This window comes from Nocardia sp. NPDC052001 (assembly GCF_040680615.1).
In the GTDB taxonomy this organism is placed as follows: Bacteria; Actinomycetota; Actinomycetes; order Mycobacteriales; family Mycobacteriaceae; genus Nocardia.
This window is the reverse complement of the sequence record NZ_JBFAXC010000006.1, coordinates 402498-458773: the sequence shown is the minus strand read 5'-3', so window position 1 is coordinate 458773 and position 56276 is coordinate 402498. Positions and strand designations below refer to the sequence as shown.

Sequence of the window (56276 nt, the reverse complement as noted above, 5' to 3'; positions counted from 1 at the left end):
CGGGATATCCCGAACGTCTCCGACGAGGTCCTCGCGGATCTCGACGAGCGCGGCATCGTCCGCATCGGCGCCGAGGTTCGCGACGGCGACATCCTGGTCGGCAAGGTCACCCCCAAGGGCGAGACCGAGCTGACCCCGGAAGAGCGCCTGCTGCGCGCCATCTTCGGTGAGAAGGCTCGCGAAGTTCGCGATACCTCGCTCAAGGTGCCGCACGGTGAGTCCGGCAAGGTCATCGGCGTCCGCGTGTTCTCGCGTGATGACGACGACGATCTGCCCCCCGGCGTGAATGAACTGGTCCGCGTTTACGTTGCACAGAAGCGCAAGATCCAGGACGGCGACAAGCTCGCCGGTCGCCACGGCAACAAGGGTGTCATCGGCAAGATCCTCCCGCAGGAAGATATGCCGTTCCTCCCGGACGGCACCCCGGTCGACATCATCCTGAACACGCACGGTGTGCCGCGTCGTATGAACATCGGTCAGGTGCTGGAAACCCATCTGGGTTACATCGCCAAGACCGGCTGGCAGGTCGAGGGCACTCCCGAGTGGGCCAAGCGCCTGCCCGAGGAGATGATCGGCCAGCCCGCCGACACCAATATCGCCACCCCCGTCTTCGACGGTGCGCGCGAGGAAGAGTTGACCGGCCTGCTCGGTTCGACCCTGCCGAACCGCGACGGCGAGAAGATGATCGACGACAACGGTAAGGCTGTACTGCTCGACGGCCGCTCCGGCGAGCCGTTCCCGTACCCGGTCTCGGTCGGCTACATGTACATCCTGAAGCTGCACCACCTGGTGGATGACAAGATCCACGCGCGTTCGACGGGTCCGTACTCGATGATCACGCAGCAGCCCCTCGGTGGTAAGGCCCAGTTCGGTGGTCAGCGCTTCGGTGAAATGGAGTGCTGGGCGATGCAGGCGTACGGCGCCGCCTACACCCTGCAGGAACTGCTCACCATCAAGTCCGACGATGTCGTTGGCCGCGTGAAGGTTTACGAGGCGATCGTCAAGGGCGAGAACATCCCGGAGCCGGGTATTCCGGAGTCGTTCAAGGTTCTGCTCAAGGAACTCCAGTCGCTGTGCCTGAACGTCGAGGTGCTGTCCTCGGACGGTGCCGCGATCGAAATGCGCGATGGCGATGACGAGGACCTGGAGCGCGCCGCGGCGAACCTGGGCATCAACCTGTCCCGCAACGAGGCTGCGACGGTCGACGACCTGGCGCAGTAAGAGCGATCGGTCTGGGAGCGCTCTGAGCGCATTGCGAAAAGCGCTCCCAGGCAACGGATTTAGCGACTTTTGCTCATACTCAACCCGAACAGGGGAAAGGAAGTTACGTGCTAGACGTCAACTTCTTCGATGAACTCCGGATCGGCCTGGCGACCGCTGAAGACATCCGCCAGTGGTCGTTCGGCGAGGTGAAGAAGCCGGAGACCATCAACTACCGCACGCTGAAGCCGGAGAAGGATGGCCTCTTCTGCGAGAAGATCTTCGGTCCCACCCGGGACTGGGAGTGCTACTGCGGTAAGTACAAGCGTGTCCGCTTCAAGGGCATCATCTGCGAGCGCTGTGGCGTCGAGGTAACTCGTGCCAAGGTGCGCCGTGAGCGGATGGGTCACATCGAGCTGGCCGCTCCGGTTACCCATATCTGGTACTTCAAGGGCGTTCCGTCGCGCTTGGGCTACCTGCTCGACCTGGCGCCGAAGGATCTGGAAAAGATCATCTACTTCGCCGCCTACGTCATCGTCGGCGTCGACGAGGAACTGCGGCACAACGAACTCTCCACCCTCGAAGCCGAGATGGAGGTCGAGAAGAAGAACGTCGCCGACCAGCGCGACGCCGATCTCGAGGCCCGCGCCCAGAAGCTCGAGGCGGATATCGCCGAGCTCGAGGCCGAGGGCGCCAAGTCCGATGTGCGCCGCAAGGTCAAGGACGGCGGCGAGCGCGAAATGCGTCAGCTGCGCGACCGCGCCCAGCGTGAGCTGGACCGTCTCGACGAGATCTGGACCACCTTCACCAAGCTTTCGGTGAAGCAGCTGATCATCGACGAGGTCATCTACCGCGAGCTGCAGGACCGCTACGGCGAGTACTTCACCGGCGCCATGGGTGCGGAAGCCATCCAGAAGCTGATGGAGAACTTCGACATCCCGGCCGAGGCCGAGAACCTGCGCGAGATCATCCGTACCGGTAAGGGCCAGAAGAAGCTTCGCGCGCTGAAGCGTCTCAAGGTCGTCGCCGCGTTCCAGACCAACGGCAATTCGCCGATGGGCATGGTGCTGGATGCCGTTCCGGTGATCCCGCCGGAGCTGCGCCCGATGGTGCAGCTCGACGGTGGCCGCTTCGCGACCTCCGACCTGAACGATCTGTACCGTCGCGTGATCAACCGCAACAACCGGTTGAAGCGTCTGATCGATCTGGGTGCGCCGGAGATCATCGTCAACAACGAGAAGCGCATGCTTCAGGAGTCCGTTGACGCGCTGTTCGACAACGGCCGTCGTGGCCGTCCGGTCACTGGTCCGGGTAACCGCCCGCTGAAGTCCCTGAGCGATCTGCTCAAGGGCAAGCAGGGTCGTTTCCGTCAGAACCTGCTCGGTAAGCGTGTCGACTACTCGGGCCGTTCGGTCATCGTGGTCGGTCCGCAGCTCAAGCTGCACCAGTGTGGTCTGCCGAAGCTGATGGCGCTCGAGCTGTTCAAGCCGTTCGTCATGAAGCGTCTGGTGGATCTCAACCACGCGCAGAACATCAAGTCCGCCAAGCGGATGGTCGAGCGTCAGCGCGCTCAGGTGTGGGATGTCCTGGAAGAGGTCATCTCCGAGCACCCGGTGCTGCTGAACCGCGCGCCCACCCTGCACCGCCTGGGTATCCAGGCCTTCGAGCCGCTGCTGGTCGAAGGTAAGGCCATCCAGCTGCATCCGCTCGTGTGTGAGGCGTTCAACGCCGACTTCGATGGTGACCAGATGGCCGTGCACCTGCCGCTGTCCGCGGAGGCGCAGGCCGAGGCTCGCATCCTGATGCTGTCCTCGAACAACATCCTGTCGCCCGCCTCGGGTCGTCCGCTCGCCATGCCGCGACTGGACATGGTGACCGGTCTGTACTACCTGACTCGCCTCGAAGAGGGCGCGAAGGGCGAGTACCGTCCGGCCGCGAAGGATTCCGCCGAATTCGGCGTGTACTCCTCGCCGGCCGAGGCGCAGATGGCCGTCGACCGCGGTGAGCTCACCGTGCGTTCGCTGATCAAGGTCCGCCTGACCACGCAGCGTCCGCCGAAGGAGATCGAGGCCGAGCTGTTCCCGAACGGCTGGCAGCGTGGTGACGCGTGGACCGCGAAGACGACCCTGGGTCGCGTGGTCTTCAACGAGCTGCTCCCCGCGGATTACGCGTACATCGACGAGCCGATGCCGAAGAAGCGTCAGGCGGCGATCATCAACGATCTCGCCGAGCGTTACCCGATGATTGTCGTGGCGCAGACCGTCGACAAGCTGAAGGACGCGGGCTTCTACTGGGCGACTCGTTCCGGTGTCACCGTCTCCATGTCGGACGTGCTCGTTCCGCCGGAGAAGGCGGAGATCATGGCGCGTTACGACGCGCAGGCCGATCAGATCGAGAAGAAGTACCAGCGTGGTGCTTTGGACCACCAGGAGCGCAACAACGCCCTGGTCAAGATCTGGCAGGAAGCCACCGAAGAGGTCGGTAAGGCGCTGCGCGCGCACTACCCGTCCGATAACCCGATCATCACGATCGTCGACTCGGGCGCCACGGGTAACTTCACCCAGACCCGTACCCTCGCGGGTATGAAGGGCCTGGTGACGAACCCGAAGGGTGAGTTCATCCCGCAGCCGATCAAGTCCTCCTTCCGTGAGGGCCTGACGGTTCTGGAGTACTTCATCAACACCCACGGTGCGCGAAAGGGTCTGGCCGACACCGCGCTTCGTACCGCCGACTCGGGTTACCTGACCCGTCGTCTGGTGGACGTGTCGCAGGACGTCATCGTGCGCGAGACCGACTGTGGCACCGAACGCGGCATCGTGGTGCCGATCGCGGAGCGGCAGGCCGACGGCTCGCTCATCCGTGACGCGCACGTCGAGACCAGCACCTTCGCTCGTACGCTGGCCACCGACGCGCTGGACGCCAAGGGCAACGTCATCATCGAGAAGGGTCACGATCTCGGCGACCCGGCCCTCGAGACGCTGCTGGACGCCGGTATCACCGAGGTGAAGGTCCGCTCCGTGCTGACCTGCACCACCGGTACCGGTGTGTGTGCCACCTGCTACGGCCGTTCGATGGCCACCGGCAAGCTCGTCGATATCGGCGAGGCCGTCGGTATCGTCGCGGCGCAGTCCATCGGTGAGCCGGGTACCCAGCTGACCATGCGTACCTTCCACCAGGGTGGTGTCGCGGGTGACGACATCACGGGTGGTCTGCCCCGAGTGCAGGAGCTCTTCGAAGCTCGTGTGCCCAAGGGCAAGGCGCCCATCGCGGAGGTCTCGGGTCGCGTGCGGCTCGAGGACGACGATCGCTTCTACAAGATCACGATCATTCCGGACGACGGTTCGGAAGAGGTCTTGTACGACAAGCTCTCGAAGCGTCAGCGTCTGCGCGTGTTCAAGCATGAGGACGGTTCCGAGCGTCTGCTCGCCGACGGCGATCATGTGGAAGTCGGCCAGCAGCTGCTGGAGGGCTCCGCGGATCCGCACGAGGTGCTGCGCGTGATGGGTCCCCGTCAGGTGCAGATCCACCTGGTCCACGAGGTCCAGGAGGTCTACCGCTCGCAGGGTGTGTCGATCCACGACAAGCACATCGAGGTCATCGTCCGGCAGATGCTGCGTCGCGTGACCATCATCGATTCGGGTGCGACCGAGTTCCTGCCCGGTTCGCTCGTCGAGCGCGCCGAGTTCGAGAACTCGAACCGTCGCGTGGTCGCCGAGGGCGCCGAGCCGGCCGCAGGCCGTCCGGTCCTGATGGGTATCACGAAGGCGTCGCTGGCCACCGATTCGTGGCTGTCGGCGGCCTCCTTCCAGGAGACGACTCGTGTCTTGACGGACGCGGCGATCAACTGCCGCTCCGACAAGCTGATCGGCCTGAAGGAGAACGTGATCATCGGTAAGTTGATCCCGGCCGGTACCGGTATCAACCGCTACCGCAACATCCAGGTGCAGCCCACCGAGGAAGCCCGCCAGGCCGCGTACGCGGTGCCGTCCTACGACGACACCTACTACAGCCCGGACGGCTTCGGCACCACCACCGGTGCCGCGGTTCCGCTGGACGACTACGGCTTCAGCGATTACCGCTAAGCCTTAGCTGGACAACAGCATTCGGCCCCCGCTCCGATTTCGGAGCGGGGGCCTTTTGTGTTCGCGGGTGTCTCACCTCGGGTTTTTCGTTCACGCCGGAGAGCGATGCGAGTACGCTGCTGATTGCCTGGACCCGGTGATTCCTCAGCGAGAGGGGTTGGTGTGCGAGCTTTTCGGCGTATCCCCGCGGTGCTGCTCGGTGCCGCGCTGCTTTCCGCGACCATGGTGGGGACCGCCGCCGCGGGACCGGGGGACGGGCTCGGCGGGTGTTCGAAGGGCAACGTGCTGACTTCGAATCGGGTGCCGGGGACCGGGAGCGCGGGGCAGAGTGTGCGGCGCACGGCGGAGCTGTGGGAGTGCTCGAGCCCGCTGTTGCCCGGAATCGTGTCCGGGCGGTTCACCGGCGAATTGCCTTGGAACTCTTTCGGTGTCACGACCGCGGCGACATTCACGTGGTCGGATGGGAGCGTCAGCACGGCGACCGGATTGCCGAATACGCTGTGGGCCATCACCTCCGGGCCCGCGACCGGTCATACCGTGCAATTCCAGCTGTCGATGCCGATGAACGGCGACTGGTATTACACCGACAACAGTATGGCGGTCGTGGGCGCGAGGTTCCTGGAGTAGCCGGGGGTCAGTTGCCCTGTTGCGGTGCCGGGAGGGCCTCGAAGGCCGGGCCGAAGGTCTGGGACGCGCCGGGGACGATGGCGTTGGCGTAGTCGAGGGCGGCATCCACCGCCTGTTGCCCGCCGCCCTGCTGCAGGCCGATGGCCGCGCCGATGAGACCGCCGACCACCGCGCCGATGGGTGCGGTGATGATGTCGAAGACGAACAGTCCGGCGGGGAAGCCCAGCAGGAAGCCGATGGCAGCGCCGATGGCCGCGCCCTGCAGGACCGTCGGCATATTGGCCTGGACCACCTCGAAGAAGCGCTGCTGGGCGTCGATATTCCGCAGCGGAGTGGGGGATTCGGCGACGGGGGTGAGGGTCAGGCTCTTGTGATCCGCGCCGATGACCGGGGTGAATTCCAGGTTCTTACCGGCGATGTCGTATTTCAGAGGGACGGTGGCGAGCACGCGGCCGCCGTCGTCGGTGGCGATGACGGCCTGGCCGTCCCAGGTGGCCAGGAAGCGTCCGGCCTGCAGGGTGCTGACGGTGGCGCGCTTATCGTCGGTGAGCGCCACCTGGTAGCCGATGCCGTGATCGGTGCCGTTGATCTGGAGTGGTTGCGCCGGTGTGGGTTCGGCGGTCGCGGTGGCCGGTAGTCCGGCGGCGGACAGTGCGACCGCAGCGGTGAGGCTCAGTAGCACTGGCGCAATGGTCTTGGTTATAGCCATGGTGGTGCCCCTAGCGATTGCGGGCTGCGCGGAGCCCGATGTTTGCCGACGAACGTACCCGGGGGGATGGATAAGCGAAACCCTTTCGTCGCATATGCGCCGTTCCCCACACTCGTGGTGTGCGGAGTTCCGTCGCGAATTCGGCTATCTACCGCGCTATTCCGATTTCCCGGTCGAATTCGACACCGCGTGCGCTATCCGGTCGGCGGCCGCGCGCAGTCGCTCCTCGAGTTCGGGAGAGTCGCGCACCTCGAACGGTACGTTCAGCGAAATAAGCCGCGTCGCAAGCCATTCCGGGTCGTCATCGCGTTCACCCCGGAGCCGGCAACTGTCCGCCCGTGAGGTGTCGAGTTCACCGGGGGTGTCGCCGAGCCGCCCGGCGATCCGATACCCGGGCGCGTGGATGGTGATATCCATCCGATAAGGCGTTGTACCCCAATCGGTTCGGTCTCCTATGACATAGGCGGCGGCGTCCGCGGCGGGCAATTCGCGCGGTGTGAACCGTGCGCCGGTCGGCTGCGGCTTTTCGATTCGGTCGATTCGAAAACTGCGCCAGGCGTCGCGATCCACATCGAATCCGACCAGGTACCAGCGCCGGTGCACGGTGGCGAGGCCATTGGGTTCGACATTGCGGCGGGTTTCGTTTCCCGCGGCATCGCGATAGGCGAAGCGGACGCGTTCCCGGTTGGTGGCGGTGGCGGCCAGTATCGCCAGTACTTCCGGATCGGCGACGGGGCCGTCGCCGCCGAAGGTGGCGGTGGCGGCCCCGATCACCCGTACGCGCCGCCGAAGTTTGTGCGGCAGCACCTGTTCCAGTTTGGCGAGTGCGCGCACCGAGGCTTCCTCGATACCGGCCACGGCCTGTCCGGCCGCCGCGCGCAGGCCGACCGCGATGGCCACGGCCTCCTCATCGTCGAGCAGCAGCGGGGGCAGTGCCGCGCCCGCCGCGAGCCGGTAGCCGCCGGTGACGCCGAGGGTGGCTTCGACGGGGTAGCCGAGATCGCGCAGCCGGTCGATATCGCGCCGCACCGTGCGATCGGTGACGCCGAGCCGGGTGGCGAGTTCGCTGCCCGGCCATTCGCGCGGTGTCTGCAAGAGGGACAGCAGTCGCAGCAGCCGGGCGGGTGTGTCGTTCATGGTTTTCATAATGCCGCAGAACTAGGACGCGAGTGGTCCTAGATGCTTCCTAACGTGGTTCTCGAACGACATATTCGCTACTTCAGGAGCTCACGATGAATGCCATTCGCCCCTTCCGCATCGATATCCCGCAGGCGGATCTGGATGATCTGCGCGAGCGGCTGCGGAACACCCGCTGGTCGGCGCAGACCCCGGGCAAGGGGTGGGAGCGCGGTGTTCCGGTCGACTACCTGCGTGAGCTGGCCGGCTACTGGGGCACCGAATTCGATTGGCGCGCACAGGAAGCCGAACTGAATCGGTTCCCGCAATTCCGGACCGAGCTGGACGGCCTCGACGTGCATTTCCTGCACGTGCGCTCATCAGAGCCGAACGAGGTGCCGCTGCTGCTGGCGCACGGCTGGCCGAATTCGTTCGTGGAGTTCAGCCGCACCATCGGCCCGCTCACCGATCCGCGGGCGCACGGGCTGGATCCGGCGCTCGCCTTCGATGTGGTGATCCCCTCGATCCCCGGTTTCGCCTTCTCCGAGGCCCCTCGCGAGCTGGGTATGACGATCCCCCGGGTGGCGCGCATGTTCACCACGCTGATGGCCCGCCTCGGCTATGACCGCTACGGGGTGCAGGGTGGCGATCTGGGCGCGTACATCGTGCCCGAGATGGCGCTGGCCGCACCGGAACACGTGATCGGCGCGCATATCGACGGTGGCCTCGGCATGCCGACGGCCGATGACGTGCCCGGTATGACGGCGGATGAGCGCGCCGAATGGGATGCCATGCAGGGGTGGATGACCGCTCTGAACCATCACTCCCTGTTGCACGCCGCCCCGCAGACCTTCGCGCACGCCTGGACCGATTCACCGGTGGGGCTGGCGGCCTGGCTGATGCACAAGTTCAAGGATTTCACCCCGCTGGCCGATCAGGTGGAGGACGTCATGCCCCGCGATCTGCTGCTCACCAATATCAGCCTGTACTGGTTCACCAATACGATGGCCAGTTCGTCGTGGCCCATGTTCGATGGTCCGGCCCCGATCGGTTCCAGCTGGCCGCGGGGTCAGCGGGTGGTTCCGACCGGCGTGTACGGCGGCGGTTCGGCCCTGATGCGCCGACTCGCGGAGCGGGACAACGACATCGCGCACTGGCCGTCCGGCAATACCGGCAATCACTTCATCGCGATGGAGGTGCCGGATATGCACGTGGCCGATATTCGCGCCTTCTTCAGCGTGGTTCGCTGAGGGTCGGTTCGTCGGCGATCTCGGCGGGTTCGCCGAGTCGCACGACCACGACACCGGCCAGAATCAGTACGCCGCCGAGCAATTGGATCAGGTGCGGGGTCTGGCCGAGCAGCGCCCACGCGAAGATGATCGCCGCCAGCACTTCGGACAGGGCGGCGAAGGAGGCCAGCCGGGAGCCGAGCGCGCGGGTGGCCGCGATACCGGTGACGTAGGCGAGTGCGGCGGTGATGACGGCGAGCGCGAGCAGCGGCAGCCACCATTGCGTGGTGAAACCATGGAAGGCAACGGGTTTCGTGCTCGCGTCCAGCGGGACGATGCCGATCAGCCCGGCCAGCAGGATGCCGGTGCCGCCGACCAGCAGGCCGCCGGTGGCGAGCACGGTGCCGGGTACGGCGTCGCCCGCACTGCCGGAGAGGATGAAATAGCCTGCCGCGCCGACCATCGCGCCCAGCGCCCACAGGATGCCGACCCAGCTGGTCGGCACCTCGGAGTTCAGGTCGAGCACCAGGATGAGTCCGGCGATGCCGATGAGTGCGCCGAGAATCGTTACGCGGCCGGGCTTTTGGCTGTGCCGCAGCCACAGCCAGGCGATGACGGCGATGGGCGCGGTGTATTCGATGAGCAGGGCGACGCCCACGTCCATATGCGCGACGGCGTTGAAGTAGGAGAGCTGGGCTCCGGCGACCGCGAGCAGGCCGTAGCCGATGAGCAGGGATTTATTGCGGCGCAGCAGCTCCCAGTTCCCGTGCAGCTGGTAGACGGCGACCGGTGCGAGCACGGCCGCGCCGATCAGCACGCGCACGATGACGACCGCGGCGGGACTCCAGCCCGAATCGATGAGCCCGCGCGCGAGTGCGCCGGATAGGCCGAAGGACGATGCGGACAGCGCCGCGAGGAGCAGGCCGTTGCCGAGTCGGCTGCGCACGGGGGTGTCATGTGTCAACGTCGCCATGACCAATGACGCTAAGCGGCGTGTGTGTAATATGTCAACATGCTTTTTGCTGATGACACGGTGGCATCGCTGGCCGCCGCCGTAGATCTGGTGAATTCGGCGGAACCTCCGGATACGATGACCGAAATCGCCCAGTTGAAGGACTTCTTCGTCCGGCACGGCTACACCGGCACCCGCACCGGCGGCGCGGCCGAATTGGCGGCGGTGCGCGCCCAGCGCGCCCCCATGCGCCGCCTGCTCACCAGTGACCGCGATACCGCCGTTCTGCTGGTGAACGACATCCTGGCCGAACATCGCGCCGTCCCGCAGCTGGTCCGCCACGACGACCTCGACTATCACATCCACGCGGTACCCGCCGCCGACCCGCTGCCGGTCCGCATCGCCGTGGAAACCGCCATGGCCATGATCGACCTCATTCGCGCGAATGAACTCAGTCGCCTGGCGATCTGCGCCGACGACACCTGTGAGGGCATAGTCCTGGACCTGTCCCGCAACCGTTCCCGCCGCTACTGCAGCACCGCCTGCGGCAATCGCAATGCGGTGGCGGCGTATCGCGCCCGCCAGCGCTGAAAGTCGCTACGCCAGCCAGGAATTCACCCACGCGTTCCCGATGCGCGCCGCGCGGTCGGGCGGCATGCGCTCAGGTTCGGTGATGACCGAGATGGAGAGTCCGTCGAGCAGGGCCAGCAGTGCCGCCGCGGCATCGGCGGATTCGCTCTCGCGTTCCGGATTCGCCCGGGCCAGTACGCGATTCAGCAGTTCTTCGGTGCCCTGCCACTGTTCCCGGTGCAGCGCCGCGATCTGCGGATCATGGGCTGCGCGCGCCGCCAGCGCGAACCAGACCCGGGAGAGCCGATGGTCGTGGGCCGGGGTGAGCAGCAGTTCGGTCAGCTTGCGCAATTGGTCCGCCGGGGCCATATCGGCGATCCCGGATGCGGTGAATCGGCGCGCGGCATGTTCCCGGACGTACAGCCAGACCGATTGCAGCAGATCGCTTTTGGTGGCGAAGTAGTACTGCACGGTGCCGATGGACACCCCGGCGCGGGTGGCGACATCGCGAATGCTGACGCCCTCCATACCGTTCTCGGCGATGGCGTCGGCGAGGCGTTCCAGCAGATCGCCGCGCCGATCGGCCTCGCGGCTAGTAGCGGCCATGACGTCCTCGCGAGCCTCGGTAGTACCGCCACGCCTGCGCCCCGGCCTGCTGGGCGAGCGCGAGTGGTTCGCGGCGTTGATCCCCGCGTGCGGCCCGGTCGGCGACCGCCGCGAAGAACAGCAGCAGCAGTCCGATGCCGCCCACGCCGAAGTACAGTGCGTCGCCGATCATGCCGACCAACAATCGCGCCGAATCATGTTCCTCGCCTTCCAATCCCGGCATGATGACGCCGATCTGCAACCAGTGCAGGCCCTCCGCGATCAGCCAGGCCAGCGCGCCGAGCAGCAGCGCCGCCCCGGCGACCGGATAGCGCCGCAGCATGCTCACTCCGGCCACGAGCGTACCGGCGGCCAGGGTGAGCACCGCGATCTCGCTCACCTCGAACAGCAGTGGCGCGCTCACGCCCGGACCTCCCGCCGCAGTCGCACGGCAACGAGTAGCAGTAGCCAGGCTCCGGCGAGGAACAGGTTGCGCAGTCCCGCACCGAATTCCATCCGCTCGGTCATGCCGTGGGTTCCGCCGCCGCCGAACCACATGGCGCGTTCGGTGAGCATGCCGATGCCGGAGCCGAGCAGTGCGAGCACCGCGGCGATGAGCGCGTAACCCAGTGCGGCCCCCATGCGCCGCCGGTAGTACAGCACCAGTCCGGCCCCGACCACCGGCGCGCAGAGGCCGAGAAATTCGATGACGCGAAGCATGATCACACCCCTCTCATACGACTGTATGGGTCGAACCATACGCTCGTATTACAGCTCGGGCAATGGGTCACCCGGCGGGAAACGACGACGGGCGCGGGAACGGGATGCTTGTTAGCGTGCTCCGAACGCTCTACAAGTCCAATGGGGTTCTCCGGAGACAATGACTATGAATACGCAAGCGGCCCTGCGTCCTTACGATGTGGTGCTGGTCGGCGGTGGGATCATGAGCGCGACACTCGGCATCCTGCTCAAACATGTGGAACCGACCTGGTCGATTGCGGTGTACGAGCGATTGCCCGAACTCGCGGCGGAGGCGTCCGCACCTTGGAACAATGCCGGTACCGGGCATGCCGGACTGTGCGAACTCGACTACACACCCGAGAATCCGGACGGCGGTATCGATATCGCCGAGGCGATCCGCGTCAATGAGCATTTCCAGCAGAGCCGGCAATTATGGGCGTCGCTGGTCGAGGCCGAAATAGTGGGTAAGCCGGACACTTTCATCAATCCGGTGCCGCATATGGCCCTGGTGCACGGCACCGACGATGTGGACTATCTGCGGCGCAGATTCGAAACCCTTTCCGCCCAGCCGCTTTTCAGTGGAATGCGGTTCAGCGCCGAATCCAAGACCATCGAGGGCTGGGCGCCGCTGCTCACCGAGCGCCGCGGCCTGTACGAACCGTTCGCGGTGACCCGCGATGTCACCGGCACCGATGTCGATTACGGTTCGCTCACCCGGCAGATGTTCGCGCACCTGGAGGCGTCCGGGGTGGAGATTCATCGGCGGTGCGAAGTCCGCGGGATGCGCAAGAACAATGACGGCTCCTGGCAATTGCGCATTCACCAGTTCACCGATAACGATCGCCTCACCCGCTGGGTGGATACCCGATTCGTCTTCGCGGGCGCGGGCGGCTGGGCGTTGAAACTGCTGCAGAATGCCGGACTTCCGCAGGTGCAGGGCTACGGACTGCTTCCGGTGAGCGGGCGATTCCTGCGCTGCGACAATCCCGAACTCGTCGCCCAGCATCATGCCAAGGTGTACGGCCGGGCCAAGCGCGGGGCGCTGCCGATATCACTGCCGCACTTGGACACTCGCGTGATCGACGGTAAACGCGCGCTGCTGTTCGGGCCCTATGCCGGGGCGAATCCGAAACTCCTGAAGCATGGTTCGATGCTGGATACCGCGGCCTCGCTGCGCTCGCACAATGTGGGTTCGCTGGCCTCGGTGCACAAGGGCGATTCCGGGCTGATCCGGTTGCTGCTGACCCAGATGACCGCCACCCGCGGCCGAAAGATGGCCGTACTGCGCGAGTTCGCGCCCGCCGCCAATAACGGAGACTGGACCATGATCAAGGCCGGGCAGTACGCCCAGCTGGTCAAGCGCGATGCGAACGGCAGGGGTGTACTGCGATTCGGCACCGAGGTGGTGTCCTCCGCGGACGGCAGTATCGCGGGGGTGCTGGGCGCGTCGTCCGAGGCGTCCTCGGCGGTGTCGATCCTGCTGGATGTGCTCGAGCGGTGTTTCCCGCGCTACCGCGGATTGTGGACGGCGTCGCTGCGCGATCTGATCCCCTCGCTGGGGCAGAGTCTGGCCGCGGATACCCGGCTGGCGCGGCACACCATGTCGCGGACGGCGGAGGTGCTGGGGCTGGTGGCCCCGGACAATCTGCCGTGACCATGGACAACATCGCCCCGCACCCGGTATAGAAATTGGAACACGTTTCAATTTCTGTAGGAGATGCGATGGACAGCGCCACCATGGGCGATCTGGTGATGGCCGGATTCAAAAAGCTCGGCTTCATCCAGTTCACCGGGATCGAGGCGGTGGAATTCGCCAGCGGCCGCAATGCGGTCGCCATGGCTCCGCGCCCCGAACACCTCAACCACAATGGCGATATCCACGCCGCCCTGCTGTTCGGCCTCGCCGAAACGGCCGCCATGGGCGCGTCCATCTCCGGCATCGTCGACCTGATGGGCGAGACCTTCATCGTCGCCCGCGACGGCCGCATCACCTATCTGGCCCGCGCCAAGGGCGAACTCGGCCCGTTCACCGCGACCTCCGTGCTCGACCCGGACCTCGTCGCGAAAACTCGCGCGGATATCCAGTCCCACACCGAAATCGAACTCGAGGTCCCGGTCACCATCACCGACAGCACCGGAAAGGCCGTAGCCTCGGCTGCTTTCACCGCCGTCATCCGCCCCCGCCGCAAGTAGCAGCCCCGCCCTTCATCGTTAGCGGATCAGCGCTCGCTGTCCAGCATGGCCATTTGGGCTTCGGCGTAGCGGCCACCGGCGACCTGATCCGCGGGAACCGCCGCCTCGATCGCGGCCAGTTCCGCCTCGGACAGCTGGATATCCACGGCCGCAACGGCTTCGGTCCAGCGTTCGGGACGGCGCGCGCCGATGATCGGCACGATGTCCGCACCGCGCGAGAGCACCCAGGCGATGGCCAGTTGCGCCACGCTCACCTGGTGCGCCGCCGCGATCTCGGCGAGCGCCTCCACCAATCGCAGGTTGGCGGTGAGGTTCTCGCCCTGGAAGCGCGGGCTGTGTGCGCGGAAGTCGGTCGGGTCGAATTGCGCTCCGCCGCGCAGGGAATCGCTGAGCAGGCCGCGCGAGAGCACCCCGTACGCGGTGATACCGATGCCGAGTTCCCGTGCGGCGGGCAGGATTTCCTTCTCGATACCGCGCGTGACGAGCGCGTACTCGATCTGCAGATCGGCGATCGGGTGTACGGCGGCGGCTCGGCGCAGCGTCTCCGCGCCCACCTCGGACAGGCCGATATGCCGAATGTATCCGGCCTGCACCAGCTCCGCGAGCCCGCCGATGGTCTCCTCGATCGGCACGTTCGGGTCCAGCCGCGCGGGGCGGTAGATATCGATGTAATCGGTGCCGAGCCGCTGCATGGAGTACGCCAGGAAATTCCGCGTCGCCGCGGGCCGGGTATCCACCCCGCCGAATTCGCCGCCCGGTCCGCGCAACGCCCCGTACTTCACGCTGAGCAGCACGTCTTCCCGCTTGCGCTCGGTCAGCGCCTGCCGAATCAGCGCTTCGTTATGCCCCATCCCGTAGAAGTCGCCGGTGTCGATGAGGTTCGCGCCCGAGTCGATGGCCGCGTGCACGGTGGCGATCGAGGTCGCCTCGTCACTGGCCCCGTACATTCCGGACATTCCCATGGCCCCGAGGCCGATGCGCGAAACGACGGGCCCGGTCGTGCCGAGCTGAACGGTGCTGAGGTTCTTGGTCATGCCACGAGCCTGCGCCCCGAATCCGAGGATCGGGAGAGGACCGCTCATCCAGGGATCGTCGGTACCTGGATAGGTGGGCGCGGACGCGGGAGAGTGGGGGAGTGAATCGCGACGAATTAGCCGACTTCCTGCGGCGGCATCGAGAGGCCCTGCAACCGGCCGCCGTCGGATTGCCCGAGGGCCCGCGGCGTCGCACGCCGGGACTGCGCCGCGATGAGGTGGCGATGCTCGCGGGCATGTCGACCGATTACTACACGCGGCTGGAGCAGGCGCGCGGGCCGCGACCGTCCACGCAGGTGCTGGCCGCGCTGGCGCGGGCGCTGCGGTTCACCGATAACGAGCGTGATCACCTGTACTACCTGGCGGGGCAGCAGCCGCCCGCGCGCGGCGGCGATACGCACGTGGGGCCGGGCATTCTGCACGTGCTCACCAAACTCGATGACACGCCCGCCTGCGTGGTCTCGGACCTCGGCGAGTTCCTGGTGCAGAACCGCATGCACACGCTGATCTCCGGTGACTATTCGCAGCGGCGCGGCCTGGACCGCTGTGTCCCGTGGCTGTGGTTCACCTCCCCGCCGGAGCGCGAGAAGTTCCCCGTGGAGGATTGGGACACCATGGCCCGCAATCACGTGGCGGGCCTGCGCGCCACCGCCGCGGCCCGCTCCGGCGATGCCGACGTCACCGAGCTGGTGGCTCGATTGCGTTCCGCCAGCGTCGAATTCGAGGCACTCTGGGGCGAGCACGAGATCCGCGACCGCTCCGGCCACAACAAGCGCATGATCCACCCCGAGGTCGGCCTGCTGGACCTGGTCTGCGAACCCCTGCTCACCCCCAGCGCCACTCGCCGCCTCCTGGTCTACTACCCCAAGCCGGGCACCGACACCCAGGAAAAGCTCGACCTGCTCCGCGTCATCGGCACCCAAACGCTCACGCTCTGAACGACTTTCACGCATTCGGCCCCGGACCGTACGGTCCGGGGCCGAATCATGGTGCGGGGCAAGCGTTCAGCAGCGTCGTTTGCGTGGCTTCAGATGCAGCGGCGGCAGCGGCGGTGCGGGGATGCGCTGGTCCGGGGTGTGGCCCTCGATATCCGGGAAGCGCACGAGATCGTGTGCCTCCCAGGCGTTTCGGGCGTCCTCGATCTCCTCGTGGCTGCGCGCCACGAAGTTCCACCACATGACCAGGTCATCGGCGAAGGGTTCGCCGCCGACCAGAATGGCGTGCCCGCCTGCGCCGCTGGTGAGCGGCAGTTCGGTGCGATCACTGCCCAGGTAGAACAGGCTTCCGGGGGTGACCTCGGTGCCGTCGGCGGTGATCGAACCCTCGATGACCAGCAGCGCGTGCTCGAATTCGGGGTTCAGCGGCAGTGTCAGGTCCGCGCCCGCGTCGACGTTCAGGTCCGCCCCGACGATCGGGGTGTATGCGGTGGCGGGCGAGGTGTGCCCGGCCAGCGAGCCGATCAGCACCACAGCGTGCAGCCCGTCCAGCTTGAACTCCGGCAGATCCCGATGCTGTTCGAAATGCGGTGCGACACCGGCGCTTTCCCGCGGCAGCGCGATCCACAACTGGAGTCCGGCCCCCGATTCGTGCCCGGCCACCCGATATTCCGAATGCGCGATCCCGCGCCCGGAGGTCATCAGGTTCAACTGTCCCGGCCGGATCTCCACATCCGAGCCGACACTGTCGCGATGCCGGATGCGCCCGTTCAAAGGCCAAGTGACGGTTTGCAATCCGATATGCGGATGCGGATCGATATCGTGCCCGTCCGGATGCGCCTCGGACCCGGATCCGAAATTGTCCAGGAAGCACCACGCGCCGACGGTCGGCAGATCGCGCTGCGGCAGCGACCGGAATACGGTCACGCCGCGCACGCCGCCGAGCGGCACCTCACGGGAGGGGAAGAAGACCGCGCGCGGACCGGGTCGCCCGGAGGCCTCGCACAGCGATTCCTCCGGATGCGATTCCAGGTCACTCATCGTTTGATGCCCTTGCCGACCACGTGCTCATCGTAGTCGGGGTGCTTGTCCAGCCAGGCTTTGATGAACGGGCAGCGCGGCACGATGACGCGCCCGCGCGCGATCACATCCTCGATGGCTTGGCGGGCGAGCACGCTGCCCAGGCCCTTGCCGCCGAACGCGGGATCCACCTCGGTGTGGATGAAGATGGTGTCGTTATCGCGCTCGCGGTATTCGGTGAAGCCGGCGAGCGAGTTGCCGTACCAGACTTCATAGCGGTGTTGCGAGTCATTGCGGACGACGGTCGCCGCCACGGCTTGTTCGCTCATTGTTCAGTTCTCCTTTCGTACCCGCACCGGATGCTTGCTCATGATCGATACCCGGTTGAAGGCGCCGATCGTGGTCGCGGCCCAGATGAGGACGGACACCTGGTCATCCGACAGGTGTTGCCGCGCAGCAGCATACTGAAGTTCGATGGCCGCTTCGCCCGGTAGCGCGGTGACGGTTTCGGCGAGGACGAGCGCGGCCCGCTCCTGGTCGGAGTAGAGGTGCGGGCTACGCTCCCAAGCGTCCAGTACGGCGAGTTGCTGGGTGGTGACCCCGGCCTCCCGCGCGGCCCGGAAGTGCACATCGAGGCAGTAGGCGCAGCCATTGAGCTGGGAGACGCGCACGTTCACCAACTCCATCACCGCCCGGCCGAGATCGACTGCGGCAGCGGCGTTTCGCACGGCGGCGGCCACACTGTTGAGCGCGTGAAAGACCTCTGGTGTCTGTTTGTCTATCCAGACACGGTCATGGGATACGAGCGACTGCATAGTGGAGGCATCGTATGCCGCGAAGCTGAACCCCGCCCTCCGGTTCGGCGATCACGGCCTGTGATTCTGAATTGGGGCGTGTTCGGAATACCGGGCGGCCTGCCGAGGTTGCGACACCGCAGAATGTCGATCACGAATCCCGGAGCGGCCATGAGCCCAACAGCGAGCGATGGTGCGCGGGTCCGCACCCGCGTACGGATACCGCTGACCTTCGCCGACGGCTACGCCACCACCGCCGAGGCCGTCACCTTCGACGGTCTCGGCGACGGACGCGAACACCTGGCACTGATCCTGGGCGAGGCGGGGGACACCCCGCTGGTGCGACTGCATTCGGAGTGTTTGACCGGCGATGTCTTCGGGTCCGCCCGCTGTGACTGCGGACCGCAACTGCGCGAGGCCGTGCAGTTGATCAGCGAGGCCGGGGGCATCCTGCTCTACCTGCGCCAGGAGGGCCGCGATATCGGGCTCTACAACAAGCTGGACGCCTACGCGCTGCAGGACGGCGGCCTGGACACCTATCAGGCCAATGCCGCGCTCGGCCTGCCCGAGGACGCCCGCGACTACACCGCCGCCGCGCAGATGCTCGGCGCGCTCGGCGTCGGCGAATTGGATCTGCTCACCAACAACCCGGAGAAGGCGCGCCAGCTGACCGAACTCGGTGTGCGGCTGCGCGATACCGTCCCGACCGGTGTGCATTCCACGCCGGACAACCTGCGTTACCTGCGCGCCAAGGTCGACCACACCGGCCACACCATCAGCCTCGCGGGCTGAGTGGCCCAAATGCGTTGAGCCCGTCACCTTTCCGGTGACGGGCTCGATTCGTTTCATGCTCCTGCGGCGGGCGTGCTCAGGTCGTGCGGGTGAGTTCCTGATCGGCGATCGGAGCGCATGCGAGCACGGTGCGCCAGTCCGGTCCCGGAACGCCCTCGTAGTGGGCGATCTTGCAGTCCAGTACGGCGACAGTCTGTTTCAGCTCCTCGATCTGGGCGAGCACCTCCGCGCGGGTGTGCCGGAACATGTCCAGGCGTTCGGGGAAGGTGTGCTCACCCGCGCGCACGAGTTCGGCGTAGCGCACCATATCGGCCACCGACATGCCGGTGCGCCGCAGTTTCCCGATGAGCGTGAGCCAATCCAGATCGCGATCGTTGAACCGGCGCTGCCCGGCGTGATCGCGGCCGACGTAGTTCAGCAGGCCGATGCGCTCGTACCAGCGCAGGGTGTCCCGGGTGAGCCCGCTGCGCTCGGACACCTCACCGATCGAATAGCGCGGCCGCTCGTACTCGGGGCCGTGCTGAACCGACGCCTCCAACGATGCTGCTGTACCCATCGGCCCGCCCTTCCGTGCTCGAATCCCGCCGCCGGGGCGCTCGCCCCGATATCGACGCTAGCGACTTGGAGTGCACTCCAAGCAAGCTCATTCTGCCGGAGATCGCTCCGGCGTGCCGGGGTGCGAGGTTCGTTTCCGCACTGAATAGCCGCCCATACGCGCCTACGCTGGGGGCATGGCAAAAGACATTGATCGGGTGCGGGCGCGCTCCGCGCTGGAGACCGTGAAGGAACAGCCGGTCATCGCGGCCATCGCCGCTCTGCCGGTGGTCGCGGTATTCGGCGTCGTGTGGTGGCTGCTCGGGTTCTTCCCGGCGCTCCTGCTGCTGCTCGTGGTGGGCGGCGTAGTGGTGTGGCGGGGCAAACTACTCGGCTAGCCGACCATTATCGAGGCACGTGGAAGTGGATCAATTCGCCCGTGCCCGGGTCGACGTCTGCCCAGGGGCGGTCGAATTCCAGGACGGCCAGCGCCGAGGTGGGGAATTTCGTGCTGAGCTGATCCGCCGCGGCCGAATCCCGATTGGCGGCCAGTTCCCATGCGGTCCACGGCATCCCGGGGGAGTGCCCGATCATCAGCAGCGTCCGCACGGATTCGTCCGTCAGCCGCGCCAATTCGATGAGCGCGTGCGGCGACGCCTCGTAGATGGATTTCTCGTACGTCACCGGTGCGGTGATACCGGTCGCGGCGAGCGTTTCGCGGGTGCGGGTGGCGGTCGAGCAGTACACCGCGTCGATGGGCGGCTGGGTGGCGCGCAGCCAGTCTCCGGCCAGTCCGGCCTCGCGCAGACCGCGCGGCGCGAGCGGTCGTTCATGGTCCGCCACGCCGTCCGGGTAGCCGGATTTGCCGTGACGCATCAAGATGAGAGTCCGAGCCATATGCACTACGGTATGCCCCACCGTTCTACCTGCCGAGACTGGTCTCACATCAACCGATCCCGCTCCCGGCAGGAGACGCGCCTCACACTCGAGGCACACTGAATGGTGGCGCCACACCTGCGTGCCGCAAGGCGCCGGAGCGCCGATATATTAGAACGTGTTCTACCCGCCCTGCTCGAACCCCGAGCGGAGTAGTACCACGCGACTGTTTCGAGGATCTGCGAGATATGGCCTATGTGATCACGCAGCGTTGTTGCAACGACGCCAGCTGCGTACCCGAGTGTCCGGTCGATTGCATTCGTCCCACCCCTGAGCAACGCGAGTTCGCCACGACCGAACAGCTCTACATCGACCCCGATACCTGCATCGACTGCGGCGCGTGCGTAGACGCCTGCCCGGTCGACGCCATCTTCTCCGAGGACGACCTACTGGCGTCGCTGGCGAGATTCAAGGACATCAATGCCGCGTACTTCGTGCGGCATCCCCTGGAATCGAACTTCGAACCGCTGGTGCCGCCGACCCGCGCGCCCAAGGATCTGGGCACCCTGCGGGTCGCGATCGTCGGTGCGGGTCCGGCCGCCTGCTACGCGGCGGAGGAGCTATTGCGCCGGGCCGATGTCGAGGTCGAGCTGTTCGATCGGCTGCCCACCCCGTACGGCCTGGTGCGCGCGGGCGTCGCCCCCGATCACCCGGGCACCAAATCGGTGGCGAGCCTGTTCGAATCCGCCTTCCGCCGGGACGCGCTGCAGTACCGCCTCAATGTCGAGGTGGGCAAGCACGTTTCGCACGAGGAGCTGCTCGCGCATCATCACGCGGTGCTCTACGCGCACGGCGCCTCCACCGACCGCAAACTCGACGTACCCGGTGAGGACCTGCCCGGCAGCCACTCCGCCACCGAGTTCGTGGCCTGGTACAACGGGCATCCGGATTTCGCGGACCGCGAATTCGACCTCTCGGGCGAGCGGGCCGTCATCGTCGGCAACGGCAATGTGGCCCTGGATGTCGCGCGCGTGCTGACCGTCGATCCGGACGAGCTGGCCAAGACCGATATCGCCGATCACGCCCTGGACGCGCTGCGCCGCAGCAACATCAAGGAAGTGGTGGTACTGGGTCGTCGCGGTCCGCTGCAGGCCGCGTACACCTCCTCGGAGTTCCTGGCGCTGGCGCATCTGAAGGGCGTCGACGTGATCGTCGACCCCAACGATCTGGTGCTCGATCCGGCCAGCCAGGCCGAATTGGATCACGCCGACGTGGAACCGTCGCTGGCGCTCAAGTACACCCTCGCCAAGGAGTACGCGGGCGCGACGGCCAAGCCGGGCAATAAGCGAATCGTCTTCCACTACCTGGTTTCCCCCACCGCCATCACCGGTGACGGCAAGGTGGAGACGGTCGAGTACGTGCACAACGAACTCGTCGAGGAGAACGGCCGCACCGTGGCCCGTCCCTCGGAGCGCACCAACAAGCTGGATGCCTCACTGGTGTTGCGGTCCATCGGCTACCGCGGCGCGCCCATCGCCGATATCCCGTTCGACGAGACCCGGGGCGTGGTGCCCAATGCCGCGGGCCGGGTCGTGGACGCCGACGGCAATCCGGTGCAGGGCGTGTACGTCTCGGGCTGGATCAAGCGCGGCCCGCGCGGCGTCATCGGCTCCAACCGGGTCGATTCGCAGGAGACCGTCGATCATTTGATCGCCGATTTCACCGCTGGCAAACTCACTGCCCCGCAGTCGAATCGCGCGGACCTGGACGCGCTGCTCTCCGAGCGGCAGCCCGATATGGTCGGCCGCGAGGGCTGGAAGGCCATCGATCAGGCCGAGCGCACCGCGGGCAAGGCCGCCGGCCGCCCGCGCGTGAAGTTCACCAGCCTGGCGGATCTGCTCAAGGCCGCCAAGGGCTAGTCGTGGCGCGGCACAGCCACATTGGCCGCGGCCCATCCGATCCCGGATGGGCCGCAGTCGTATTCGCGGGGTGATCAGTTGGCGCGCAGGGCGATGGTGAGGCCGTCCTTGGCGCACATCGAGGGGACCGCGGCATCGGGCTGGGCATTACAGGACCAGCCGTCGATGGTGGCCACGTCCGTATCGCTGATGGTTTGGACGTAGCTGGTCGCCACGTTGATCGCTTCGGTGCAGCCGACGCGGCCGGCGGCCGAGCCGACGGCGATGACGGTGCGGGTGCCGCCGCCGGCATCGGTGACGGTGCCGCAATTTACGTCCTCGACGGTTTTGTCGGGGGCCGGGGCGGGTGGTTCGGTGCGATCACCGTTATGCGGCTGATTGTTCGGGTCCACGGTCCGGATCGGGGTGGGCGCGGGTGACGGCGGATTGCTCGGTGCCGCGGTGCCCCGCAGGCCGATGGTGAAGCCGTCCTTGAAGCAGACGTGCGGAATATTGGTGTCCGGCTGTGGCTGGCAGGTCCATCCGTCGACGGGGACCGCGTCCCCGGTGCGTGCCGCGCCGACGTAATCGCTTGTGACGGTGATGGCTTCGGTGCAGCCGGTGCGGCCCGCCTGGCTCGCGAAGGCGATGACATCGGCGGTCCCGCCATTGGCGCCGGTGATCTGCCCGCAATCGATATCGGCGAGCGGAGTGGGCGCGGGTGCGGGCGGGTGGGTCGGGCTGGGCGGCGGCAGCGGAGCCGATGACGGCCCGACCAGTTTTGTCGCGGTGGCGACCACCGTCTTCGTGGTGGTGGGCGGCGCGCTGCTGGTGGTGCTCTTGGCGGTGTCCGAGGAGCTGCCACATGCGGCCACCGCGGCAATCAGCGCGGGTGCGGTCGCGAGCAGCGCGAACCGTGTGAGTCTCATACCGGCGATCTCCTGTTCTCGATCACCGTGCGGCGATCGGACTGGGGAGAGTGTGCCAGGGCAAACATTCAGCGATCGGCATTTTGTCGGGAATGTCCGGCGGTCAGGCGATTTCGGCCGCGGCCGCTCAACCGCGCCGCCCCGCATCGAGCGCGAGCCGTCACGTGAGTCACACGGTCGGCAGCGGCCCGATCCGCACCGTCGTGGTGGTGATGCCGCCGACCACGAACCACAGCCGCAGCACCGGATGCCCGGTCCGATCACCGGGCTCATAGCGGCTGCGCACGGTTACATGCTGGCGGGCCAGCACCGGCGCGATGTATTCGATGACCGCGCGATGCGGTCCCGCCACCAGTTTCGGATAATCCACCAGGTACTGCTCCACGGCCTGCCAATACGCGGCATTGTTCACGTGGTTGTACTGGTCGATATCGGTGGCGCGCACCGGATAGATCAGATCGGTATCCGATTCCGGCGGCGTGTGATCGACGAGCCAGGGCCGCCAGCGCAATCGATGCTCACTGGTGGTGCGGGCGAGTTCGGCCAGGCCCTCATCGCTGATGCGAGTCGGCATATTGGTGAACTCGTTGATATTGATCCAGAAGCCCTCGGTCTCGATGAGACCGCCGTTCTCGCTGGTGATGCGCACCCGCATATTCGTCCACCGCGTCGACATGGCCGAACACCAGCGGGTCAATTCCACCCGGTCCGGCCAGTGGATCGGTTTGACCACATCCACCACGGTGCGCCGTACGATCCAGGCCGGATCGGTGCGATGGAAGAACCCGGAATGCATTTCCTCCCAGGCGATATCTTGCAAATAGCGGGCGATGGCATCGAACCGTAACCGCTGATAGGGGTCCACGTCGCCAGCCCGGACGGGCCACGCCGAAGCGAAGCCCATGCCCTCCTGGGGAAGCGGGGCTAGTGGCTGATCGTGTGACACTGGTGCTCCTCGCGCTGCACGGTGTGCCGCGTTTCGTGCGGTGCTTGCTGTGACATGACTTTACGGGGCGTGCGTCACACACTCGCGTCGAGTCGTCCGATACTCCTATCAGCCGGGACCGACGTGCGCCCGGGAATGACAGCCGGAAGCCCGGCCCGTAGCCTTTTCACGTTGAGGACAGCACCATGGGAGGGCACACGGGTGGCCGCAACGAACAGGGCCGGAACGCGATTCGGGCAATATGAATTGCGGCGACTATTGGGCGTCGGCGGTATGGGCGAGGTGTACGAGGCCCACGACACCGTTCGCGATCGCACGGTCGCGCTGAAACTGCTCGATACCCAGTTGGCCAAATCACCCACCTATGTGGAACGTTTCCGGCGCGAATCCCGCACCGCCGCCCGCCTGCAGGAACCGCATGTCATTCCGGTGCACGACTGGGGCGAGGTGGACGGCGTGCTGTTCATCGATATGCGCCTGGTGCGCGGACAGGATCTGCACGACCATCTCGCCGCGCACGGACCGCTGCGGCCGCATCAGGCCGTCGAGGTGATCGAACAGGTCGCCGCCGCCCTGGACGCCGCACACGAGAGCGGTCTGGTGCACCGCGATATCAAACCCGCGAACATTCTGCTCACCGGCGAGTTGTTCGCGTACCTGGTGGATTTCGGCATCGCGCACGCGGAATCGGATGTGCAGCTCACCAGTGCCAACAGCGCGATCGGCTCCTTCGCGTATATGGCGCCCGAACGTTTCGAACACCACACGACGGTCTCCGCGAGCACCGATATCTACGCGCTCGCCTGCGTGCTCTACCAAAGCCTCACCGGGCGGCCGCCTTTCCCGCGGGACAGCAATCTGGCCACCGTGCACGCGCATATGCTCACCCCGCCGCCGCGCCCCAGCGCGCGGCCGGGGGTGCCGCCGAGTTTCGACCGGGTGGTCGCCACCGGTATGGCGAAAGACGCGGCCGACCGGTACGCCACGGCCGGAGACCTGGCCCGCGCGGCGCGCGCCGCCCTCGCCGAGTTCGCGCCGGTGCGCCCCGGCGACGAGCAGCCCCTCCCCGAAACCCGGCCGCAAATCACCACGCCACCGGAATCCGCTGTCCCCCAGGCGCTTCCGCAGGGACGTCCGCGGCCGGGGCCTCAGCATCCCGTCCCGGGATCCGGGCAGCGGGCTTCCGGCCCGGTGGAGCGACCGCTCGTACCGGCAGCGGTTCAGCCGCCACGCCTGGATGCGCAGCGCGCGTATCCATCCGTGCCGCCGCAGGTTCAGTCGCCGAACCCGACTAGGCCGCGTGAGCACCCGTCCGCGCCGTTGCCCTCGTCGCCGCGGGACCGTGGCTCGCGGCCGATTCTCATCGGGGCACTGCTGGTGGGGGTGCTGATGACCGGTGGTGTGCTCGCCTGGCTGCTGGTGCACGGTAGCGGCGGCGGGGGCGGGACCACCGCGACCGGCACCACCGGACCCGCCACCCGCACCCTCGCGCCCTTCAGCGGAACCGTATCCGCCACGGACGCACAGGGTTTCATCGATGAGCCGCGCTGCAATGCCTACGATCCGGCGTACGCCATCGGCCGCACCGCCGCCTCCCGGGTGCTCATCTGCCGGACCAGCGCGGGTCGCTACTACTACAAGGGTTTCCGGATCAGCGACAGCGCGGTCAAGGAGATCGACGATCCGACGCCGGACGGGTCCGGCGGGTTCACCGCGGTCAACACCGCCGACAACACCCGATATCACCTGTCCGCGTCCGCGCTGTCCATCGACAAGGACGGCACTCAGCTCGCGAACGAGCAGATGATCGAATACGCGCATCGCTGAACCCGGTTCCTTCAGGGTCATGACACCGGGGCTCGCGCGCCGTAGCCTTTTCCTGGGGCTGGAAACAGACAGGGGAGGCTGCGCCCGTGGCCGCAGGAGACAGGGCCGGAGCTCGGTTCGGACAATACGAATTGCGACGCCTGCTCGGCGTCGGGGGGATGGGCGAGGTCTACGAGGCCTACGACACCGTCCGCGATCGCACGGTCGCCCTCAAACTGCTGGATGTGGAACTGGCGAAATCGCCCACCTACGTGGAGCGTTTCCGCCGCGAATCCCACACCGCCGCTCGCCTGCAGGAACCGCATGTCATTCCGGTGCACGACTGGGGTGAGGTGGACGGTGTCCTGTTCATCGATATGCGCCTGGTGCGCGGCCGCGATCTCAAGGCCCACCTGTCCGAGCAGGGACCGCTGCCGCCGCAGTCCGCGGTCACCGTGGTGGAGCAGATCGCCGCCGCACTGGACGCTGCGCATCAGATCGGCCTGGTGCACCGCGATATCAAACCCGCGAACATTCTGCTCACCGGCGAATTGTTCGCGTACCTGGTGGACTTCGGTATCGCGCACGCGGAATCGGATGTGCAGCTGACGAGTATGGGCAGCGCCATCGGATCGTTCGCGTATATGGCCCCCGAACGGTTCGAGCAGAGCGCCGCGGTCTCGGCGAGCGCGGATATCTACGCGCTCGGCTGTGTGCTGTACGAAAGCCTCACCGGCGAAATACCTTTCAAGACCGACAGCAATCTGGCCACCATCCGCGCGCATATGATGACCCCGCCGCCGCGCCCCAGCGCCCGCCCCGGCATACCCGCCGGATTCGACCAGGTCATCGCGACCGCGATGGCGAAGAACCCGGCCCACCGCTACGCCACCGCCGGACAACTCGCCCGCGCCGCCCGCACCGCGGTCCTGCACGCCGAGAACCAGATCACCCGCGCTTCCGCCCCGGCGACCGTGGTCGTTCCGCCCAACCCCTACCCGGGCTCCGCGCACCCTTCGCAGCCGAACCGCAGCTCCGATCAGCGATCCGGTCCCCTCGGCTTCGCCGATCCGGGTTCCGGTGGTTATCCCGGCCCGGGTTCGGCGCAGGGCTGGTCCGGCCAGGGTTCCGGCCCGCGGGGTTTCGCCGATCCGGGTTCCGGTCCGGTCGGCTACCCCGATCAGGGGTCGCTGGGGTTCGCCGGTCAGGGCGGCGGCACGCTCGGGTATGGCGGGCATCCGTCCGGTCCGGTCGACTATCAGGCGTCGCAGCCGACGCGGTACGGCGTGCCGACCGGGCTGCCAGGCGAACATCCCTCGGCCCCATTGCCTTTGCCGCCCCGGCCGCGCAGCAGTATGCCGGTGGTGGTCGGTGCGCTGGTCGGCATGGTGCTGGTGCTCGGCGGGGTGCTGGGCTGGTTGCTGTTGTCCGGCAAAGACAATGGCGGCACCGCTACGGGCGGAGGCGGAACGTCGATCGCGCCGCCCACCATGCTCACCGCGACCAATGCGGGCACCGCCAGCTCCGGGGCGATATCGCGGCCCACCACCCCGGTCACCACGCCGAGCCCCGCGCTGTCGCCGTTCATCGGAGCGGTATCCGGCACGGACGCACAGGGTTTCGCGGGCAGCCCGCGCTGCGATGCCGATAACCCGGCCTACGCCATCGGCCGCACCGCCGCCTCCCGGGTGCTGGTGTGCCGCACCGGCGTCGGCCGCTACTACTACAAGGGCTATCGCATCAGCGACGGCGCGGGCATCGAACTCGACGATCCGGTCCCCGACGGCAGCGGCGGATTCACCGCGACCAATCCCGGCGACGGCACCCAATATCGACTCACCGCGGCCACCCTGACCATCGTGAAGGGCGGAAATGTGCTGGCGAACGAGACGATGATCGAATACTCGCATCGCTGAGCGAAGCAATCTCCGGCACGCCGACGGTGACACGCCGCAGGTCCATGGGTTACGTTCGGCGGAGTATCCAAAGGTGGATTGATCGGAGTGTTGGCATGCGCGCAGCCGTGGTGAGCAAGCTGGAAGGCCCGGAGAGCATCGAGGTGCTCGATATGCCCGAGCCCGCCGCCTATCCCGGCGGCGTGGTCATCGAGGTGCACGCCGCCGGCATCGCCTTCCCGGACGTGCTCATGACGCGCGGCCAGTACCAAATGAAGCCGCAGCTGCCGTACATCGTCGGCTGTGAGGTCGCGGGCATCGTGCGCGAAGCCCCCGAGGGCTCGCACGTGGTGGCCGGGGATCGCGTGGTCGCGCTGACCCTGCTCGGCAACGCCGCCGCCGAACTCGCCGTCACACCCGCCGAAATGGTGTTCACACTGCCCGACAACGTCTCCCTGGAGGCCGGCGCGGGCGTGCTGTTCAACGATCTGACCGTGCACTTCTGCCTCACCAAGCGCGGCCGCCTGGCCCCCGGCGAAACCGTGCTGGTGCACGGCGCGGCCGGCGGAATCGGCACCTCCACGCTGCGCATGGCCAAGGCGCTCGGCGCGGGCCGGGTGATCGCGGTGGTCAGCACCGAGGAGAAGGCGGAGGTCGCGCGCGCCAACGGGGCCACCGATGTGGTGCTCACCGACGGCTGGCTGGCCGCGGTCAAGGAACTCACCGGCGGGCGCGGTGTGGATATCGTGCTCGATCCCGTCGGCGGCGACCGCTTCACCGACAGCATTCGCTCGCTGGCCTCGGCGGGCCGGGTGCTGGTGGTCGGCTTCACCGCGGGCGATATCCCCACCGTGAAGGTGAATCGCCTGCTGCTCAAGAACGTCGAGGTGATCGGCGCGGCCTGGGGCGAATGGGTGATGTCGCATCCCGGATATCTGCAGGAGCAGTGGGCCGAGGTCGCGCCGCTGCTCGCCAACGGCGATATCGCGCCCCCCGAACCGGTGCTGTACAGCCTGGCGCACACCGCCGAGGCGGTTTCCGCGCTCGATAAGCGCACCGCCACCGGCAAGGTCGTCGTCACCCTGCGCTGAGCACCCGCGGACCACCGGACTCCCGTAGCGTGCGTGAATTGTGAAGCTCACCAACCGGGTTCTGAATCGCACACTGCTGGCGCGCCAGCACCTGCTGGAGCGATCCACGCTCACCGCGCCGCAGCTGTGCGACCACCTGATCGGCCTGCAGGCGCAGGACATGCTGCCTCCGTTCATCGCATTATGGAGTCGCACAGTCGATTTCGATCCCGCGGTGGTGTCGGCGGCGCTGGACGACCGGTCACTGGTGCGAATCACGTTGATGCGCGGCACCATTCACCTCGTCACACCGCCGGACGCGTTGCGCATCGCACCGCATATCCAGCCCGAGCTCGAAAAGGTGCCGTTCCGTAAGGGATTCAACTATGGGGCCATGGTCGGCCTCGACCCGGACGAGGTGCGCGCACACGGCGAGAAGGTGCTCGGCGACGAACCCATGAGCGCCGCCGATATGCGCGCCCAGGCCGCGGCGCTGTACCCGGACCGCGATCCCGGGGCGGTCTTGCAAACCTGGCTGTACCAACTCCCCGTCCTGCAAACCCCGCCGCGCGGCCGCTGGAAGGACAGCAGCCGCCCGGTCTGGTCGCGCGTGGAACCCTGGCTGGGCGCACCCCTGGACCCCGGCTATCCGGTCGAGGAACTGCTGCTCCGCTACCTGCGCGCCTTCGGCCCCGCGACCACCATGGACATGCAGACCTGGTCCCGGCTCACCGGCCTGAAGACCGCCGTCGCGAAACTCGGCGACCGCGTCCGCACCTACACCGACGATCGCGGCCGCACCCTCTACGACGCCGCCGACGCCGAACTCGCCGACCCGGACCTGCCCGCGCCCGTCCGCCTGCTCGGCTGGTACGACAACGCGCTGCTCTCCCACCAGGACCGCACCCGCATCATCCCCGACGGCGCGGCACCGCCATTGCGCGCCTTCGCCTCCCAGGTCTCCGCCATCCTGGTCGACGGCCACCTCTCCGCCCTCTACAAGACCTTCCCCACCGGCGACACCGCCCGCCTCCGCATCAGCCCCACCCGCACCCTGACCCGCCCCGAACACGCCGACATCGAAGCCGAAGCCCACGCATTGCTGTCCTTCGTCGAACCCGACCGCACCCCCTCCGTCGAAATCCTCGCCCCGGGCGCAGATCTCAAACCTTGACCGCGCCACCCCGGAAGGGTGTCCCGTCGCGCGGGCTCGGTTGGATGCAATTCAGGTTTCGTGGGTGGCATCCAGGGTTAACCGGCATGCAATACATGCTCGATAGGCTCGATTCACGGCGTTCATGGCTGAAACGGACGCATGTGCACCGCTCCGACCGGGCGGGCGAACCAGCCGCATTTCCCGGAGGAATGCCGCATGGTGCCCAGCGCAGCCCTGTCCACCGTCATCTCTGATGTCACCGTCTATGCCGCGACCGAATCCGGCCCGCAATGGGTTTCGGGGCGGGACGTGGTCGTCGAGGACGGTCTGATCACCGCTATCGGTCCGGCGGGTGCGTCCATCTCTCCCGAGGCATTCGCGCCCGGGCCGGGTGGCTCGGTGCCGCGTGGCGTCGACGGGCGCGGTGGCCATCTGATTCCCGGGTTCGTGAATACGCACACCCATCTTCAGCAGTCCGTGCTGCGCGGGGCGGGGGAGGGGCTGCCGCTGCTCGAATGGTTGCACTGCGTGGGCGAATTCACGGTGGCGGCCACACCGGAGCAGACGTATATCGCGGCGCTCGCGGGTGGTCTGGAGCTGCTGCGCAGCGGGGTGACGACCGTGGTCGAGCATATGTGGCCGAATTCGTCGGAGCAGGTGCACGCGGCCGCGCTGCGGGCGCTGGATGAGCTCGGTATTCGGGTGGTCTTCGGCCGCGGCCTCGCGGATCGCGCGGACCCGACGCGCAAATGGGGGATGGATCCCCGCCTGGTGCAACCGCTTTCGGAGGTGTTCGCGCACATCGACGAGCTGGACAAGGAGCTGGCGGGGTCGCGCATCGGCACCGCGCTGGCCGTGCCGAATCCGCGCTGCCTCACCCCGGAGGGCATGGCCGCCGTGCGCGATTACGCCGGCCGCACCGGCAAAACCCTGTCCATCCACCTGCTGGAAACCAGCACCGACGAGGATATGTGCCGACTGCATGCAGCCTGTTCGGCGGTCGAGTACCTGGACGCGGGCGGCCTGCTCGGCCCGCGCACGCTCGCCGTGCACTGCTGCAAGCTCGATGAGCGCGGGCGCGCGGTGTTCGCCGAACGCGGAGTCGCGGTGTCCTACAACCCGCTGAGCAATATGCGGCTCGGCAGCGGTGTCGCACCGATCCCCGAAATGCTTTCCGCTGGAATCGATGTCGGCCTGGGCGTGGACGGCGCGGCCTCCAATGACACCCAGGACATGCTGCTGGCGCTGCGCATGGGCGCGTACCTGCAGCGCGCCGCGCATCAGCGCGCCGATCTGCTCGGTTTCCACGACATGATGCGCCTGGCCACCCGGGGCGCGGCCCGCGCACTGGGTTCTCCCGCAACGCATTCCGGCCTGGCCGTAGGCGACCGCGCGGACCTCACCCTGCTGCGCTTCGACCGCGATTTCGCCTGCCTGCCGGTCCGTGAACCCGGCGCGACGCTGCTCACCACCGGCTCACCCCGCGTGGTCGACACGGTGTGGGTGGACGGTGAGCCGGTGATCCGCGACGGCCGCAGCACCCGGGTGGACGAACGGGAGCTCGTACGGATGCTCAGTCACATGCAATGACAGTTAATCAACTGGAAACAGTCGCACGATTGCATGTAATTCAACTCGATAAGACTGTTCTCACGCACACGGTGCACGCAATGCCCGGCAGTGCGAGGTACTCGATCCGAGAGAGAAGGTGAGCGCGGTGGTCCTGCACGACACGGTGCCCAGCCCGGCCGCAACCCGTCCGCGTACCCCGACGGCGAATACCCCGGACTCCCCGGAGATCTCGTTCGCGGGCATCGGTAAACGCTTCGCGGACAAAGGTTCCGGCGCGGTCGTCGCACTGACCGATATCGACCTGGAAGTCCGGCGCGGTGAATTCGTCGCCGTCGTCGGCCCTTCCGGATGCGGTAAGTCCACGCTGCTGCGACTGGCCGCGGGCCTGGAATCGCCGACCTCGGGAACCGTTGCGGTGCAGACCGATTCGGTCGGCTTCATCTTCCAGGAAGCCACCCTGCTGCCCTGGCGCAAAGTACTGCGCAATGTCGAACTCAGCGCCGAACTGCGCGGTATCGACCGCACGGCCCGGCGTGAACGCGCCACTCGCGCCCTCGCCGCCGTCGGACTCGCCGATTTCGCGGGCAAACTCCCCGGTCAGCTCTCCGGCGGTATGCGCATGCGCGTCTCGCTGGCCCGCGCGCTCACCCTGGAACCCGAACTCATGCTGCTCGACGAACCGTTCGGCGCACTCGACGAGATCACCCGCCTGGGCATGCAGGAGGAATTGCTGCGCCTGTACCGCGACAACGCCTTCACCGCCCTGTTCATCACCCATTCGGTCTCCGAGGCGGTCTTCCTGGCCAGCAGGGTGGTGGTCATGTCGGCCCGCCCCGGCCGCATCCACCAGATCCTCGATATCGATCTGCCGTATCCGCGCGACCGTGAGCTGCGCTTCGAGCCCGCCTTCACCGAACTGGTGGCCCGGGTCTCGCATTCCCTGAAAGAGGCTTCGTGATGGTAGGACTGGCCGTCTCCGCCCCGATGCGCTCGGCTCCCGCCTGGCGTATCCCGTATCACCTGCTGCGCAAAACCGTTGTGCCGCTGGTCTGTACCGGTTTGGCACTGGCCGCCTGGTACACCGTCTCGCTGGTGCTACTGGCCCCCGAGCGCCGATTCCTGCTGCCGCCGCCGCATCAGGTGTTCCGCGAATCCCTCTCGGACCCCGCGAAACTGGAGGCGATGCTGCGCGCCCTCGCGGTGACCGCGCGGGTGGCGGTCACCGGCCTGTTCTTCGCCGCCCTGATCGGCATCGCCGTCGGCGTGCTGATGAGCCAGGCGAAAGCGGTCGAACGCGTGGTGTATCCGTACGCGGTTGTGCTGCAAGCCATCCCGGTGCTCGCCGTGGTCCCGCTGATCGGCCTCTGGTTCGGGTACGGCCTGACCGCCCGCACCATGGTCTGCGTACTGATCGCGGTGCACCCGATCATCGCCATGACCCTGTTCGGCATCCAATCCGTCGACGGCAATCTGCGCGAACTCTTCACGCTCGGGCGAGCGAATCGATTGCGCCGCTTGATATCCCTGGAACTCCCGGCCGCCCTGCCGTCCATCATGACCAGTCTGCGCACCGCCGCCGGGCTCGCCGTGACCGGCGCGGTGATCGGCGACATGTTCTTCGCCAAGGGCAAACCCGGTATCGGCACCCTGCTCGACACCTATCGCGCCCGGCTGCAATCGGAGGATCTGCTCGCCGCGCTGCTGCTGGCCGCACTCTTCGGTGTCGCGGTATTCGCCCTGTTCACCGCCATCCAGCGGCTGACCGTCGGCCGCTGGCACGCCTCCGGTCGCTGAATCGCCCTCGCCCCCTTCATCTCCTCTATCAACAGCCTGTGGAGAACTCATGCACAACTCCCTGCGCCGACTCGGCACCACCGCCCTCGCCGCCGCCGTAATCATCACCGCCGCAGCCTGTTCCAGCTCCGATGAGGACTCGGCGGCGGTGCAACTCCCCGCCGCGCCCGCCGAACAACAACTCGCCGGGGCCTGCCCCGCCACCGTGGTGGTGCAGTTGCAATGGGAACCCGAAACCGATTCCGGCCCCATCTTCGGCCTGCTCGGACCGGGCTACCGCGTCGATTCCGATAACAACAAGGTGGTCGGACCGCTGGTCGTGGACGGTAAGGACACCGGCGTCAAACTGGAGATCCGCGCCGGCGGACCGGCCATCGGCTTCCAGACCGTGCCCTCGCAGATGTACGTGGACTCCTCGATCACACTGGGCCTGAGCCATTCCGAGCACGCCATCGCCGCCGCGGACAAACAACCCATCGTCGCGGTCACCACCCTGCTGCGCGGCAGCCCGCAAATGCTGATGTGGGATCCCAAAACCCATCCGGACTGGCACGGCATCGCCGATATGGGCAAAGCCGGTGTGCCCGTGGTGGTTTCCCAGGGCCAGCTGTATCCCGACTGGCTGGTCTCGCGCGGCCTGTTGCGCGCCGATCAGATCGACAACTCCTTCGACAACGGCCCCTCCCGCTTCGTCGCCGATCCCCGCATCGCCCAGCAGGGTTTCGCCAACTCCGAACCGTACGTGTACGAGCACGAGGTGCAGGCGTGGAACAAGCCGATCGCCTATCAGCTGCTGCGCGATACCGGCTATGAGGGCTACGCCCGCACGGTCAACGTCCGCAAGGACAAGCTGAACGAGCTGCGCCCCTGCCTGCAGAAGCTGGTGCCCATGATCCAAAGGGCCACAGCGCAATTCCGCGCCGACCCGTCCCACGTCAATGATCTGGTCGTCGACGTGGTCGCCAAGAGCGCCAACTTCACCCCGTACAGCGCGGGCCAGGCCGCCTTCGGCTCCAAGGCCCTGATCGACAACGGCCTCATCGGCAATGACACCGACGGTGTGCTCGGCAGCTTCGACGAAGCCCGGGTACAGCGCCTCATCGACCAATTCGCGCCCATCCTGCGCAAGGGCGGCTCGACGGTCCCCGCCGGACTCACCGCCCGCGATCTGGTCGATAAAGAGTTCCTCGACACCACCGTCACCGCGAGCTGACCGAAACCCGCTACCGGACAAGGAATCCCATGAGCAACGACACCGCAGAAATCGCCCGCGAGAAGCAGATGGGCGGGCTCGGCGCGGAAGCCGCCCGGGCGATCGCCGTCATCGACCTCACCGATTTCGAGGACCGCCGCGCCGAGATCACCGAACAGCTGTGGACCGCCGCCACCGAGATCGGCTTCTTCCAGCTCTCCGGACACGGCATCCCGCAGGAACAGATCGACGCCGTATTCGCGCTCACCGCGGGCTTTTTCGAACTTCCCGAATCGGTGAAAGCCCAGTACCCCCTGGTCAAAGCCGATAACGCCGGATGGGAGAGCCTGAGCCAGGTGCGGCCCTCCATCGGCGTCCCCGATCAGAAGGAGTCGTACCAGATCACCCGGCCGCATATGACCGGGCGCTGGCCCAGCGAAGCCGAACTGGCCGGATTCACCGCTGCCATACTGGATTTCGAGAACCAGTGCTGGCAGGTCGCCATGCGAGTGCTCTCCTGCTTCGCCGACCGGCTCGGCCTGCCCCGCGAACACTTCACCGCCGCACACGATCCCGGCTCCGAGCACTACCAATCCACGCTGCGGCTGCTGCACTACTTCGCCGTCCCGCCCGAGCTGCGTGATGTCCCCGGCCGCTGGCGGGCGGGCGCACACACCGACTTCGACTGCCTCACACTGCTTTTCCAGCGCGACGGGCAGGGTGGCCTGCAGGTCTGCCCCGGCAAGGAGATGGACGCGCAGCAGTGGACCTCCATCACCCCGTCCTCGGCGCTCATCACCTGCAATATCGGTGACATGCTCACCCGCTGGAGCGATGACCTGCTGCCGTCGAACTTCCACCGGGTGCGCAGTCCCGGCGCGGACGAATACCAGGGCGAGCGCTACAGCATCGCCTACTTCGCCCAGGCCGACCGCGACGCCATAATCCAAGGCCCGCAGGGCGTCTACCCGCCCGTCACCGCCGCCGACTTCCTCGCCGAGCGGGTGCGCGCCAACTACCGGCCGCAAGGGTAATTTCGTACCGAATCAGGAAGGACGGCCATGACCGAACCGGACAGCGAGCTACTCGGCCCCTCGGTACACCGGCAGCTGCGCCAGCTCGTCCTGTCCGGGGAACTGGAACCGGGCGCACCGCTGAGCGTGCTCGCCCTGTCCGCCCGTCTCGGGGTGAGCCGCAGCCCGGTGCGCGAAGCCGTTCAACAACTCATCTACGAGGGTCTGGCCGTGAACGTCCCGCACGCGGGCGCTCGGGTCGCGGTCGTCGACGACGGACAGATCCGCGATGTCCTCGAGGTGCGCGCGGTGCTGGACGGTCTCGCGGCGGCGGGCGCGGCCACCCGCGTCACCGAATTCGATCTCGGCAAACTCAGCACCATGCTCACCGGACAGGAGGCCAACCTCCGCGATAACGCCGACCCCGCCCGCGACGCCACCCTGGACCTGGAATTCCACACCTTCATCCGCGACCGCTCCGGAAACCGCACGCTCGCCGACGAACTCGCCCGCCTCGAAGCCCAGGCCCATCTCTACCGCGGCGACCTGTGGACACACCCCCGCAACCGCCGCACCGCCCTGCGCGAACACCGCCGCATCCTCGAAGCCCTCGAATCCGGCGACCCCCGCGAAGCCCGTACCGCCGCCGAAGCCCACGTCTGCGGCCTGATAACCCGAATGACCCGGCTCTGAGCGTCCCCCGTCATCCCGGCATGCTCTTGGCCGGGATCCACACCTAGCTAGTGCGAATTGCGGTACGCCGGAGCCTTACTCGATCCGGACGGCGCCAGCGTGCGCAACAGCGGCAGCGTGCGCTGGGTGACCACCGTCGACAGCACGATCACACTGTGCGACCGCGAAATGGACGTGCTGCGATCGATGCTCAACAGCACGCTCTGCAAACCGGCATGCGAATCCGCGCCGATCCGGCACAGCACATCGCTGGACCCGGTGGTGGCGTACGCCTCCAGCACACCGGGGATGGCCTCCAGATCCGCCGCCACCGCCTCCAGCGCGCCCTGCGCGATCTCCAGCGTCACGAACGCCTGCACATCGAAACCCGCTGCGGTGACATCGATCTGGGGATCATAGGAGGCGATCACACCCGCCTCCTCCATGCGCGCGATGCGTGATTGCACCGTCGCGCGCGCCACCCGGGTGCGCCGGGACAGCTCGAGAATCCCAGCCTTCTGGTACTCGTGCATGGCGGTCAGAATGGCCAGGTCCAATTCGTCCAGCTTGGCCGGAGTGCGTGCCATGGCGGGACCTCCGCTTCAGGGGTGTCGAGGTATTCAAATTGTCCAGCACGAGGCCCGAGATGGTGGCGTAATCCGCCAGGGTGTCTACTCGAACTCGCCGATATTGCTCAGCTGACCCCCGTGACGATTTGCTGAACACATGAGCATCGAGGTTGCTGCACAGCGGCTCGCCGAGACAGAGTCCGATGATCTCCGCCAACTGGTCGGGCTGATCGATCACGACGCGGCCGCCGACCCATTCCCCGTCATCGGCTGGGACGCGCTGGTCTGGACGGTCGGCAACGCCACCCAGACCGCGCACTTCCTGGAATCCGCCTTCGGTATGCGCCTGGAGGCCTACTCCGGCCCCGAAACCGGAAACCGCGACCACAAGGCCTTCGTATTACGAAGCGGCGGAGCACGTTTCGTGGTGCGCGGCGCGGTAGACCCGGACAGCCCGCTCATCGCCCACCACGACCGGCACGGCGACGGCGTCACCGATATCGCCCTCGAGGTCCCCGATGTGGACCGCTGCATCGCCCGGGCCCGCGAACAGGGCGCGACCGTCCTGATCGAACCGCATGACGACACCGACGAATTCGGCACCGTTCGCTCCGCCGCCATCGCCACCTACGGCGACACCCGGCACACCCTCATCGACCGCTCCCGCTACGACGGCCCCTATCTCCCCGGTTTCATCGCGCGCCGTTCGAATTTCGAACCCCGCCCGGGCGCACCGAAGCGCGTCTTCCAGGCCATCGATCACGTGGTCGGCAATGTGGAACTCGGGCGCATGGACGAATGGGTCGAGTTCTACCGCCGCGTCATGGGATTCGAGAACATGGCCGAATTCGTCGGGGACGATATCGCCACCGAATACTCCGCGCTCATGAGCAAGGTGGTCGCCAATGGCAATCACCGCGTCAAATTCCCGCTCAACGAACCGGCCGTGAGCCGCAAGCGTTCCCAGATCGACGAATACCTGGAGTTCTATCGCGGCCCCGGCGTCCAGCACATCGCGCTCGCCACCGGTGACATCCTCACCGCCGTCGACACCCTGCGCCGCGAAGGCGTCGAATTCCTGGACACCCCCGACACCTATTACGAAGACGCCGAACTCCGTTCGCGCATCGGCCACGTCCGCGCGCCCGTCGAGGAATTGCAGAGCCGCGGCATCCTGGTCGACCGCGACGAGGACGGCTACCTGCTGCAGATCTTCTGCAAGCCCATCACCGACCGCCCCACCGTCTTCTTCGAACTCATCGAACGGCACGGCTCCCTCGGCTTCGGCAAGGGCAATTTCAAGGCCCTCTTCCAAGCCATCGAACGCGAACAGGAGGCCCGCGGAAACCTCTGAGCCGAGCGCCCGGGGCCGAACCCAGTAGAGTTCAGGCCATGCGGATGACGTCGGCCATCGTCACGGGGCTGAGCCTCGCGCTACTGCTGTCGGCGTGCGGGGGAAGCGGCGATTCGGACACTCCCAGCGGGCCTTTGCGACCACCTCCGAAGGTGGCGACGCTGGGGCCGTTCGTGGGCGAATGTGGCCACCTCACCGACGACGAAGTACGCGATATCGGCGGTTTGGGCACCGTGTCCTCGGTCTTCAAGAACGCGGTCGGCTGCAATTGGCAGGCCGCCGGAATGACCTCGGCGAGCGTCACCTTCGCCTCCTACCGCGGCAGCCCCATCGACCGCGAGAAGGCCTGGGTGGCCAGCGTCGGCCGCAATCCGCAGACCATCGACGTCGGCGGTAAGAAGGGCTTCCAGGCCCTGGACCCGCGCGGCAGCGTCTGCGACCTCGCGGTCCAACTCGATGACGACTTCTTCGAATGGTCCATGTCCTACGGCGTCTTCGGTGCGGGCAATCTGGGCAATCCGTGCGACCGCACCCACAAGATGGCCGAACTGACCGTGCAGCGGCTCGGATGAGGGGGAGTACGGGCATGCGGCGAACCCGGGGCGCGGCGCTGCTCGCGGTGCTGGCCCTGACCACCGTGGTCGCCGGTTGCGGCAAAACCGTGCCCGGCACCGCGCTGCCCGCGGGCGGGACCACGAGCACCGGCGGCGGCAAGATCAACACCAATTTCGACAAGCTGCTGCGCGAATGCGAGGTCGTCTCCAATGACGACATCGCCAAGACCGTCGGCGAGGGCACCTATGCCAACCCGTCCTTCAACGGCGCGGTCTGCATGTGGGATCTGTCCGGCGGCACGGCGGGTAGCGGCATGGTGACCCTCAGCTGGTACGAGGAGGGTTCGCTCGCGAACGAGAAGTCCAATAACGACCGGCTCGGATATGTGACCAATGACATAACCGTGCAGGGTCGTCGCTCACTGGAGACCCATCGCCCCAATGACCCGGATTCCTGCGGTGTCAGCGCGCCCGCGGCCGACACCGGGATCGTCGGCTGGTGGGTGAACTATCGGGCCGGTTCCAGTCACGGCGATCCGTGCGAAGCGGCCCGCAAGCTGGTGGAGTTGACTCTCAATCTCGCCCGTTAGCCCCTTTACCAGCCCCGGTGTGGGGACCCCTTTTTGCCCCCTTGAAAGCGTGCGGGTATCGTGGACCGCTGTGCCCGGAAGCATTCGGGCAGGTTTGTGCGCAGTACGTAGGCCAGCGAGAGCGGCTGACCGTTCCAGCGTGCCCGGATTCCGGGAAACGCGCTGCGCATGACACGCCCGACCTCGTGGCAAGGAAATGCCGTGGGAACTGGGCGGAAAGCTCGAATGACCAAGACATGAAGTTCCAGACACCTGGTTACTAATAAGGAAAGCCGGTCTATGCCAACCATCAACCAGCTGGTCCGCAAGGGTCGTCGCGACAAGGTCTCCAAGACCAAGACAGCGGCCCTGAAGGGGAGCCCGCAGCGTCGTGGCGTGTGCACCCGCGTGTACACCACGACCCCGAAGAAGCCGAACTCCGCGCTGCGTAAGGTCGCGCGTGTTCGCCTGACCAGCGCGGTCGAGGTCACGGCGTACATCCCCGGCGAAGGCCACAACCTGCAGGAGCACTCGATGGTGCTCGTTCGCGGCGGTCGTGTGAAGGACCTCCCGGGTGTGCGCTACAAGATCATCCGCGGTTCGCTCGACACCCAGGGTGTGAAGAACCGCAAGCAGGCTCGCAGCCGTTACGGCGCCAAGAAGGAGAAGAGCTGATATGCCACGCAAGGGCCCCGCACCCAAGCGTCCGCTGATCAACGACCCGGTCTACGGGTCCCCGCTGGTCACTCAGCTGGTCAACAAGATCCTGCTGGACGGCAAGAAGTCCACCGCCGAGCGCATCGTCTACGGCGCCCTCGAGCAGGCGCGCGAGAAGACCGGCACCGATCCGGTCGTCACCCTCAAGCGCGCGCTGGACAACGTCAAGCCCGCCCTCGAGGTGAAGCCCCGCCGCGTCGGTGGCGCCACCTACCAGGTGCCGATCGAGGTCCGTCCGGGCCGCGCGAACACCCTGGCGCTGCGCTGGCTGGTCAACTACTCGCGCGCACGTCGTGAGAAGACCATGGTCGAGCGTCTGGCCAACGAACTGCTGGATGCCAGCAATGGTCTGGGCGCTTCGGTGAAGCGTCGCGAGGACACCCACAAGATGGCCGAGTCCAACCGGGCGTTCGCGCACTACCGCTGGTGATTGGACGCCCGGCCCGTCCCCTTGCGGGGATGGGCCGGGAGTCGAGTCACAGTCCGGCGCCGCGGTCGAGTCACCTGTTCACAGGGCACTCACCTGCTGCGCCGGGCGTTGACACAGTGATGACCGCTGGAGAAGCCAGGGTCGTTCCCGAAGTTCCCAACTAGCTACGAGCGGGGAAGATTTCCGTGGCACAGGAAGTGCTCACAGACCTGAACAAGGTCCGCAACATCGGCATCATGGCCCACATCGATGCGGGTAAGACGACCACGACCGAACGCATCCTCTTCTACACCGGCATCACGTACAAGATCGGTGAAGTTCACGATGGCGCCGCCACCATGGACTGGATGGCGCAGGAGCAGGAACGCGGCATCACGATTACGTCGGCCGCGACGACCTGTTACTGGAACAACAACCAGATCAACATCATCGACACCCCCGGGCACGTCGACTTCACCGTCGAGGTGGAGCGTTCGCTCCGCGTCCTCGACGGCGCCGTCGCCGTCTTCGACGGTAAAGAGGGCGTCGAGCCGCAGTCCGAGCAGGTGTGGCGTCAGGCCGACAAGTACGACGTGCCGCGCATCTGCTTCGTCAACAAGATGGACAAGCTCGGTGCCGATTTCTACTTCACCGTGCAGACCATCAAGGACCGCCTGGGCGCGCGCCCGCTGGTGATCCAGCTCCCGATCGGCGCCGAGGATACCTTCGAGGGCATCGTCGACCTGGTCGAGAACAACGCCAAGGTGTGGCGCGGCGACACCAAGCTCGGTGAGGCCTACGAGGTCGTCGAGATCCCGGCCGACCTCAAGGAGCGCGCCGAGCAGTACCGCCAGGAGCTGCTCGAGACCGTCGCCGAGTCGGACGAGGCGCTGCTGGAGAAGTTCTTCGGTGGCGAAGAGCTCTCGATCGAAGAGGTCAAGGGCGCCATCCGCAAGATGACCGTGGCCTCCGAGCTGTACCCGGTGCTGTGTGGTTCGGCGTTCAAGAACAAGGGCGTTCAGCCCATGCTCGACGCCGTCGTCGACTACCTGCCGACCCCGCTGGACGTCGAGTCCGTGCAGGGCCACGTGCCGGGCAAGGAAGACGAAGTCCTCACCCGGAAGCCGTCCGTCGACGAGCCGTTCGCGGCGCTGGCGTTCAAGATCGCCACGCACCCGTTCTTCGGCAAGCTGACCTACGTGCGCGTGTACTCCGGCCGGGTCGACTCCGGTGCCCAGGTCATCAACGCGACCAAGGGCAAGAAGGAGCGTCTGGGCAAGCTGTTCCAGATGCACTCCAACAAGGAGAACCCGGTTCCCGAGGGCGTCGCCGGCCACATCTACGCGGTCATCGGCCTCAAGGACACCACCACCGGTGACACCCTGTGCGATCCGCAGAATCAGATCGTGCTGGAGTCCATGACCTTCCCGGACCCGGTTATCCAGGTCGCGATCGAGCCGAAGACCAAGGCCGATCAGGAGAAGCTCGGCGGCGCGATCCAGAAGTTCGCCGAAGAGGACCCCACCTTCAATGTGAAGCTGGATCAGGAGACCGGCCAGACCATCATCGGTGGTATGGGCGAGCTCCAGCTCGACATCTACGTGGACCGCATGAAGCGCGAGTTCAAGGTCGAGGCGAACATCGGTAAGCCGCAGGTCGCGTACCGCGAGACCATCACCAAGACGGTCGAGAAGCACGAGTACACCCACAAGAAGCAGACCGGTGGCTCGGGCCAGTTCGCCCGCGTGATCATCGCTCTGGCCCCGCTGGTCGATGCCGAGGACGGCGCGACCTACGAGTTCCAGAACAAGGTCACGGGTGGTCGCGTTCCGCGCGAGTACATCCCTTCGGTGGACGCCGGCATCCAGGACGCCATGCAGTACGGCGTGCTGGCGGGCTTCCCGCTGGTGAACGTGAGCGCGTCGCTGCTCGATGGCGCCTACCACGAGGTCGACTCCTCGGAAATGGCGTTCAAGATCGCCGGTTCCGCGGCCCTCAAGGAAGCGGCCCGCAAGGCCGGTCCGGTGATCCTCGAGCCGCTGATGGCGGTCGAGGTCATCACGCCCGAGGATTACATGGGCGAAGTGATCGGCGACCTGAACTCTCGCCGTGGCCAGATCCAGGCCATGGAGGAGCGCAGTGGTGCCCGTGTCGTCAAGGCGCTGGTTCCGCTTTCGGAGATGTTCGGCTACATCGGTGACCTGCGGTCCAAGACCCAGGGCCGGGCCAACTTCTCCATGGTGTTCAATTCGTACGCAGAGGTTCCGGCCAATGTGTCGAAGGAGATCATCGCCAAGGCGACCGGCGAATAGCCTCCGGTTTCCTGATCGACCCCCAGTTATTCAAACCTGCACTGCTGCAAAAAAAGCACGCACTAACTAGTCCAGGAGGACCACAGTGGCGAAGGCGAAGTTCGAGCGGACGAAGCCCCACGTCAACATCGGCACCATTGGTCACGTCGACCACGGCAAGACCACGCTGACCGCGGCGATCACCAAGGTGCTGGCTGACAAGTACCCGGACCTGAACGCGGCGTTCGCGTTCGACCAGATCGACAAGGCGCCGGAGGAGAAGGCTCGTGGTATCACGATCAACATCTCCCACGTCGAGTACCAGACCGAGAAGCGCCACTACGCCCACGTAGACGCCCCCGGCCACGCCGACTACATCAAGAACATGATCACCGGTGCCGCGCAGATGGACGGCGCGATCCTGGTCGTGGCCGCCACCGACGGCCCGATGCCGCAGACTCGCGAGCACGTGCTGCTCGCCCGTCAGGTCGGCGTGCCCTACATCCTGGTCGCGCTGAACAAGTCGGACATGGTCGACGACGAGGAAATCCTCGAGCTCGTCGAGATGGAGGTCCGCGAACTGCTGGCCGCTCAGGAATTCGACGAGGATGCGCCGGTCGTGCGCGTCTCCGGTCTGAAGGCGCTCGAGGGCGACGCGAAGTGGGCCGAGTCCATCGTCGAGCTGATGAACGCCGTCGACGAGTCGATCCCGGACCCGGTCCGTGAGACCGACAAGCCGTTCCTGATGCCGATCGAGGACGTCTTCACGATCACCGGTCGTGGCACCGTCGTCACCGGTCGTATCGAGCGTGGCATCATCAACGTGAACGAGGAAGTCGAGATCGTCGGCATTCGTGAGAAGACCACGAAGACCACGATCACCGGCATCGAGATGTTCCGCAAGCTGCTCGACAACGGCCAGGCGGGCGACAACGTCGGTCTGCTGGTTCGTGGCATCAAGCGTGAAGATGTCGAGCGCGGCCAGGTCGTCGTGAAGCCGGGCACCACCACCCCGCACACCGAGTTCGAGGGCCAGGCGTACATCCTGTCGAAGGACGAGGGCGGCCGCCACACCCCGTTCTTCAACAACTACCGCCCGCAGTTCTACTTCCGTACCACGGACGTGACCGGCGTCGTTACCCTCCCCGAGGGCACCGAGATGGTCATGCCCGGCGACAACACCGAGATGAGCGTCAAGCTGATCCAGCCGGTCGCCATGGACGAGGGCCTGCGTTTCGCGATCCGTGAGGGTGGCCGCACCGTCGGTGCCGGTCGCGTCACCAAGATCGTCAAGTGATTTAGTTTCCTGAATCGCTGAGAAGGGCCGTTCCCCTTGGGGAGCGGCCCTTTTCGCTGTCTGAAAGACTTTCCCGGTGCGCTCTCCGCTGACTCTCGCCGCTGCTCAGATCCCCTGCGTTCCCATCGATATCGAGCAGAACGTGGCCGCGCACGCGGCCGTGCTGGCCGCAGCCGCGGCGGCGGGCGCGCGGGTGGTGCTGTTCACCGAGTTGTCGCTGACCGGCTATGAGCTGGAATCGATCGCCACCCGGCTTCCGGAACTCGCTGTGCGCGAGGATGATTCGCGATTGGAGCCACTGCGCGCGGCGTGCGCGCGGTATGGCGTGTACGCCATCGTCGGCGGAATACTCGCGGTCGAGAACGGATATACCCTGTCCGCCTTGGTATTCGATGATCGTGGCGCGCTCAGCGCCACCTACGCCAAACGGCATCTACACGGCATCGAAGCCGAAATATTCACTCCCGGAACAGATTTCACGGTGCTGGAGGTCGACGGCCACCGTCTCGGCCTGGCCATCTGCGCGGATGTGAATTACCCCGAACACGCGGCGGGAGTGGTGGCCGCGGGTGCGGAGATCTATCTGGCGGGCGCGCTCTACCTGTCCGGCAAGGAAATCCGCCGGGACGGTCACATGAGTGCGCGAGCTGTCGAAAACAATTGCTGGACAGTTCTTTCCGCGTACACGGGCGAGTTCGAGGGTAATCGCACCACCGGTGGCAGCGGTATCTGGTCGCCGGACGGCGTGCTGTTCGCGCGTGCGGATCCGGGCGCGGATCTGGTGGTCGCGACGCTGGGGAGTCAGTCCGCGGCGGGTTCGTCCCGGCCGTAGATGGGGTCGCCGTTATCGTCGACCCAGTCCGATATCGCCGTTCCGGAGATCATGCCGCCGGTGCCCGGCAGTACCGTCATCGGCCGGTTGTCCGCGTAGGTTTCGGACATGCGGGCCGCCTCCGCTCGATTCTCGTCGGTGACCTCCGGCTCGGGGACGGCCGGGCGTTCTTCCTCGCGTCCTGCTGTACTCATAGTGCAGACCTGCCCGAATCCGAGCAGGGCAAACGCCGATTCAGGCGGTGGGTACCGAACCGAGTCGTTGGGCGCCGAGCAGGCGGCCGGAGTCGAAGGCCGCCGCGGCGGCGGGCATGACGCCGGGGCGGTTGCTGGTGAGCACCCGGGTGACGGCGGTGCCCGCGGTGGGGCGGCCGAGCGCGTCCATGCGCCGCAGGGTTTGGGCCGCAACGGCTTCGGCGCTGTCGAAGACCCGGATGCCCGGCGGCAGTGCGGCCAGGATGGCGTCGATGACCAGGGGATAGTGTGTGCAGCCCAGTACGATGCCCTCGGTGTCGGCGGGGGTGCGTGCGGCGGCGCTGGTGATGGCCGCGGTGACGGCGGGCAGATCGCCGCGGTCGATGGCGTCGGCCAGTCCGTGGCAGGCGACCCCGGTGACCTCGGCCTCGCCCGCGAACCGGGCGATGAGGTCGGCCTGGTAGGCGCTGGCGGTGGTGGCGGCGGTCGCCCAGACGGCCACTTTCCGGCAGGCCGCGGCGGCGGGTTTGATGGCCGGGACGGTGCCGATGACCGGTACGCCGGGCCCGACTTCGGCGCGCAGCGGTTCCAGTGCGGTGACGCTGGCCGTATTGCAGGGCACCACAATGACTTCCGCGCCTTCGCGCAGGGAGGCGCGGGCGGTTTCGAGCACGCGGTCGATCACCCACGGCTCGGGTTTGGGTCCCCAGGGCGCGCCGTCGGGGTCCATTTGCAGCAGTAGATCGATATCGGGCCGCAGCTTGCGCAACCACGCCCCTGTGGGCAGCATCCCGAGTCCGGAATCGATGAGCGCGACGATCACACCTGCCACGGTAGTGAAGGGCTCCGGTCCCTCGCGAACCGCGGGTCCGGATTGCGGCTTTACCTGCGAGGTAATTGGGTTCGGCGCGGGGCGGTTCTAGCGTTCGAGGCGGTCGCCGTGGATTGGCGGCCGGTTCGAGCGAAGGAGTGCCTCATGTCCGCGTATGGGTTCGCGCATCTGCGGGTTCGGCGACCGCATCCGGAGATTCTGGAGTATCTGGAACGCATTCAGGACACCCTGGATCCGTTCGGCGGCCGGTTCGTCATTCACGGTGAGCCGGTGGAGGTGGTGGAGGGGGAGTGGCCGGGCAGCATGGTGCTGCTGGAGTTCCCGACCATGGAGCGGGCGCGGGCCTGGTACCGCTCGCCCGCGTATCAAGAGATCTTGCATCTGCGGTCGGATCACATCGACGGTGACCTTTTGTTGATCGAGGGCGTCGGCCCGGACTACGACCCGAGCGAGCGCGCCGCCAAGCTGCGCGCCCGGGCTCAACAGCGCTGACCGGGTGCGGTCCCGGTCAGTCCGGTAGGCGAAAGCGCGCCGGAATGACGGGAGCGCCGGGCGGTCGAATCGGTCTCAGCCGACCGGGGTTTGGCGCGCGGCGGCGAGTTGTCCGCGCATTTTCATGACCTTGCCGGTCATGCCCGCCCCCACGACCGCCACGAGGGTGCCGTCGCGGAACATATGGGCCAGGAATTTGCGTCCCTTGTCCTCCACGATCCGCACCTCGTCGGCGAGCGCGGGGGTGCCGAGCACCTGGATCTTGACGTCGTACTGATCGCTCCACACGTACGGAACCCGCACGGCGGCGGGCGGTTCGGTGCCCAGCAGCGCGGCGGCCAGCAGCTGTGCCTGTTCGCCCGCGTTGGTCCAGTGTTCGACGCGCCGGTTGCGCCCGGCTTGGTGCGCGCCGCGCCAGGCCGCCACATCGCCGACCGCCCAGACGCCGTCGACGCCGGTGTGCCCGTTCTCGTCGGTGAGCACGCCGCCGCCCTCGGCGGGTGCGGCCAGTGGGATGCCGGAGTCGGTGAGCCATTCGGTGACGGGTACCGAGCCGACGCCGATGACGACGAGATCGGCGTCCACGACGCTGCCGTCGCCGAGTCGCACACCTGTCACGGTCTCTCGCGAATCATCCTGGCCCGCAGCGGATTCGGTGGTGATCAGCGCGTCGACGCCGACGCCGCAGCGCACATCGACGCCTTCTTCGCGGTGCATGCGCGCCACCAGTTCGCCGATCTCGGTGCCGAGCGCGGCGGCCAGGGGAGTGGCCTGCGGTTCCACCAGCGTCACGTTCACTCCGCGCGCCCGGAAGCTCGCGGTGAGTTCGCAGCCGATGAATCCCGCGCCGACGACGACCGCGTTCCGCGCGTCCGCCAGCTGTTCGCGGAGTCCGGTGGCGTCGTCATGGGTGCGCAGTACGTGCACGCCGGCCGCGTCGGGGAAGCTGGGAATGCGCCGGGGCCGCAGTCCGGTGGCGATGACGAGCTGGTCGTAGCCGATGGTGTCGCCGTCGCCGAGCCGTACCCGCCGGGCGGTGGTGTCCACGCCGGTGGCGGTGACTCCGAGGCGCAGGTCGATGCGGTTTTCGGTGAAGAATTCGGCGGGCCGCAGGGCGGTGTCGTCGATTTCGCCGCGGACGAACTGTTTGGACAGCGGGGGCCGGTCGTAGGGTGCGTGCGGTTCGTCGCCGAGCAGGGTCAGTTCCCCGTCGTAACCTGCGCGTCGCAACTCTTCGGCGGTTCGTAGTCCGGCCAGCCCGGCCCCGACAATTAGAACGTGTTCTACCGATTGCGACATGGTGCTCACCATATCGGTTCCGGAGGGGCCTTGACGCTGTGTCACGGGTCACATCCGATCAGGTGCTGAATCGTAGCCGGGAGTTTATTGATCGGGCGGTCAATCAGGACTAAACCGGAAAGTAGGACATATCCTCAGCCTTTAGGAGGCACCCCATGTTCACCGAGAGCCGCTCCCACGCGGTGACCGTTATCCTCGGCGCCGTCGCCGCCCTGTCGCCCCTGTGGGTCGGCCACAACGACAAGGCCCTGTGGTCCCTGGTCGTGCTGGGCGTGCTGATCGCCCTCACCGGTCTGGGCCTGATCGGCGATCTGCTCGGCGGTATCGCCGACTACGCGCTGCTGGTACTGGGCGCACTGCTGTTCATCTCCCCCTGGGTGATGAGCTTCGATTCCTACAGCGGGGCCTCGTGGACCGCGTGGGTCGTCGGCGCGCTGAGCGTCGTGATGGCACTGTCGGCCATGCCCGCGGTGTCGGGCCGTCTGCACCTGGGCGCCAGCCACTGATGCAGATGCGTCGACCGGGAGCGGGGCGCCGCCGGACCAGGAAGCTGGACGGCGACGCCCGTCAGCTCATTCTCGATGCCGCCGAAAAGCTTTTCGCGGCACAGGGATTCGATGCGACCCCGACTGCCGCGATCGCCGCGGCGGCCGGGGTTCCCAAGGGTTTGGTCTTCTATTATTTCCCCGCCAAGGACGCCATTCTGTCGGCGTTGATGGCCGAGCGGGTCCCGGCGCAGCCGATCGATGACATCGAATCATTGGTCGCCCCGGGCGATCCGGTGAAGAGCCTGGTGAATCTGGATGCGGCGCTGAATCTTCGGGATACCCGCTCCGGGGTGTTGCGGGTGATCATGTGGCGGGAGGCGGATACGCATCCGGACGTCCGGAAACAGTTGCGCCGCATGCGCGATCAGATGCTCGATATCACCGCCCGGGTATTGCAGGCGAGTGCGCCGGATCCGGTGCGGCCCACTACGCTGCGGGCGTGTGCGGCGGCCTTCGTCTCGGCCATGTTCGCCATCGCGAGCACCGATCGATTGCATGCGCTGGACGGTCTGCCGCTGCCGACCTCGGACGAGATATTCACTGTGGCGCAGGTGGTCGCGGCCGGTATGGCACAACTCGGCTAGCGCATTTGCTGGTGTGTCGCTGAAGCATCTGAAACGTTTCGCTGTGACACTCGATGTGGGGCAGAAAATGCACCACGACGAGGTAAATCATGGTGGAGGTGCGGATGCGGTCCGGATGGTTGCTACGCAAGGTCATGCTCGTGGGGGCGGTCCTGGTGAGCGTGGTCATCGCCGCCCCGGCCGCCACGGCGGAACCCGTATATCCCAGACCGGATCCGGACCCGTTCTACGCGCAGCCCGCCGATGTGGCGCGGCACGATCCGGGCGATGTGCTGGATTCGCGAATCATGCCGCCGCTGCCGTTCTTTCCGGACACCACCGTCACGGTGATCAAATTCCGTTCCACGAATTCGCGGGGCGCGCCGATCGCCGCGATTACCACCGTGCTGACCCCGCGTGAACATCGCCCGGACGGTCCGCTGCTGTCGTATCAGCACATCATCAATGGCCTGGGCAGCCAGTGCGCGGTGTCGAAGGTGCTGTTCACCTCGGACCCGAATCTGTTCGTCAAGGAATCGGTCGCTTTGAATGTGGCGCTGCGGCGTGGCTGGTCGGTGGCGCTGCCCGATCATCTGGGCCCGAATTTCGCCTATGGCGCGGCCAAATTGGGTGGTCAGATCACCCTGGACGGTATTCGCGCGGCCCAGCGCCTGCCGCAGTTGGCGGTGGCGAACAGTCCGGTGGCGATGGCGGGTTATTCCGGCGGCGGGATGGCGACCGCGTGGGCGGCCGCGCTGGCCCCGTCGTACGCGCCGGATCTGCGCATCGCGGGCGCGGCCACCGGCGGTGTGCCCATGAATATGCTCAAGATGGTGAATTCGCTGGGCTGGCAACCGCATCCGGCCTTCGGTCTGGCGATGGCGGCGGCGATCGGCCTGGAGCGCGAGTATCCGGATCGGCTGCCCATCAGCACCCAGATGAATCGTCAGGGTCTGGCGGCGCGCGATGCCATGGCCAATGGCTGCACCAATGAGATCATGGCCGTCGGGGCCGGTCACAGTGCTCGCGAATTCGCCGCCAGTACGTCGATGATCGATGATCCGGGCGTCCAGGACGTACTGCGCGAGAACAGTCTGGAGCTGTTCGACGGGGTGCCGAATATGCCGGTGTTCGAATGGCATTCGCCGAGTGATCCGCTGATTCCGGTGGATGCCATAGTCAATACCGATCGACGCTATTGTGCGGCGGGGGTGCGGCTGCAAATGGATGTGAACGCCTCGCCCGAGCACCTGTCCGCCGCGGTGTTCGGGGTGCCGTCGGCGCTGGCCTGGGTGGATGCGCGGTTGCGGGGTGAACCCGCACCGTCGAACTGCTGATATACCGTCAATCCCCCAATACTGTTGCTCGTGAATCGCTTTCGCCGCGGCCCGACTCGCATGGGCCACGGTGGAGCGGTAAGAATGTCGCCCATGGATGCCGATTTCACCAACGGCTCGAGTTCTTCGCGGAACTCGCGTCAGGAGAACTACCGCCTCACCAATCCGAATGGCGCCGATTCGAACGGTTACGGCTCTCCGGCGCTGACCGGCGTCGATACCGGCTCCCCCGCCACCCTCGGGCGCACCGCCCTGGACCAGCCGGAACAGCCGGTGCAGTGGTCATCGCCGATGACCCGCCGCACCGCCGAATCGGATCCGCCGCAGCGGCGTTCGGTCCAGGATTTCGCGTCGACCCCGCGCCTGTCGACGCCGGAGGTGGATACGCCCGCGCGTCGCTCGGTGCAGGATTTCGATGCCGCGCCCAACTTCACGGCGGATTTCCCCCCTGCCACCAATGGGCACGCGATCACCGAAGCGGATTCGCGTCGCGCGTCCCAGGATCTGGAATCCTCGCGCCGCGCCGCACAGGATCTGGAGGCGTCGCTGCGCCGTGCGGCAGAGCTCGAGGCGGCGGTGCGGCGTGCGGCAGCCGAATCCGATTCCGCCCCGCAGGCTCTCGCGGAGCCCGAATCCGGGTCGCGGCGTGCGATTCCGGAGCCGGAGCTCGCCTCCTGGCGTGCCACGCCCGAGCCCGAACTCGCGTCCTGGCGTGCGATTCCGGAGCCGGAACCCGCCTCCCGGCGTACCGCTCCGGAGCCCGATCTCCCGTCCCGGCGTGCGGCTCCGGAACCCGAACTCGCATCCCAGCATTCGGCCGCGGACGCGGGCACCTCGCACCGCGCGGTCGCCGAGGTCGACGCGCCCGCACGCCGTGCCGCCCCGGAGGTGAACACACCCGCCGGTCATGCCGCGCCGGAGTCGAACGGGATCTCGCGCCGGGCGGAGCGGTCGAACACCTCGTCGGGCCGCCGTGCGGCGCCGGAACCCGAACTGCCGCAGCCGGTTCCGAATGCCGATGGTGAGCGTGCCCGGCAGTTCCGCGCCGAGGACGCCCCCAATATCGATCTGCACCACATCATGGGCCTGCTGGTCGCCAGCCATGACCTGGAGGTGGCGGCGCAGGCGGCGGAGTCCGGTGCGGGTTCGGTGGCGGATTTGGCCGAGGCCGCGCGCCGCACGCGTACGGCGGCGGTGGATTTGGTGGCGGCCTGGTACGGCGGCCCGGATCATATGCGCCGATTCGGCGAGGTGCTGTTACAGGCCGCGGCTGAAACCGCTTGATATCGCGCATCGTCCGGTGCGCTCCCGAATTCGGGAGCAGGGACCAGATGATGCCGGTTGACGATTTACCGCTCCGGCGTGGAGCGGAGTTGGTGTCGGTGCCCTGCCCGATCATGGTGGGGTGACTGGCGAATTGACCGCGGCGGCGGTGCAGGGGGAATTGTCGAAGGTCGCCGATGCGGGAGACGCAGTGCATCTGCGGCGCTTCTTCAAAACCGGGCCGGGTGAGTACGGCGCGGGGGATGTGTTCATCGGGGTGCGGGTGCCCAAGACGCGGGCGGTGGTGAAACCGTTCGCGGGTATGCCGCTTTCGGAGATCGATCTATTGCTCGACAGTGCGGTGCATGAGCATCGGCTGGCGGGTCTGATCATTCTGAATGGGGAGATGGCGCGGGCCACGCGCACCAGGAGTGCGGATGTAGCGGCGCAGCAGCGGATCACCGATCTGTATTTGGCGGCGGTGCGTCGTGGCCGGGTGAACAACTGGGATCTGGTGGACGCTTCGGCGGAGTTCGTGCTGGGCCCGTGGTTGCTGGCGCGCCCGCGCGATGTGCTGTTCGAGTTGGCGGCCGCGGATTCGCTCTGGGAGTGGCGGGTGGCTTTGCTGACGACTTTCGCGTTCATCAAGGCGGGGGATACCGGTACCACGCTGGAACTGTGTGAGCGATTCCTCGAGGACAAACGCGATCTGATTCAGAAGGCGGTGGGCTGGATGCTGCGCGAAATCGGTAAGCGGGTGGATCGCGCGATTCTCACCGGATTTCTCGACGCACATGCCCCAGCTATGGGCCGGACAGCTTTGAGCTACGCCACAGAACACCTGACTTCGGAGCAGCGGGCGCACTATCGATCCCTGCGCTGAGCGGGGGAATCGGTGGAACGCGTGACAGTCACGCCCACTGTGCAACCCATCTGTTCATCTTCAGTTAAGTTTACGTTAACCTAGCGCAATCATTCTGTGACTTACCAAGAACAGACCGCGCGTCCGGTTATAGCCGGACGTACTCGACCTTCATGCGGAATCCTCCGCGATCCGAGACGCCTCCGGCGGCGGTGTTCACCACATAAGTCAGCAGGTCATCAGAATGCGAAAACTGTTTCCCCTAGCCGTACTCGCCGCGCTCGCCGTGGTGCCCGTCCAGGCGCATGCCGATGTCCCCGGCGTCCCGGCGGAGCTGCAGCAGCCCGTCGAGCAGGCTCAGCAGTTCGCTCGCACGCTGCCCGCGCCGCAGCAGGATCAGATCCGCCAGTTCACCCAGACGCTGCCCGCGCCGTACACCGAGCTGCTGCCGCCGACCTTCACCGATGATCTGGACGGCTGGATCAAGAACGCCCTCTACGTGATGGGCAAGAACAACATTCCGGGCGATTACGACAGCATCTTCCGGAACATCATCCGCGAGTCCGGCGGCAACCCGCGCGCCATCAACCTCTACGACTCGAACGCGGCGGCGGGCATCCCCTCCAAGGGCCTGCTCCAGGTCATCGACCCCACCTTCCAGGCGTACCACGTCGAAGGCACCTCCTGGGATATCTACGACCCGGTCGCCAACATCACCGCCGCCTGCAACTACGCGGCCCACCGCTACGGCACCATCGCCAACGTCTTCTCGGCGTACTGAGTTATCCCACCTCTCGGGGGCGCTGCCCCCGAACCCCCCTGTCGCGCAACACAATCGGCCGCCGCGTCCCTGACGCGGCGGCCGACTGTGGTTCCGGGGTTTCGGGGGGCGGAGCCCCCTGAGAGTTCCGAGAGTTGGTCAGAACTGGATCTTCAGGCGATCCGTCGTCGGCCGCGCCTGGCAGCCGAGGATGTAGCCGTTGGCGATGTCCTCGGGATCCAGGATCTCCGCGTTCTCCATCTCGACCGAGCCCTCCACGACGGTGCAGGCGCACGAGCCGCATTCGCCTTCGAGGCACGAGTAGGGCACGTCCAAGCCCTTGGAGAGCATGATGTCGACCAGCGTCTGACTGCGCGGCCAGGTGAGTTCGTGTGTCTCCCCGTCGAGTTCGACCTCGACGGTCGCCGCGTCGGCCGCTTCCTCTTCGCTGATCTCGGCGGGCGCGACCTCGGCGAACGGATCGCCGGAGAGCGAGTTGAACACCTCGGCGTGAGTCCGGTTGCGCGGCATCTCGTTCTGCGCGAGCGCGTCGTGCACCCGATCCATGAACGGCTTGGGTCCGCACATGAACGCCTCGTACCCGGCGTAGGGCGCGGTGAGGGTGGCGAGCGCGTCGGCGGTCGGCAGCCCCTGCAGATGCTCCAGCCAGTGGATGACCACGAGCCGCTGCGGATGCTTGTCCGCGAGTTCGCGGAGCTCCGAGGCGAAGATGACCGATTCGTGGTCCCGGTTGGCGTACACGACCACGATGCGCCCGTTGCCGCGCGCGAGCCCGGACTTGAGGATCGACATCACCGGTGTGATGCCGGAGCCCGCCGCGAACAGCAGCAGATCCTCGTCGAGGTTCTTGGGCGTGAAAACGCCGGAGGGCGGCAGTACTTCGATCTCGCTGCCCGCGACGAGGTTGTCGCACACCCAGTTCGAGGCGTAGCCGTCGACGGTGCGCTTGACGGTCACCTTGGGCTGGTCGTCGGTGTGGGGTGAGCTGGCGAGCGAGTAGCAGCGCGCGACGGACCCGGTGAGGTCGCTGGGAATGCGCAGGGTCAGGAATTGGCCCGGTTGGTAGGCGAAGCGTTCGCGCATATCCTCGGGGACGTCGAATACCAGCGATACGGCGTCGGCTGTCTCATTGATGACCGCGGAGACCCGCAGCACAACCGATCGTGAGCTGTGCGGTACGTCGACGGTGGTCATAGTGTCCTCTCGAACCCGGCGCGGTAAGCGATTCCGGCCCAGTGTGCCCAAACTAGAACGTGTTCTAGTTTAACTATACGGTGCTGTCTCGCTGCCGGACAAGCTGAGCCTCGAGACCGGCGACCAGCACATCCATCGAGAAGTCGTAGGAATACTTTCCACGCAGGTCGCCCAGGTGTTTCATGGCTCTTTCCACCGCCTCGGGCAGCGCTCGATCCTGGAGTGCCCCGCGATCGCGCGGATTCACTTTGCTGCGCCCGAACAGATAGGTGTGGATGGTCGCATAGGCGGCGAGCACATTGCGTTCGCTGAATCCGGCGTCGAACAGGATCTCCATCACTGCGGCGATGAGGTCGAGCTGTTTGCCGAGCATCTGCTCGATCAGCACATCGCCGAGTCCCGGGTGCCTGCGCAGTTTTTCGTCGATCTGATCGATGAGGTCGCGCAATCGCATTTGCCAGGGCCCGAATTCGGGTGGCTGCTTGCGTACTCCGGTGAGGGCGGCGGTGGCGACGAGATCGAGTAGCTCGCGCTTGTCGGCGACGTAGTAATAGGGAGCCATCGGGGAGACGCCGAGTTCGCGCGAGAGCCGGCGCATGGAGAGTTTTTCCACGCCGTCCTGACGAACCACCCGCAATGCGGCTTCGACGATCTCTGCTTCGGAGAGAGTGTTACTCCCGCCCCCGCTGGTCTGCATACGTCCTACTCCCATGCCACCGGATTTCCGTTCCTGCCTGTTCACCTGCCGGTTTTTCCGCCCCCGCAGTGTAGAGCGCCGGGTGTTCGACCGGTTCCGCCACTGTGATCCGCACGGACTTATGGACTATCGGTGATAGTGAGCGGCGCGCCAATCATGATTGCCGGTGGTGTGCTGACCTAGCATTTCAGGAATGCGCCATGATCGCCTTCCCGATGGTTTCGGGGTGCGAATCGATCCGCGGGTGCGCACTTACTCCGGTGGACGGTTCCTGGTCGGCGGCACGCCGAACCGGTTGCTCCGCCTTGCGCCGGAGGCTGCGGCCATGATCGGTGACGGGTACCTCGAAGTTAAGGACCCTACTTCCGCCCGGGTTGCCAGACGTCTGCTCGATTCCGGTGTCGGTAATCCGCGGCCGCGGTTGCTGCCTTCGCTGGAGGACGTCACGGTTATCGTTCCGGTGCACAATGATCCGGATGGTCTGACTCGGTTGCTGTCCGCTTTGCGCGGTTATGCGGTGATCGTCGTCGATGACGGATCAGACCGACCGGTTCGAATTCCGGTGGCGCGCGCCAATCGCTGCCGGGTGACCGTGCTGCGCCGCGATAAACGCTACGGCCCGGCCGCCGCCCGCAATTTCGGATTGCGCTGCGCCTCGACCGAATTCGTGGCCTTCCTGGATCCGGATGTGGTGCCGCGCACCGGCTGGCTGGAGGTCATGCTCGGACATTTCAGCGATCCGAAGGTGGCGCTGGTGGCCCCGCGCATCCTGGCCATGGATCCGGACTCCACACTGCTGGCCCGCTATGAGCACACCCGCGGTTCGCTGCATCGCGGCCGCCGCGAATCGGCGGTGCAGGCGCACGGCCCGGTGCCGTACGTGCCGAGCACCGCACTGCTGGTGCGCCGCTTGGCCCTACTGGCCGAGGGCGGTTTCGACGAGTCCATGGCGGCGGGCGGCGATATCGACCTGTGCTGGCGGCTGGATCGAGCGGGCTGGCGGTTGCGCTACGAACCGGCCGCCCGGGTGGCGCACAGCAATCCGGTCTCACTGCGAAAGTGGTTCGCGCACAAGGTGACCCACGGCACCGGGGTCGCGCCGCTGGGCCAGCGGCACGCGGGTATGGCCGCACCGCTGTCGATTCCGATCTGGACGGCCGTGGCCGCACTGCTCTTCGGCACCCTGACCCGCTGGGGTGCGGTCGGCGGTGTGCTCACCCTGGTGGCCACGCTCTTCCGATTACGCCGCGTCTTCGCCGAACTCGACAACCCGACCCGGGTCTCCGCCATATATATGGCGCGCGGATTCTCCGGCGGCCTATGGCGTCTGGCGTCGTCCCTGTGCCGGCACTACTGGCCGGTGACCCTGCTCGGCATGCTGTGCTCGCGCCGCATCCGCCACCTCGCGGTGACGATCGCGGTGGCCGACGGCCTGGCCGACTGGTTCATCCACCGCGAGACCGGCAGCCTGGACCCGACCCGCTACGTGGCCTGCAAACGCCTGGAGGACGTGGCCTACGGCACCGGCCTCTGGTGGGGCGCGGCCAAACTCCGCGACCTCGCCGCCCTACGACCCACCCTGCCCCCCAACTGATTTCGCCCCACCTCCCCGTCATTCCGGCACGCTTTTGGCCGGGATCCACACCCCGCAGCGCACCAGCCGCCCGCGACTCACCAGCGCGCGGTCAAC

General features: G+C 66.6%; 58 protein-coding genes (2 of these 58 cut by a window edge). 37 read left to right on the top strand and 21 right to left on the bottom strand.

What is annotated here, in order from left to right:
- From AB0L82_RS28365 to AB0L82_RS28355, 3 genes are all read left to right on the top strand, one after another.
- Positions 1-1221, top strand: partial view of a DNA-directed RNA polymerase subunit beta gene (locus AB0L82_RS28365; RefSeq protein WP_364642791.1) — the 3' end only. 2265 nt of this gene lie to the left of the window's left edge; the window shows 1221 of its 3486 coding nt (coding positions 2266-3486); its start codon lies off the left edge, out of view; its stop codon occupies positions 1219-1221.
- A 107-nt stretch (positions 1222-1328) separates the two neighbouring features.
- Positions 1329-5282, top strand: a complete 3954-nt coding sequence (locus tag AB0L82_RS28360; RefSeq protein ID WP_364642788.1) for a DNA-directed RNA polymerase subunit beta' — start codon at positions 1329-1331, stop codon at positions 5280-5282.
- A 162-nt stretch (positions 5283-5444) separates the two neighbouring features.
- Positions 5445-5909: a hypothetical protein gene (locus tag AB0L82_RS28355; RefSeq protein ID WP_364642785.1), complete on the top strand. Its 465-nt coding sequence runs from the start codon at positions 5445-5447 to the stop codon at positions 5907-5909.
- Between the two features lie 7 nt (positions 5910-5916).
- Here the strand turns inward: AB0L82_RS28355 and AB0L82_RS28350 are convergent, their stop codons facing one another.
- Both AB0L82_RS28350 and AB0L82_RS28345 read right to left on the bottom strand, forming a co-directional pair.
- Positions 5917-6618, bottom strand: a complete 702-nt coding sequence (locus AB0L82_RS28350; protein WP_364642782.1) for a hypothetical protein — start codon at positions 6616-6618, stop codon at positions 5917-5919.
- A gap of 156 nt (positions 6619-6774) precedes the next feature.
- On the bottom strand, positions 6775-7755 hold the full coding sequence (locus AB0L82_RS28345) for a YafY family protein (RefSeq protein WP_364642779.1): 981 nt from the start codon (positions 7753-7755) through the stop codon (positions 6775-6777).
- A 95-nt stretch (positions 7756-7850) separates the two neighbouring features.
- On the opposite strand from AB0L82_RS28345, the gene AB0L82_RS28340 reads away from it, so the two are divergent.
- Entirely contained in the window at positions 7851-8984 is a 1134-nt protein-coding gene (locus AB0L82_RS28340) for an epoxide hydrolase (RefSeq protein WP_364642776.1), read from the top strand.
- Here AB0L82_RS28340 and AB0L82_RS28335 read toward each other — a convergent pair.
- The gene (locus AB0L82_RS28335) at positions 8968-9936 is read right to left on the bottom strand and encodes a DMT family transporter (RefSeq protein ID WP_364642773.1); all 969 of its coding nucleotides are present in this window, start codon (positions 9934-9936) and stop codon (positions 8968-8970) included. The genes AB0L82_RS28340 and AB0L82_RS28335 overlap by 17 nt on opposite strands.
- 39 nt (positions 9937-9975) lie before the next feature.
- Here AB0L82_RS28335 and AB0L82_RS28330 point away from each other — a divergent pair, with 39 nt between their 5' ends.
- A complete protein-coding gene (locus AB0L82_RS28330) occupies positions 9976-10506 on the top strand; it encodes a CGNR zinc finger domain-containing protein (protein ID WP_364642770.1) in 531 nt (176 codons plus the stop codon).
- A 6-nt stretch (positions 10507-10512) separates the two neighbouring features.
- On the opposite strand, the gene AB0L82_RS28325 is transcribed toward AB0L82_RS28330, so the two are convergent.
- Genes AB0L82_RS28325 through AB0L82_RS28315 form a run of 3 tightly spaced genes read right to left on the bottom strand, consistent with a single transcriptional unit; the run spans position 10513 to position 11796 of the window.
- Positions 10513-11091, bottom strand: coding sequence for a TetR/AcrR family transcriptional regulator (locus AB0L82_RS28325; RefSeq protein ID WP_364642767.1), 579 nt, complete (start codon positions 11089-11091; stop codon positions 10513-10515).
- Complete coding sequence (locus tag AB0L82_RS28320; protein ID WP_364642764.1) at positions 11078-11494, bottom strand: hypothetical protein; 417 nt, start codon at positions 11492-11494, stop codon at positions 11078-11080. Before AB0L82_RS28320 ends, AB0L82_RS28325 begins: the two co-directional genes overlap by 14 nt.
- Complete coding sequence (locus tag AB0L82_RS28315; RefSeq protein WP_364642761.1) at positions 11491-11796, bottom strand: hypothetical protein; 306 nt, start codon at positions 11794-11796, stop codon at positions 11491-11493. The genes AB0L82_RS28320 and AB0L82_RS28315 overlap by 4 nt, the downstream gene beginning before the upstream one ends.
- Before the next feature lie 160 nt (positions 11797-11956).
- On the opposite strand from AB0L82_RS28315, the gene mqo reads away from it, so the two are divergent.
- Both mqo and AB0L82_RS28305 read left to right on the top strand, forming a co-directional pair.
- Complete coding sequence (gene mqo / locus AB0L82_RS28310; protein WP_364642758.1) at positions 11957-13465, top strand: malate dehydrogenase (quinone); 1509 nt, start codon at positions 11957-11959, stop codon at positions 13463-13465.
- Positions 13466-13533: 68 nt separating this feature from the next.
- Positions 13534-14004, top strand: coding sequence for a DUF4442 domain-containing protein (locus tag AB0L82_RS28305; RefSeq protein WP_364642756.1), 471 nt, complete (start codon positions 13534-13536; stop codon positions 14002-14004).
- Positions 14005-14030: 26 nt separating this feature from the next.
- On the opposite strand, the gene AB0L82_RS28300 is transcribed toward AB0L82_RS28305, so the two are convergent.
- On the bottom strand, positions 14031-15038 hold the full coding sequence (locus AB0L82_RS28300) for an aldo/keto reductase (protein ID WP_364642993.1): 1008 nt from the start codon (positions 15036-15038) through the stop codon (positions 14031-14033).
- 101 nt (positions 15039-15139) lie between these two features.
- Between AB0L82_RS28300 and AB0L82_RS28295 the strand changes: the two genes are divergently transcribed.
- Complete coding sequence (locus AB0L82_RS28295; protein WP_364642753.1) at positions 15140-15976, top strand: helix-turn-helix transcriptional regulator; 837 nt, start codon at positions 15140-15142, stop codon at positions 15974-15976.
- A gap of 66 nt (positions 15977-16042) precedes the next feature.
- On the opposite strand, the gene AB0L82_RS28290 is transcribed toward AB0L82_RS28295, so the two are convergent.
- The 3 genes from AB0L82_RS28290 to AB0L82_RS28280 are packed head-to-tail and all read right to left on the bottom strand — an operon-like array spanning position 16043 to position 17808.
- Positions 16043-17014, bottom strand: coding sequence for a pirin family protein (locus AB0L82_RS28290; RefSeq protein ID WP_364642750.1), 972 nt, complete (start codon positions 17012-17014; stop codon positions 16043-16045).
- Entirely contained in the window at positions 17011-17322 is a 312-nt protein-coding gene (locus tag AB0L82_RS28285) for a GNAT family N-acetyltransferase (RefSeq protein WP_364642747.1), read from the bottom strand. Before AB0L82_RS28285 ends, AB0L82_RS28290 begins: the two co-directional genes overlap by 4 nt.
- Positions 17323-17325: 3 nt before the next feature.
- Positions 17326-17808: a carboxymuconolactone decarboxylase family protein gene (locus AB0L82_RS28280; RefSeq protein WP_364642744.1), complete on the bottom strand. Its 483-nt coding sequence runs from the start codon at positions 17806-17808 to the stop codon at positions 17326-17328.
- 150 nt (positions 17809-17958) lie between these two features.
- Here AB0L82_RS28280 and ribA point away from each other — a divergent pair, with 150 nt between their 5' ends.
- Positions 17959-18579 carry a GTP cyclohydrolase II gene (gene ribA / locus AB0L82_RS28275; RefSeq protein ID WP_364642741.1) on the top strand — a complete coding sequence of 207 codons (621 nt, stop codon included), beginning with the start codon at positions 17959-17961 and terminating at the stop codon, positions 18577-18579.
- Positions 18580-18655: 76 nt separating this feature from the next.
- On the opposite strand, the gene AB0L82_RS28270 is transcribed toward ribA, so the two are convergent.
- Positions 18656-19135: a MerR family transcriptional regulator gene (locus tag AB0L82_RS28270; RefSeq protein WP_364642738.1), complete on the bottom strand. Its 480-nt coding sequence runs from the start codon at positions 19133-19135 to the stop codon at positions 18656-18658.
- A 175-nt stretch (positions 19136-19310) separates the two neighbouring features.
- On the opposite strand from AB0L82_RS28270, the gene AB0L82_RS28265 reads away from it, so the two are divergent.
- Positions 19311-19511, top strand: a complete 201-nt coding sequence (locus tag AB0L82_RS28265) for a hypothetical protein (protein ID WP_364642735.1) — start codon at positions 19311-19313, stop codon at positions 19509-19511.
- A 7-nt stretch (positions 19512-19518) separates the two neighbouring features.
- Here the strand turns inward: AB0L82_RS28265 and AB0L82_RS28260 are convergent, their stop codons facing one another.
- A complete protein-coding gene (locus tag AB0L82_RS28260) occupies positions 19519-20010 on the bottom strand; it encodes a histidine phosphatase family protein (RefSeq protein WP_364642732.1) in 492 nt (163 codons plus the stop codon).
- A gap of 227 nt (positions 20011-20237) precedes the next feature.
- Here AB0L82_RS28260 and AB0L82_RS28255 point away from each other — a divergent pair, with 227 nt between their 5' ends.
- On the top strand, positions 20238-21908 hold the full coding sequence (locus AB0L82_RS28255) for an FAD-dependent oxidoreductase (RefSeq protein ID WP_364642729.1): 1671 nt from the start codon (positions 20238-20240) through the stop codon (positions 21906-21908).
- 74 nt (positions 21909-21982) lie between these two features.
- Here the strand turns inward: AB0L82_RS28255 and AB0L82_RS28250 are convergent, their stop codons facing one another.
- Complete coding sequence (locus AB0L82_RS28250) at positions 21983-22816, bottom strand: hypothetical protein (protein ID WP_364642726.1); 834 nt, start codon at positions 22814-22816, stop codon at positions 21983-21985.
- Between the two features lie 169 nt (positions 22817-22985).
- Positions 22986-23762, bottom strand: a complete 777-nt coding sequence (locus AB0L82_RS28245) for an acyl-ACP thioesterase domain-containing protein (protein ID WP_364642723.1) — start codon at positions 23760-23762, stop codon at positions 22986-22988.
- A 171-nt stretch (positions 23763-23933) separates the two neighbouring features.
- Between AB0L82_RS28245 and AB0L82_RS28240 the strand changes: the two genes are divergently transcribed.
- The 10 genes from AB0L82_RS28240 to AB0L82_RS28195 all read left to right on the top strand — a co-directional run bounded on the left by AB0L82_RS28240 (position 23934) and on the right by AB0L82_RS28195 (position 35953).
- The gene (locus AB0L82_RS28240) at positions 23934-25589 is read left to right on the top strand and encodes a protein kinase (protein WP_364642720.1); all 1656 of its coding nucleotides are present in this window, start codon (positions 23934-23936) and stop codon (positions 25587-25589) included.
- A gap of 86 nt (positions 25590-25675) precedes the next feature.
- The gene (locus tag AB0L82_RS28235; protein ID WP_364642717.1) at positions 25676-27484 is read left to right on the top strand and encodes a serine/threonine-protein kinase; all 1809 of its coding nucleotides are present in this window, start codon (positions 25676-25678) and stop codon (positions 27482-27484) included.
- A gap of 95 nt (positions 27485-27579) precedes the next feature.
- On the top strand, positions 27580-28554 hold the full coding sequence (locus AB0L82_RS28230; RefSeq protein ID WP_364642714.1) for an NADPH:quinone oxidoreductase family protein: 975 nt from the start codon (positions 27580-27582) through the stop codon (positions 28552-28554).
- 40 nt (positions 28555-28594) lie between these two features.
- Positions 28595-29707 carry a winged helix DNA-binding domain-containing protein gene (locus AB0L82_RS28225; RefSeq protein ID WP_364642711.1) on the top strand — a complete coding sequence of 371 codons (1113 nt, stop codon included), beginning with the start codon at positions 28595-28597 and terminating at the stop codon, positions 29705-29707.
- A gap of 198 nt (positions 29708-29905) precedes the next feature.
- Entirely contained in the window at positions 29906-31279 is a 1374-nt protein-coding gene (locus AB0L82_RS28220) for an amidohydrolase family protein (protein ID WP_364642708.1), read from the top strand.
- Positions 31280-31487: 208 nt separating this feature from the next.
- Positions 31488-32219 (top strand): ABC transporter ATP-binding protein, encoded by a 732-nt coding sequence (locus tag AB0L82_RS28215; RefSeq protein WP_364642991.1) that lies wholly within the window; start codon positions 31488-31490, stop codon positions 32217-32219.
- A gap of 26 nt (positions 32220-32245) precedes the next feature.
- Complete coding sequence (locus AB0L82_RS28210; RefSeq protein WP_364642989.1) at positions 32246-33055, top strand: ABC transporter permease; 810 nt, start codon at positions 32246-32248, stop codon at positions 33053-33055.
- A 49-nt stretch (positions 33056-33104) separates the two neighbouring features.
- Positions 33105-34268, top strand: a complete 1164-nt coding sequence (locus AB0L82_RS28205; protein ID WP_364642705.1) for a nitrate ABC transporter substrate-binding protein — start codon at positions 33105-33107, stop codon at positions 34266-34268.
- A gap of 29 nt (positions 34269-34297) precedes the next feature.
- A complete protein-coding gene (locus AB0L82_RS28200; RefSeq protein ID WP_364642702.1) occupies positions 34298-35281 on the top strand; it encodes a 2-oxoglutarate and iron-dependent oxygenase domain-containing protein in 984 nt (327 codons plus the stop codon).
- 27 nt (positions 35282-35308) lie between these two features.
- Positions 35309-35953 (top strand): GntR family transcriptional regulator, encoded by a 645-nt coding sequence (locus AB0L82_RS28195; RefSeq protein WP_364642699.1) that lies wholly within the window; start codon positions 35309-35311, stop codon positions 35951-35953.
- A gap of 47 nt (positions 35954-36000) precedes the next feature.
- On the opposite strand, the gene AB0L82_RS28190 is transcribed toward AB0L82_RS28195, so the two are convergent.
- Positions 36001-36519: an Lrp/AsnC ligand binding domain-containing protein gene (locus AB0L82_RS28190; protein WP_364642696.1), complete on the bottom strand. Its 519-nt coding sequence runs from the start codon at positions 36517-36519 to the stop codon at positions 36001-36003.
- Positions 36520-36658: 139 nt separating this feature from the next.
- Here AB0L82_RS28190 and hppD point away from each other — a divergent pair, with 139 nt between their 5' ends.
- The 8 genes from hppD (at position 36659) to AB0L82_RS28150 (ending at position 44524) form a co-directional block, all read left to right on the top strand.
- Complete coding sequence (gene hppD, locus AB0L82_RS28185; RefSeq protein WP_364642693.1) at positions 36659-37855, top strand: 4-hydroxyphenylpyruvate dioxygenase; 1197 nt, start codon at positions 36659-36661, stop codon at positions 37853-37855.
- A gap of 38 nt (positions 37856-37893) precedes the next feature.
- Entirely contained in the window at positions 37894-38427 is a 534-nt protein-coding gene (locus tag AB0L82_RS28180; RefSeq protein ID WP_364642690.1) for a DUF3558 domain-containing protein, read from the top strand.
- A gap of 14 nt (positions 38428-38441) precedes the next feature.
- Complete coding sequence (locus AB0L82_RS28175; RefSeq protein WP_364642686.1) at positions 38442-38999, top strand: DUF3558 domain-containing protein; 558 nt, start codon at positions 38442-38444, stop codon at positions 38997-38999.
- A 279-nt stretch (positions 39000-39278) separates the two neighbouring features.
- A complete protein-coding gene (rpsL, locus tag AB0L82_RS28170; RefSeq protein ID WP_019049359.1) occupies positions 39279-39653 on the top strand; it encodes a 30S ribosomal protein S12 in 375 nt (124 codons plus the stop codon).
- 1 nt (position 39654) lies between these two features.
- Positions 39655-40125: a 30S ribosomal protein S7 gene (gene rpsG / locus AB0L82_RS28165; RefSeq protein WP_364642683.1), complete on the top strand. Its 471-nt coding sequence runs from the start codon at positions 39655-39657 to the stop codon at positions 40123-40125.
- A gap of 185 nt (positions 40126-40310) precedes the next feature.
- A complete protein-coding gene (fusA, locus tag AB0L82_RS28160; RefSeq protein WP_364642680.1) occupies positions 40311-42416 on the top strand; it encodes an elongation factor G in 2106 nt (701 codons plus the stop codon).
- Positions 42417-42501: 85 nt separating this feature from the next.
- The gene (gene tuf / locus AB0L82_RS28155; protein ID WP_364642677.1) at positions 42502-43692 is read left to right on the top strand and encodes an elongation factor Tu; all 1191 of its coding nucleotides are present in this window, start codon (positions 42502-42504) and stop codon (positions 43690-43692) included.
- A 76-nt stretch (positions 43693-43768) separates the two neighbouring features.
- Positions 43769-44524: a carbon-nitrogen hydrolase family protein gene (locus tag AB0L82_RS28150; RefSeq protein ID WP_364642674.1), complete on the top strand. Its 756-nt coding sequence runs from the start codon at positions 43769-43771 to the stop codon at positions 44522-44524.
- Here AB0L82_RS28150 and AB0L82_RS28145 read toward each other — a convergent pair.
- On the bottom strand, positions 44494-44718 hold the full coding sequence (locus tag AB0L82_RS28145; RefSeq protein WP_364642671.1) for a hypothetical protein: 225 nt from the start codon (positions 44716-44718) through the stop codon (positions 44494-44496). The genes AB0L82_RS28150 and AB0L82_RS28145 overlap by 31 nt on opposite strands.
- Before the next feature lie 40 nt (positions 44719-44758).
- On the bottom strand, positions 44759-45541 hold the full coding sequence (locus AB0L82_RS28140; protein WP_364642668.1) for an aspartate/glutamate racemase family protein: 783 nt from the start codon (positions 45539-45541) through the stop codon (positions 44759-44761).
- A 153-nt stretch (positions 45542-45694) separates the two neighbouring features.
- Here AB0L82_RS28140 and AB0L82_RS28135 point away from each other — a divergent pair, with 153 nt between their 5' ends.
- A complete protein-coding gene (locus tag AB0L82_RS28135) occupies positions 45695-46042 on the top strand; it encodes a DUF1330 domain-containing protein (RefSeq protein ID WP_364642666.1) in 348 nt (115 codons plus the stop codon).
- A 75-nt stretch (positions 46043-46117) separates the two neighbouring features.
- Here AB0L82_RS28135 and AB0L82_RS28130 read toward each other — a convergent pair whose 3' ends face one another.
- Positions 46118-47341: an FAD/NAD(P)-binding oxidoreductase gene (locus tag AB0L82_RS28130; protein WP_364642663.1), complete on the bottom strand. Its 1224-nt coding sequence runs from the start codon at positions 47339-47341 to the stop codon at positions 46118-46120.
- A 155-nt stretch (positions 47342-47496) separates the two neighbouring features.
- On the opposite strand from AB0L82_RS28130, the gene AB0L82_RS28125 reads away from it, so the two are divergent.
- The 6 genes from AB0L82_RS28125 (at position 47497) to AB0L82_RS28100 (ending at position 52695) form a co-directional block, all read left to right on the top strand.
- Complete coding sequence (locus AB0L82_RS28125) at positions 47497-47847, top strand: SPW repeat protein (protein WP_364642660.1); 351 nt, start codon at positions 47497-47499, stop codon at positions 47845-47847.
- Positions 47848-47852: 5 nt separating this feature from the next.
- Complete coding sequence (locus AB0L82_RS28120) at positions 47853-48473, top strand: TetR/AcrR family transcriptional regulator (RefSeq protein ID WP_364642657.1); 621 nt, start codon at positions 47853-47855, stop codon at positions 48471-48473.
- Between the two features lie 89 nt (positions 48474-48562).
- Positions 48563-49789, top strand: a complete 1227-nt coding sequence (locus AB0L82_RS28115; protein ID WP_364642654.1) for a lipase family protein — start codon at positions 48563-48565, stop codon at positions 49787-49789.
- A 93-nt stretch (positions 49790-49882) separates the two neighbouring features.
- Positions 49883-51073 (top strand): hypothetical protein, encoded by a 1191-nt coding sequence (locus AB0L82_RS28110; RefSeq protein WP_364642651.1) that lies wholly within the window; start codon positions 49883-49885, stop codon positions 51071-51073.
- A gap of 121 nt (positions 51074-51194) precedes the next feature.
- Complete coding sequence (locus AB0L82_RS28105) at positions 51195-51935, top strand: DNA alkylation repair protein (RefSeq protein ID WP_364642647.1); 741 nt, start codon at positions 51195-51197, stop codon at positions 51933-51935.
- A gap of 223 nt (positions 51936-52158) precedes the next feature.
- The gene (locus tag AB0L82_RS28100; RefSeq protein WP_364642644.1) at positions 52159-52695 is read left to right on the top strand and encodes a transglycosylase SLT domain-containing protein; all 537 of its coding nucleotides are present in this window, start codon (positions 52159-52161) and stop codon (positions 52693-52695) included.
- A 138-nt stretch (positions 52696-52833) separates the two neighbouring features.
- Here the strand turns inward: AB0L82_RS28100 and AB0L82_RS28095 are convergent, their stop codons facing one another.
- Entirely contained in the window at positions 52834-53889 is a 1056-nt protein-coding gene (locus AB0L82_RS28095; RefSeq protein ID WP_364642641.1) for a ferredoxin--NADP reductase, read from the bottom strand.
- 73 nt (positions 53890-53962) lie between these two features.
- Positions 53963-54586 (bottom strand): mycofactocin system transcriptional regulator MftR2, encoded by a 624-nt coding sequence (mftR2, locus tag AB0L82_RS28090; protein ID WP_364642638.1) that lies wholly within the window; start codon positions 54584-54586, stop codon positions 53963-53965.
- Between the two features lie 193 nt (positions 54587-54779).
- On the opposite strand from mftR2, the gene mftF reads away from it, so the two are divergent.
- Positions 54780-56180 (top strand): mycofactocin biosynthesis glycosyltransferase MftF, encoded by a 1401-nt coding sequence (gene mftF / locus AB0L82_RS28085; RefSeq protein ID WP_364642635.1) that lies wholly within the window; start codon positions 54780-54782, stop codon positions 56178-56180.
- Positions 56181-56257: 77 nt separating this feature from the next.
- Here the strand turns inward: mftF and AB0L82_RS28080 are convergent, their stop codons facing one another.
- On the bottom strand, positions 56258-56276 hold the final stretch of the coding sequence (locus AB0L82_RS28080) for a cytochrome P450 (protein WP_364642632.1). The gene runs 1208 nt beyond the window's last position; 19 of the gene's 1227 nt are visible here — the last part of the coding sequence; its start codon lies off the right edge, out of view — the gene reads right to left on this strand; its stop codon occupies positions 56258-56260.

Coding starts and splice junctions, on each gene's coding strand:
- AB0L82_RS28190 (WP_364642696.1), bottom strand. CDS start 36,519: ATGGCACGCACTCCGGCCAAGCTGGACGAATTGGACCTGGCCATTCTG.
- AB0L82_RS28110 (WP_364642651.1), top strand. CDS start 49,883: ATGGATGCCGATTTCACCAACGGCTCGAGTTCTTCGCGGAACTCGCGT.
- AB0L82_RS28120 (WP_364642657.1), top strand. CDS start 47,853: ATGCGTCGACCGGGAGCGGGGCGCCGCCGGACCAGGAAGCTGGACGGC.
- AB0L82_RS28335 (WP_364642773.1), bottom strand. CDS start 9,936: ATGGCGACGTTGACACATGACACCCCCGTGCGCAGCCGACTCGGCAAC.
- AB0L82_RS28100 (WP_364642644.1), top strand. CDS start 52,159: ATGCGAAAACTGTTTCCCCTAGCCGTACTCGCCGCGCTCGCCGTGGTG.
- mqo (WP_364642758.1), top strand. CDS start 11,957: ATGAATACGCAAGCGGCCCTGCGTCCTTACGATGTGGTGCTGGTCGGC.
- AB0L82_RS28255 (WP_364642729.1), top strand. CDS start 20,238: ATGGCCTATGTGATCACGCAGCGTTGTTGCAACGACGCCAGCTGCGTA.
- AB0L82_RS28180 (WP_364642690.1), top strand. CDS start 37,894: ATGCGGATGACGTCGGCCATCGTCACGGGGCTGAGCCTCGCGCTACTG.
- AB0L82_RS28145 (WP_364642671.1), bottom strand. CDS start 44,718: ATGAGTACAGCAGGACGCGAGGAAGAACGCCCGGCCGTCCCCGAGCCG.
- mftR2 (WP_364642638.1), bottom strand. CDS start 54,586: ATGCAGACCAGCGGGGGCGGGAGTAACACTCTCTCCGAAGCAGAGATC.
- AB0L82_RS28175 (WP_364642686.1), top strand. CDS start 38,442: ATGCGGCGAACCCGGGGCGCGGCGCTGCTCGCGGTGCTGGCCCTGACC.
- AB0L82_RS28330 (WP_364642770.1), top strand. CDS start 9,976: ATGCTTTTTGCTGATGACACGGTGGCATCGCTGGCCGCCGCCGTAGAT.
- AB0L82_RS28230 (WP_364642714.1), top strand. CDS start 27,580: ATGCGCGCAGCCGTGGTGAGCAAGCTGGAAGGCCCGGAGAGCATCGAG.
- AB0L82_RS28305 (WP_364642756.1), top strand. CDS start 13,534: ATGGACAGCGCCACCATGGGCGATCTGGTGATGGCCGGATTCAAAAAG.
- AB0L82_RS28195 (WP_364642699.1), top strand. CDS start 35,309: ATGACCGAACCGGACAGCGAGCTACTCGGCCCCTCGGTACACCGGCAG.
- ribA (WP_364642741.1), top strand. CDS start 17,959: ATGAGCCCAACAGCGAGCGATGGTGCGCGGGTCCGCACCCGCGTACGG.
- AB0L82_RS28205 (WP_364642705.1), top strand. CDS start 33,105: ATGCACAACTCCCTGCGCCGACTCGGCACCACCGCCCTCGCCGCCGCC.
- mftF (WP_364642635.1), top strand. CDS start 54,780: ATGCGCCATGATCGCCTTCCCGATGGTTTCGGGGTGCGAATCGATCCG.
- hppD (WP_364642693.1), top strand. CDS start 36,659: ATGAGCATCGAGGTTGCTGCACAGCGGCTCGCCGAGACAGAGTCCGAT.
- AB0L82_RS28115 (WP_364642654.1), top strand. CDS start 48,563: ATGGTGGAGGTGCGGATGCGGTCCGGATGGTTGCTACGCAAGGTCATG.
- AB0L82_RS28285 (WP_364642747.1), bottom strand. CDS start 17,322: ATGAGCGAACAAGCCGTGGCGGCGACCGTCGTCCGCAATGACTCGCAA.
- AB0L82_RS28340 (WP_364642776.1), top strand. CDS start 7,851: ATGAATGCCATTCGCCCCTTCCGCATCGATATCCCGCAGGCGGATCTG.
- AB0L82_RS28095 (WP_364642641.1), bottom strand. CDS start 53,889: ATGACCACCGTCGACGTACCGCACAGCTCACGATCGGTTGTGCTGCGG.
- AB0L82_RS28135 (WP_364642666.1), top strand. CDS start 45,695: ATGTCCGCGTATGGGTTCGCGCATCTGCGGGTTCGGCGACCGCATCCG.
- AB0L82_RS28345 (WP_364642779.1), bottom strand. CDS start 7,755: ATGAACGACACACCCGCCCGGCTGCTGCGACTGCTGTCCCTCTTGCAG.
- rpsG (WP_364642683.1), top strand. CDS start 39,655: ATGCCACGCAAGGGCCCCGCACCCAAGCGTCCGCTGATCAACGACCCG.
- AB0L82_RS28220 (WP_364642708.1), top strand. CDS start 29,906: ATGGTGCCCAGCGCAGCCCTGTCCACCGTCATCTCTGATGTCACCGTC.
- AB0L82_RS28290 (WP_364642750.1), bottom strand. CDS start 17,014: ATGAGTGACCTGGAATCGCATCCGGAGGAATCGCTGTGCGAGGCCTCC.
- AB0L82_RS28325 (WP_364642767.1), bottom strand. CDS start 11,091: ATGGCCGCTACTAGCCGCGAGGCCGATCGGCGCGGCGATCTGCTGGAA.
- rpsL (WP_019049359.1), top strand. CDS start 39,279: ATGCCAACCATCAACCAGCTGGTCCGCAAGGGTCGTCGCGACAAGGTC.
- AB0L82_RS28300 (WP_364642993.1), bottom strand. CDS start 15,038: ATGACCAAGAACCTCAGCACCGTTCAGCTCGGCACGACCGGGCCCGTC.
- AB0L82_RS28250 (WP_364642726.1), bottom strand. CDS start 22,816: ATGAGACTCACACGGTTCGCGCTGCTCGCGACCGCACCCGCGCTGATT.
- AB0L82_RS28200 (WP_364642702.1), top strand. CDS start 34,298: ATGAGCAACGACACCGCAGAAATCGCCCGCGAGAAGCAGATGGGCGGG.
- AB0L82_RS28260 (WP_364642732.1), bottom strand. CDS start 20,010: ATGGCTCGGACTCTCATCTTGATGCGTCACGGCAAATCCGGCTACCCG.
- AB0L82_RS28265 (WP_364642735.1), top strand. CDS start 19,311: ATGGCAAAAGACATTGATCGGGTGCGGGCGCGCTCCGCGCTGGAGACC.
- AB0L82_RS28210 (WP_364642989.1), top strand. CDS start 32,246: ATGCGCTCGGCTCCCGCCTGGCGTATCCCGTATCACCTGCTGCGCAAA.
- AB0L82_RS28125 (WP_364642660.1), top strand. CDS start 47,497: ATGTTCACCGAGAGCCGCTCCCACGCGGTGACCGTTATCCTCGGCGCC.
- AB0L82_RS28130 (WP_364642663.1), bottom strand. CDS start 47,341: ATGTCGCAATCGGTAGAACACGTTCTAATTGTCGGGGCCGGGCTGGCC.
- AB0L82_RS28270 (WP_364642738.1), bottom strand. CDS start 19,135: ATGGGTACAGCAGCATCGTTGGAGGCGTCGGTTCAGCACGGCCCCGAG.
- AB0L82_RS28280 (WP_364642744.1), bottom strand. CDS start 17,808: ATGCAGTCGCTCGTATCCCATGACCGTGTCTGGATAGACAAACAGACA.
- AB0L82_RS28350 (WP_364642782.1), bottom strand. CDS start 6,618: ATGGCTATAACCAAGACCATTGCGCCAGTGCTACTGAGCCTCACCGCT.